Source organism: Pseudomonas sp. Root329 (assembly GCF_001424925.1).
In the GTDB taxonomy this organism is placed as follows: domain Bacteria; phylum Pseudomonadota; class Gammaproteobacteria; order Pseudomonadales; family Pseudomonadaceae; genus Aquipseudomonas; species Aquipseudomonas arabinosi.
The window spans coordinates 56,159-113,829 of the sequence record NZ_LMCV01000034.1; the positions used below are offsets into that span (position 1 = coordinate 56,159).

The following is a 57,671-nucleotide window of genomic DNA, read 5'->3' on the forward strand; positions in this document are numbered from 1 at the left end:
GCGGTCTTGGCCGGCAGTGCCGCTTGAGCACGAGCCAACGGCACACTGACGCTGAACACGCTGCCACGCCCCGGCCAGGAGCGTACGCGCAAGGTATGACCCAGCACGCGACACAACCCGTCGGCGATCGCCAGGCCCAGCCCCAGGCCCTTCTCTGCGCGTGTCTGGTGGCTGTCGAGGCGTTTGAATTCTTCGAAAATGACCTGCTGTTTATCCACAGGAATGCCCGGACCACGGTCCCAGACTTCCAGGCACAGCTCGCCCTTGCGTCGGCGAACCCCTAACAGCACCGGGCCTTTGGCGTAGCGGAAGGCATTGGTCAGGAAGTTCTGCAGGATTCGCCGCAGCAGTTTGATGTCGCTGTCGACGCGCAACGTACTGCCCCTGACACGGAATTTCAGCCCCTGGTCGCGGGCCAGCGCCTTGAACTCGGCACCGAGGACATCGAACATCTCATTGAGCACGAACGGTTTGGGCTCAGGGGTGATCTTGCCGTTTTCCAGGCGGGAAATGTCCAGCAGATCGCTGATCAAGTCCTCGGCCGAGCGCAGTGACGTGTCCAGATGATGGACCAGTTTCTGCGCCTCACCGGAGAGGCCGTCGTCTTGGTGGGAAAGGGCGGCCGAGAACAGTCGCGCAGCGTTCAACGGTTGCATCAAGTCGTGGCTGACCGCCGCCAGGAAACGGGTTTTCGACTGGTTGGCCGACTCCGCGGTGCCCTTGGCTTCGGTCAGGGCGACGTTGAGTTGCGACAGTTCGTGGGTCCGCTCGGTGACCCGTCGCTCCAGACCCTCGTTGGCTTCGGTCAGCGCTTGCTCAGCCTCGCGGAACGCGGTGATGTCGGTGAAACTCATGACAAATCCGCCGCCCGGCATCGGGTTGCCGATCAGCTCGATCACACGGCCATTGGGGAAAAGTCTTTCAGAGGTATGGGCGCGGCCCTGACGCATCCAGTGCAAGCGCCGTGCGACGTGCACTTCAGCTTCGCCGGGACCACAAAGGCCGCGCTCGGCGTTGTAGCGAATGATGTCGGCAATCGGGCGGCCAAGCCTGATCAGCCCATCCGGGTAGTTGAACAGCTCCAGATAGCGCCGGTTCCAGGCCACCAGTTTCAGCGACTGGTCGACCACACTGATGCCTTGGGTGATGTTCTCGATCGCGCCTTGCAGCAGCGCGCGGTTGAACTGCAGCACTTCCGAGGCTTCGTCGGCGATTCGGACGACGTCCTCGAGTTGCATTTCCCTGCCTTCGATGGCGGCTTTTACCACCGCCCGCGTCGAAGAAGCCCCCAGCACACCGGCCAGCAAACGTTCAGTGTGGGCGATCCATTCACCGTCGGCGTTCTGGTTCGGGTTGAAGCCTTTGCCTTGGCGGTAGGCGAAGCGGATAAAACTCTGACGGGCGCGTTCTTCGCCGACGAAGCGTGCGGCCAGTTGCAGCAAATCGTCGATCTGCACTGACAGCATCGAACGGGCGCTGGGGCGGGCGCTGATTTCCTGACCGATGAAGCGACCCGCCTGCCAATGTTCCGAAACCCTCGTGCGCGACAGCACCGAGACCCAGGCGAATAGCGTGAAGTTGGCTGCAAGCGACAACACCACGCCTTGGGTCAACGGGGTGAGCGGCAGTTTCAGCGGGTTGCTGTGCAACCAGGCCAGCCCCGGGAAACTGCTCAGGGACAGGCCCAGGCTATGGGCCGCTATTGGCAAAATCAGGGTGTAGAACCACAGGAACGTCCCGGCGGCGAGACCGGCGAATACTCCCCGGCGATTGGCTTGTTTCCAGTACAGCGCGCCGAGCATGGCCGGGGCCAGTTGGGTCACGGCGGCGAAGGCGATCTGGCCGATGGTCGCCAGGCTCGCCGTCGAGCCGAGCAGGCGATAACTGACGTAGGCCAACAGCAGAATCACCACAATGCTCACTCGGCGCACCGAGAGCATCCACTGGCGGAACACTTCGAACGGCCGCTCGGCGTTGTTGCGCCGCAGCAGCCATGGCAACAGCATGTCGTTGGAGACCATGGTCGACAACGCCACGCTGGCGACAATCACCATGCCGGTCGCCGCCGAGGCGCCACCGATAAACGCCAGCATCGCCAGGGCAGGATGGGATTGGGCCAGCGGCAGGCTGATGACAAAAGAGTCCGGCAGTACCGAGCTCGGCAGCAGCATCTGACCGGCGAGGGCGATGGGAACGACGAACAGCGCCGCCAGCGCCAGATAGGCTGGAAACACCCATTTGGCCAGGCGCAGATCCTGAGGGTCGATGTTTTCCACCACGGTCACGTGGAACTGCCGGGGCAGGCAGATGATTGCCATCATGGCCACGCCGGTCTGCACCACCATCGACGGCCAGTTGATGGTTTCCTTCCAGTATTCTTCCAGGCGCGGGGCGAGCATGGCCTGGTCGAACAGGTCGTCGAAACCGTCGTACAGGCCGTAGGTCACGAACGCGCCGACCGCGAGAAAAGCGAACAGTTTGACCAGCGATTCGAACGCAATCGCCAGCACCATGCCGCGGTGGTGTTCCGTGGCGTCGAGGTTGCGGGTACCGAAGACGATGGTGAACAGCGCCAGCACCAGCGACACGATCAGCGCCGTGTCCTGGGCGCGCGTGCCCATGGCGTCGGCACCGGCGCCGATCAGCAAGTTCACCCCGAGCACGATGCCCTTGAGTTGCAGTGCGATGTAGGGCAACACGCCGACCAGGCAGATCAGCGCCACCACCACCGCCAGCGACTGGGATTTGCCATAACGCGCGGCGATGAAGTCGGCAATGGAGGTGATGTTCTCCTGCTTGCTGATCATCACCATTTTTTGCAGGACCCACGGCGCGCACACCAGCAGCAGGATTGGCCCGAGGTAGATCGGCAGGAAAGACCAGAGCTGTTCGGCGGCCTGGCCCACGGCACCAAAGAAGGTCCAGCTGGTGCAATAGACGGCCAGCGACAGGCTGTACACCCAGGCGCGCACTCGCGGCGGCAACGGTGTGCTGCGACGGTCGCCGTAGAAGGCGATGGCGAACATGATGGCCATATAGGCCAGGGCGACGGCGGCGATCAGCCCGCTGGACAGCGACATGGGAACTCCAGACAAAAGACACCCGGGACTCCCGCCCGGACAGACAGTCTCGCACGATGGCAGGGGTTAGTCAGTGTCGACCAAGGTCGCGGCGCGGCGGGGTGTCGCAGGGTGCTTGTCAGTTGGATCTTGGGTGTTTTTTCCGGCCCCTTCGCGAGCAAGCCCGCTCCCACATTAGATCTTCAGGTGTTCACAAATAGTGTGTCCACTGAAGATCTAATGTGGGAGCGGGCTTGCTCGCGAAGGCGGCCTCACTGACTCAACGCAATCTCGATCAACCGATGCAATTCCTCAACCTCCAGCGGTACCGCTGAAAACAGGATACGAAACACCGTCGGCGCCGCCACCATGTTGATCAGCCGATCAACGTTCGGCTTCGGCTGATCGGGATAACGATCCAGAATCGCCTGCAGCTGCCCGCCAATGATCGTCGCGCAAAGGGCTGGCGTGGTGCTGCATTGCACGTCACGCAAGATGTTGCGACCGGGCTCGGAACTCATCTCGTCCAGATACTGCTCGGCCCAGGCGCGCACGTCACCGCGCAGGCTGCCGGTATTGGCCGGCTCGCTTTCGGGGCGCATGCGGGCGAGGGCGACATCCGCCAACAACACCGACAGATCGCCCCAACGCCGGTAGATAGTCGACGGTGTAACGCCGGCGCGCGCGGCGATTTGCGGGACGGTCACGGTGGTGCGGTCCTGCTCTTCGAGGAGATCGCGGACTGCCGAATGAACCGACTCTTGCACCCGGGCACTGCGTCCGCCGGGGCGTAAACCTTCTTTAATAGCCATGCATCGGACCTTAACACAAAGAATTTGCTTTAAGCGTCAGCCAGTCGCACACTCCGCAAAAGCAAAAAGTTAGCTTTTGCGGAGTGTATTTATGTCCAGTTCTACGTCTAATCGTTCAAGCCTGTGGTTCCTGGCGATCACCTTACTCAGTTTTCTCGCGGCGTCCACGGCGCCGACGCCGTTGTATCACTTGTACCAGGAACACCTGCAATTCTCGGCAGCGACCCTGACCCTGATTTTCGGCGTGTACGCCATCAGCTTGCTGGCGGCATTGCTCACGGTCGGTTCGCTCTCGGATTACCTGGGGCGCAAACCGGTGATCTTCACCGCTGTGATGTTGAACATGCTGGCGATGCTGTTGTTTATCAACGCAGACAGTGTCGCCTGGTTGATCAGCGCACGAGTGCTTCAGGGTTTTGCTACGGGAATGGCTACTGCCGTATTGAGTGCGGCGCTGTTGGACACCGATCGCCAGCAAGGGTCGCTGGTCAACAGTGTCGCGCCGTTGCTGGGCATGGCGTCGGGTGCCATGGGCTGCGGCTTATTGGCCGAGTTTGCGCCGTTGCCGTTGCAGTTGACCTATTGGGTGCTGTTCGCGCTGTTTGTGATGCAAGCGCTGTACGTTTGGCGTTTGCCGGAAAGCGTCAGTCCCCAACCGGGAGCCTGGGCTTCGCTGCGTCCGACACTGCATGTGCCGATCCAGGCGCGGCGTGCGTTGTGGCTGGTGCTGCCGATCAACATCGCGGTGTGGGCACTCGGTGGTTTTTACGCTTCTTTGGCACCGTCTCTGGTGCGCACGGCCACGGGATCGACCTCAAATCTGATTGGCGGTGCGACGGTGGCTGTGTTGACGGTGACTGGTGCGTTGATGATCTACACCCTGCGCGATCGGCCGGCCGACAAGGTGTTGCGATTAGGCGGCAGTCTGCTGCCCGTCGGCGTTGCGCTGATTTTGATGGCGGTGCACAGCGCCAGCCTGCCGCTGTTTTTCGTCGGGACGCTGTTGGCCGGTGGCGGTTTCGGTGCCGGTTTCCTCGGTGCATTGCGCAGCGTCGTGCCGCTGGCCTTGCCCCACGAGCGGGCAGGGTTGATGTCGGCTTACTACGTGCTCAGTTATCTGGCTTTCTGCTTGCCGTCGTTGCTCGCCGGGAACTTGACCCGGACCTTTGGGCTGGTGGCCACCACCGATGGTTACGGCGCGGTGCTGATTACGCTCTCGGTCGGCGCGCTGCTCGCGTTGATGCGTCAGCAGTCCATGAAAGTCTGTGGCGTCGATGTTCGATGACCGTTAGCCTTGGCGTCGCCATTCATTTCGACGGACCGACGCATGAAAATCATCCGCAGCAAATCCTTCACCGCTGACCGTGCCTGGGGCGCTTTGGATATCGCCAACATGAACGGCATCACCACACGTTTGCACTGGACCGATCAGCCCTATAAATGGCACATCAATGATGGGCAAGAAGTGTTCGTGGTGCTGGATGGCATCGTGCAGATGCGTTATCGCGAAGCAGGTCAGGAGAAAGAAGTGATGTTGGGTATAGGCGATATCTTCTATGCCGACGTCGGCACCGAACACGTTGCCCATCCGCAGGGTGCGGCGAGAATCCTGGTGATCGAAACTGAAGGCAGCGTCTGACGCTATATCTGTAAAACAGATAACAGTTAGAGATATTACCCGTTATATAGATATTCGATTCGGATCTACCATGAGCTCCACCTCAACAGAGGACAGGAGTTCACCATGACATGCCCCAACACCGCCCCAGCCGGTTTCAAACCTTTCAGTCATTTGCAGCATCCGCGTGAAGTCATCCGCCAGTTCACGCCGAACTGGTTCGCCGCCACCATGGGCACCGGTGTGCTGGCGTTGGCGCAACTGCCTGGCGCAAATGCCGGTTTGCACGCGATTGCCGAAGCCCTTTGGCTGTTCAATATCGTGCTGTTCGTCTTGTTCACTGCGCTATACGCGGCGCGTTGGGCGCTGTTTTTTGATGAGGCGCGGCGGATTTTCGGCCACTCCACGGTCTCGATGTTTTTTGGCACCATTCCCATGGGCCTGGCGACCATCATTAATGGTTTCCTGGTGTTCGGTCTGCCGCGTTGGGGCGAGGGCGTGATTGATGTCGCCGAGGTGTTGTGGTGGCTGGATGTGGCGATGTCTGTGGCGTGCGGCGTGCTGATTCCCTACATGATGTTCACCCGTCAGGAACACAGCATCGACCAGATGACCGCCGTCTGGCTGTTGCCGGTGGTGGCGGCGGAAGTGGCGGCCGCCAGCGGTGGTCTGCTGGCTCCGCACCTGGCCGATGCCCATTCGCAACTGGTGGCGCTGGTGACCAGCTACGTGCTCTGGGCCTTTTCCCTGCCGGTTGCGTTCAGCATTCTGACCATTCTGTTGCTGCGCATGGCGCTGCATAAACTGCCTCACGAAAACATGGCCGCCTCCAGCTGGCTGGCGCTCGGCCCGATCGGTACCGGGGCGCTGGGCATGTTGCTGCTGGGCGCCGACGCACCGGTGATCTTCGCTGCCAACGGTCTGCCGGGCATCGGTGAAATCGCCGCAGGGCTGGGGTTGGTGGCCGGGATCACCCTGTGGGGCTTTGGTCTGTGGTGGATGCTGATCGCGGTGCTCATCACCCTGCGTTACCTGCGCGTCGGTATTCCGTTCAATCTCGGCTGGTGGGGTTTCACCTTCCCGTTGGGCGTCTATTCCCTGGCGACGTTGAAACTGGCCAGCACCTTGAACCTGGCGTTTTTCAGTGCCTTCGGTTGTGTGCTGGTGGTGTTACTGGCGGTGATGTGGCTGATCGTCGCCAAACGGACAGTGCAGGGCGCCTGGCGGGGCGAGTTGTTTGTCTCGCCGTGCATTGCAGGATTAAACAAATAACCTGCAAAGTTTAGGTAATGTGTGGCCTGGATCGGCGTTGGATATTCCAATCACTGCATCCACGCCACTCTCTACCCAACATCAGGGACACATGGAAGATGAGTCACCCCTCACAATTCACCTTGCTTCGCACCCGGCGCTTCCTGCCGTTCTTCGTCACGCAGTCGCTCGGGGCGTTCAACGACAACATCTTCAAGCAGTCGCTGATACTCGCCATTCTCTACAAGTTGACCATCGACGGTGACCGCTCGATTTGGGTCAACCTGTGTGCGCTGCTGTTCATTCTGCCGTTCTTCCTGTTCTCGGCGCTGGCCGGGCAGTTCGGGGAAAAGTTCGCCAAGGACGCGTTGATTCGTCTGATCAAGCTCGGGGAAATCGCCATCATGGCGGTGGGAGCGGTCGGTTTCATGTTCGATCACCTGTCGCTGATGCTGGTGGCGCTGTTTGCCATGGGCACTCACTCGGCGCTGTTCGGGCCGGTGAAATATTCGATCCTGCCCCAGGCGTTGCGAGACGAAGAGCTGGTGGGTGGCAACGGTCTGGTGGAAATGGGCACCTTCCTGGCGATCCTCGCCGGGACCATCGGCGCCGGGATCATGATGTCCTCCAGTCATTACGCGCCGATTGTCTCTACGGCGATCATCGGTGTTGCGGTGCTTGGCTACCTGGCCAGTCGCAGCATTCCACGGGCCGCGGCCGCCTCCCCGGAAATGCGTTTGAACTGGAACATTTTCAGCCAGTCCTGGGCCACGTTGAAGCTGGGCTTGGGGCAGACGCCAGCGGTGTCACGCTCGATTGTCGGCAACTCGTGGTTCTGGTTTGTCGGGGCGATTTATCTGACGCAGATCCCGGCCTATGCCAAGGAGTGGATGCACGGCGACGAAACCGTGGTGACGCTGATTCTGACGGTGTTCTCGGTCGGTATCGCGTTGGGTTCGATGCTTTGCGAGAAATTGTCCGGCCGCAAAGTCGAAATCGGTCTGGTGCCGTTCGGCTCGTTCGGTCTGACGGTGTTTGGTTTGCTGCTGTGGTGGCATTCTGGTGGCATTCCGGACAGCGTTACAGGCCATGGCTGGATCGAAGTCCTGGGTTTTGGCCACGCCTGGCTGGTGTTGATCGACATTCTGGGGCTTGGGGTTTTCGGCGGTTTCTACATCGTGCCGCTGTACGCGCTGATTCAGTCTCGTACCCACGAGAACGAGCGGGCGCGGGTGATTGCCGCCAACAATATTCTCAACGCGCTGTTCATGGTGGTGTCGGCGATTGTCTCGATCGTTTTGCTGAGCCTGGTCAAGCTGTCGATCCCGCAGCTGTTCCTGGTGGTGTCGCTGCTGAACATCGGCGTCAACGCCTACATCTTCAGCATCGTCCCCGAGTTCAGCATGCGTTTCATGATCTGGCTGCTCAGCCATTCCATGTACCGCGTGGAGCATCGCAATCTGCAACTGATTCCCGATGAGGGCGCGGCGTTGCTGGTGTGCAATCACGTGTCCTTCGTCGACGCCTTGCTGATTGGCGGCGCGGTGCGTCGGCCGATTCGCTTTGTGATGTATTACAAGATCTACAACTTGCCGGTGCTGAACTTTATCTTTCGCACGGCCGGGACCATTCCGATCGCGGGGCGTCAGGAAGACATTCAGATCTACGAAAAAGCCTTCACGCGCATTGCTCAGTATCTGAAGGACGGCGAGTTGGTGTGCATCTTCCCTGAGGGAAAATTGACTGCCGATGGCGAGATCAACGAGTTCAAGGGCGGGCTGACGCGGATTCTCGAAGAGACGCCGGTGCCGGTGATTCCGTTGGCATTGCAGGGTTTGTGGGGGAGTTTCTTCAGCCGCGATCCGCAAAAGGGCGTGTTTCGCCGGTTGTGGTCACGGGTGACGCTGGTGGCAGGGCCTGCGGTGCCGGTTGAGGCGGCAGAGCCAGCCAGGTTGCAAGGGATGGTGGGGGAATTGCGCGGCGCTGTGCGCTAATTCCTTTCGGTGCGGGCCGCTAACCAAGCGTGCCCGCTCTGGGTATTCAACCCGCCATCGCCAACCGGTTACGTCCTTCGCGCTTGGCCACATACAACGCACTGTCGGCCCGTCGCAACAGGCTGTCGGCAGACTCGCCAGGCAATAGCGTCGAGCAGCCAAGGCTGACCGTCAGCTCGATCGAGTGGCCGTCGGCCGAATATTCCTCTGCCTGCACCGCAAATCGTAGCCGTTCGCCAACCATGGCTGCCGCCTCACGACTCGTGTTGGACAGCAGGATCAGGAACTCCTCGCCACCAAAGCGGAAGACCATGTCCACGTTGCGCAACTGGTTTTTGATCGAGGCTGCAACGGCCTTGAGCACGTCATCGCCGGCGCTGTGTCCGTGGGTGTCGTTGATGTGTTTGAAGTGATCGATGTCCAGCATCAGCAGTGACAAGGGTTGCAGATGCCGACGTGACATCTCGATTTCCCGTTGCAGGGTCTGATCCATGGCGATGCGGTTGCCGGTGTCCGTGAGCGGATCGCGCAAGGCGCTTTGGGTCGCGGCGCGGTAAAGCAAGGCATTGCGCATCGGATACAGCAATGCGGACAGCAGCGACTCGAGATTGCCTTGTTCCTGCTCACTGAAGCGTTGATTGCGGCGGAATACCAGTTCACCCAGTTGCTCGCCTTCATGGCTGAGGCTGTAGCTGATCGAATGATGGCCGCGCAGGCCGAACTCCAGGCGCAAGTCGCTGGACGTGTGCTCGTACGTCAAGGCGTCAAGCGGTACAAGTTGCTGAATCTCACGGAAGAAGAGCCCGAGAATGCGTTGCGGCTCAAGACTGGTTTGCAACAGCAGGCTCAACTTCTGGCGCAGTTGCGCAAGGTTGGCAGGCCTCTCCTGAAGAGGAGGCTGCTGACCAAAGCCCAGGCGTTGCAATTTGGCAGCATCGAAGTCAATTGCGTTGGTCTGGGAAGGTGATTTCATTATGTCGTGCGCCCCTAAGCAGTAAGGCTGTCTTACAGGCTGGGTGAGAGCGGCTTTGGGCTGCGCGTCATACTGGTCCATCAGTCCCGTAGGACATTTGGCGCAAGTTTAGTCCGCTTTGCCGACGATAAGTAACCTGTCGGCTCAGGCGTCCGCCCTGTCTGCTTTCACACTGCGTGTCTGAGCAAATTTAGAGCGAAAGTCGTGCCATTCGGTTCCGTCGGATAAAAAACGTTCTAAATCAAGGTGTTGAGGCTGTTGTTGAAGAATGCTGTCGCGTTCGGTGACAGTTGTTTGACTTGTGATGGGGTGGTTACGACGCACTTCAAGTGCCGCGACGGGAAGCTGTCGCGGCACAAAAGCGACGCGCGGGCGTTACTGAGCGTTGAACGCCTGGCCGTTGATGCCGGTGCTGTCCGGGCCCATCAGGTAGAGGTAGATCGGCATGATCTCCTCGGGCGTCGGGTTGTTCAGCGGGTTTTCACCCGGGTAAGCCTGGGCGCGCATGCTGGTGCGGGTGGCGCCCGGGTTGATGCTGTTGGAGCGCACCGGTGCCACGGTGTCGACTTCGTCGGCCAGGGTTTGCATCAAGCCTTCGGTGGCGAATTTGGACACGCCATAAGCGCCCCAATACGCGCGACCCTTGCGGCCGGCGCTGCTGGAGGTGAACACCACCGAAGCATCCTGCGACAGCTTGAGCAGCGGCAACAGGGTGCTGGTGAGCATGAACATGGCGTTGACGTTGACGTGCATGACGCGCATGAAGTTTTCGCCGGACAGTTGCTCGATCGGTGTACGCGGGCCAACGATCGACGCGTTGTGCAGCAAACCGTCGAGATGGCCGAATTCGGTTTCGATCATCGCTGCCAGCTCATCGTATTGATGGGGCAGGGCGGTTTCCAGGTTGAACGGGATCACGGCCGGTTGTGGATGGCCGGCGGCTTCGATTTCGTCGTAGATTTGAGTCAGGTTGGCTTCGGTCTTGCCCAGCAGCAGCACGGTGGCGCCGTGTGCGGCGAAGGTTTTTGCGGCGGCAGCGCCGATGCCACGGCCAGCGCCGGTGACCAGTATGACCCGGTCCTTGAGCAATTCAGGGCGGGCGGAATAATCAAACATAAGAAACCTCTACAAAAATTCTTCAGGCCAAGCGCCAACCCTGTGGGAGCGAGCCCCTTGGATGCGGTGCACCTGCAAAAGCGGCTCAGCAGCTACATAGCGCGCTATCGAGCACCTTGCGCAACTCCAGCGGATGATCGACCACCACATCCGCACCCCAATGCCGCGGGTTATCGTCTGGATGAATGTAGCCATAGGTCACGGCGGCCGTCTTGGTGCCGGCATCGCGACCGGATTCGATATCGCGCAGGTCATCACCCACAAACAGCACGCTGGCCGGGTCCAGGTCGAGCATCTTGCACGCCAGGATCAACGGCTCGGGGTCCGGTTTGCTGTTCTTCACATGGTCCGGGCAGATCAACAACGCCGAGCGCTCGGCCAGGCCAAGCTGTTGCATGATCGGCTCGGCGAACCGCAGCGGCTTGTTGGTGACCACGCCCCAGATCAGGTTGGCCTTCTCGATGTCGGCCAGCAGTTCGCCCATGCCGTCGAAGAGTTTGCTGTGAACCGCGCAACCGGCGAGGTAACGCTCCAGGAACTCCAGGCGTAATTCCTCAAAACCCGGTGATTCCGGGTCCATGGAGAAGGTCACGGCGACCATCGCCTTGGCGCCGCCGGAGATCTCGTCGCGAATGTGTTTGTCGTTCATCGGCGGCAAGCCGCGATCGGCGCGCATCGCCTGACAGATCGCAATGAAGTCCGGCGCGGTGTCGAGCAGGGTGCCGTCCATGTCGAAAAGAACTGCTCTGATACGCATCGGCTTACTCCTCGCGCAGGGTCTGGATCATGTAGTTGACGTCCACGTCGGAGGCCAGTTTGTAGTGCTTGGTCAGCGGGTTGTAGGTCAGGCCGATGATGTCCTTGACGGTCAAGCCGGCCATGCGACTCCAGGCACCCAGCTCGGACGGGCGGATGAATTTCTTGAAGTCGTGGGTGCCGCGCGGCAGCAGCTTCATGATGTATTCCGCGCCGACGATGGCGAACAGGTACGCCTTCGGGTTGCGATTGATGGTGGAGAAGAACACCTGGCCGCCGGGCTTGACCATGCGGAAGCAGGCGCGGATCACCGAGGATGGATCCGGCACGTGCTCGAGCATTTCCAGGCACGTGACCACGTCGAACTGCTCGGGCATTTCTTCAGCCAGCGCTTCAGCGGTGATCTGCCGGTATTCGACGCTCACGCCGGATTCCAGTTGATGCAGTTGCGCGACCGCCAGCGGCGCTTCTCCCATGTCGATGCCCATCACGGTGGCGCCGCGCTGGGCCATGGCTTCACTGAGGATGCCGCCGCCGCAACCGACGTCGAGGACTTTCTTGCCGGCCAGCTTGACCCGCTCGTCAATCCAGTTGACCCGCAGCGGGTTGATGTCGTGCAGCGGTTTGAACTCGCTTTCGCGGTCCCACCAGCGATGGGCCAGGGCTTCGAATTTGGCGATTTCGGCGTAGTCGACGTTGCTCATGGTTAAGTCCTCTAAAACTTGAAAAATCCTGTTGCCCCGGTGGTTGGTCCGGGGTGCTTACGATTCGGTATGTCCGCTGATGCGCTGGCCCCAGGCCTTGGCGGTGGCGCAGAGCTGTTCTTCATCCAGACGAGTCAGGCGACGGTCGTCGAGCAGTTGCTTGCCGGCGACCCAAAGGTGTTTCACGCAATCACGGCCGGTGGCATATATAAGCTGCGAAACCGGGTCGTAGACCGGTTGCTGCGCCAGGCCGGAGAGATCGAACGCGACGATGTCCGCGGCTTTGCCGACTTCCAGCGATCCCACTTCGGATTCAATGCCCAGCGCGCGGGCGCCGTTGAGCGTGGCCATGCGCAGGGCGCGATGAGCATCCAGCGCAGTGGCCGAGCCTGCGACGGCTTTGGCCAGTAAAGCGGCGGTGCGGGTTTCGCCGAGCAGGTCCAGGTCATTGTTGCTGGCCGCGCCATCGGTGCCGATCGCCACATTGACGCCAGCCTGCCACAAGCGCTCCACCGGGCAGAACCCGCTGGCCAGCTTCAGGTTGGATTCCGGGCAATGAATCACGGTGGTGTTGCTTTCTACCAGCAACACCAGGTCTTCGTCGCTGATCTGAGTCATGTGGACGGCCTGGAAGCGCGGCCCCAACAAACCCAGGCGCCCGAGGCGGGCCAATGGGCGTTCGCCGCACTGCTCGACGGACTGCTGCACTTCGAAGGCGGTTTCATGCACGTGCATGTGGATCGAGGCGTCCAGTTCTTCGGCGATCACCCGGATTTTCTCCAGGTTCTCGTCACCTACGGTGTAGGGTGCGTGGGGGCCGAAGGTGACTTTGATGCGCTCGTGGTGCTTGAGATCGTTGAACAGTTCGACGCCCTGACGAATGGCTTCGTCCGCCGTGCTGGCGCCCGGGATCGGGAAATCGAGGATCGGAATCGCGATTTGCGCGCGAATGCCGCTGTTATGCACGCGCTCGCTGGCAACCTTCGGGAAGAAATACATGTCAGAGAAACAGGTGATGCCACCTTTGATCTGCTCGGCGATCGCCAGGTCAGTGCCGTCACGGACGAAAGCTTCATCGACCCACTTGGCTTCGGCCGGCCAAATGTGGTTTTCCAGCCAGGTCATCAGGGGCAGATCATCGGCCAAGCCACGGAACAGCGTCATCGCCGCATGACCGTGGGCATTGATCAAGCCAGGGCAGAGCAACATGTTCGGCAGTTCGCGGACTTCGGTTGCGTTAAGCTTCAGCGCAGTCGAGCGTGGGCCGATGAAGACGATGCGTCCGTCGCGGATGCCCAGGGCGTGCTCTTTGAGGACAACGCCAGCGGGTTCGACGGGTACCAGCCAGGTCGGCAGCAATAGCAAGTCGAGCGCAGCGGCAGTGTTCGGCATCGAGAGTCGGTTCCAGAGCTTTTGTAAAGGATGGCGAAGTATACCCGAGCGTCTTCGCAGGGGGATCGCTATAATCGACGGCTTTTGTTCATGAGTACGGGGTGACGGATGCGCGATCGACTGTTGGCTGCGGAGAAGGTGAAGGCCATCGATTGGCGTGATGGCGCCCTTTACCTGCTGGATCAGCGTATTTTGCCGTTTGAGGAAACCTGGATCGCCTACACCAGCGCTGCTGGCGTGGCCGAGGCCATTCGTTCGATGGTGGTGCGCGGCGCGCCGGCGATTGGCATCAGTGCCGCCTATGGTGTTGTGCTGGCAGCCCGCGCGCGGTTTGCCGAGGGCGGTGACTGGCAGGCGGCGCTGGAAGAGGATTTCGCGCTGCTGGCCGATTCCCGTCCGACCGCAGTCAACCTGTTCTGGGCCCTGGGCCGCATGCGCGACCGGCTTGAGCGTCTGAAGCATCACGCCGATCCGCTGGCGGTGCTGGAGGCGGAGGCTATCGCCATTCACGAGAGTGATCGCGAAGCCAACCTGACCATGGCGCAACTGGGTGTGGACCTGATCCGCAAGCACCAGGGCAACGCCCAGGCGATTCTGACCCACTGCAACACCGGCGCTCTGGCCACCGGTGGTTTTGGCACGGCGCTCGGCGTCATTCGTGGCGCTTTCATTGAAGGCATGGTCGAGCGCGTCTATGCCGACGAAACCCGTCCGTGGCTGCAAGGTTCGCGGCTGACCGCATGGGAACTGGCCAACGAAGGCATTCCCGTCACGCTCAATGCCGACTCCGCCGCCGCCCACATCATGAAGACCAAGGGCATTACCTGGGTGATCGTCGGCGCTGACCGGATCACCGCGAATGGCGATGTGGCCAACAAGATCGGCACTTATCAGCTGGCGGTGAACGCCATGCACCACGGCGTGCGCTTCATGGTGGTGGCGCCGAGTTCAACCATCGACATGAACCTGGCCAGCGGTGATGAGATCCCGATTGAAGAGCGCGATGGTCGCGAGTTGCTGGAAGTCGGCGGCAAGCGGGTCGGGGCGGATGTCGATGCGTTCAACCCGGTGTTCGACGTGACCCCGGCGGATTTGATCGATGCGATCGTCACCGAAAAAGGCATCGTCGAGCGCCCGGATACCGCGAAAATGGCGCAGTTGATGTGTCGTAAGCGCCTGCATTGATGATCTCTGGCGTCTGTTAAGTCGCCTTCGCGAGCAAGCCCGCTCCCACATTTGACCGAGATATCCAGTTAGACACGGTCGAGTGTGGGAGCGGGCTTGCTCGCGAAGAGGCCCTCACAGCCACCAAACAACCCTATTCACTTCGAAATTCTTCAATCAAAAAGCCTCTAAGCCTCTCTCGTCCCCTTCAAGCCTGTCACCGGTCAACTAACTATGCTCCATGCGCATCAGGGGGATAGGTGCGTGGCGGCTCTTGTGATAACATCCGGCGGTTTCCAAGGTAGCCCGATGTGGCTGCCTTTACTGCGCAGATCCATGGCATAACTCGTTGATTTGTCGTAAGTCGGTGCATGGCACTCAGCCTGCAGCGGCGAGCTTCGTTCGTCCCATATGGATGTGACGAAGTTTCACCAGAAAAAGGAATCAGGCTTCTCATGGGCGAACTGGCCAAAGAAATCCTCCCGGTCAATATCGAAGACGAGCTGAAGCAGTCCTACCTCGACTACGCGATGAGCGTAATTGTCGGGCGGGCACTGCCGGATGCGCGCGATGGCTTGAAGCCCGTGCACCGGCGTGTGCTGTTCGCGATGAGCGAGCTGGGCAACGACTTCAACAAGCCGTACAAGAAATCTGCCCGTGTTGTCGGTGACGTGATCGGTAAGTATCACCCTCACGGTGATACCGCGGTGTACGACACCATCGTTCGGATGGCGCAGCCATTCTCGCTGCGTTACCTGCTGGTAGACGGTCAGGGCAACTTCGGTTCCGTGGACGGCGACAACGCCGCCGCCATGCGATACACCGAAGTGCGCATGACCAAGCTGGCGCACGAGCTGCTGGCTGACCTGCACAAAGAAACCGTGGACTGGGTGCCGAACTACGACGGCACCGAAATGATCCCGGCGGTCATGCCGACCCGTATTCCCAACCTGTTGGTCAACGGCTCCAGCGGTATCGCCGTGGGCATGGCGACCAACATCCCGCCGCACAACCTCGGTGAAGTCATCGACGGTTGCCTGGCACTCATCGACAACCCTGAGTTGACCATCGATGAGCTGATGCAATACATCCCCGGTCCGGACTTCCCGACCGCCGCGATCATCAACGGTCGCGCCGGTATCATCGAAGCCTACCGCACCGGTCGTGGCCGCATTTACATGCGCGCCCGCTCGATGATCGAAGACATCGACAAGGTCGGTGGCCGTCAGCAGATCGTCATCACCGAACTCCCTTACCAGCTGAACAAGGCCCGTCTGATCGAGAAGATCGCCGAGCTGGTAAAAGAGAAGAAGCTCGAAGGCATCACCGAACTGCGCGACGAGTCCGACAAGGACGGTATGCGCGTCGTGATCGAACTGCGTCGCGGCGAAGTGCCTGAGGTGATTCTCAACAACCTCTACGCCCAGACCCAGCTGCAAGCGGTGTTCGGTATCAACATCGTTGCGCTGATCGACGGCCGTCCGCGGATCCTGAACCTCAAGGACCTGCTGGAAGCCTTCGTTCGTCACCGTCGCGAAGTCGTCACCCGCCGTACCGTGTTCGAGCTGCGTAAAGCCCGCGAACGTGGCCATATTCTGGAAGGTCAAGCGGTTGCCCTGTCGAACATCGACCCGGTCATCGCCCTGATCAAAGCTTCGCCAACGCCGTCGGAAGCCAAGGAAGCGCTGATCAAGACGGCGTGGGAATCTTCCGCCGTGGTCGCGATGGTTGAGCGTGCCGGTGCCGATTCGTGCCGTCCAGAGACCCTGGACCCGCAATACGGTCTGCGCGAAGGCAAGTACTTCCTGTCGCCGGAACAGGCGCAAGCCATTCTGGAACTGCGTTTGCACCGCCTGACCGGCCTGGAACACGAAAAGCTGCTGGCCGAGTATCAAGAGATCCTCAACCAGATCGGTGAGCTGATCCGCATCCTCAGCAGCGCTACGCGCCTGATGGAAGTGATCCGCGAAGAACTGGAAGTGATCCGTGCCGAATACGGCGACGTGCGCCGCACCGAGATTCTCGATGCCCGTCTCGACCTGACCCTGGGTGACATGATCCCGGAAGAAGAGCGCGTCGTGACCATTTCCCACGGTGGCTACGCCAAGACCCAGCCATTGGCTGCGTACCAGGCTCAGCGTCGTGGCGGTAAAGGCAAATCGGCTACTGGCGTCAAGGATGAGGACTACATCGCTCACCTGCTGGTCGCCAACAGCCACACCACGCTGCTGCTGTTCTCCAGCAAAGGCAAAGTGTACTGGCTGAAAACCTACGAAATCCCGGAAGCGTCCCGCGCTGCCCGTGGTCGTCCGCTGGTCAACCTGCTGCCGCTGGACAGTGATGAATACATCACCACCATGCTGCCGGTCGACGAATACACCGAAGGTCACTTCATCTTCATGGCGACTGCCAAAGGCACCGTGAAGAAGACCCCGCTGGAATCCTTCAGCCGTCAGCGCAGCGTCGGTCTGATCGCGCTGGAGCTGGATGAAGGCGATGTGCTGATTTCTGCTTCCATTACTGATGGCAGTCGCGAAGTCATGCTGTTCTCCGACGGCGGCAAGGTGACTCGCTTCAAGGAAACCGACGTTCGCGCCATGGGCCGTACCGCTCGCGGTGTCCGCGGCATGCGTCTGCCGGAAGGCCAGAAGCTGATTTCCATGCTGATCCCGGAAGAAGGCAGCCAGATCCTGACCGCTTCGGCCCGTGGTTTCGGCAAGCGTACGGCGATCACCGAGTTCCCTGAGTACAAACGTGGTGGTCAGGGCGTTATCGCCATGGTCAGCAACGACCGTAACGGCCGTCTGGTTGGTGCAGTCCAGGTGCTCGACGGCGAGGAAATCATGCTGATTTCCGACCAGGGCACACTGGTTCGTACTCGTGTCGACGAAGTCTCCAGCCTGGGCCGTAACACCCAGGGCGTGACCCTCATCAAACTGGCCAGCGATGAAACGCTGGTAGGTCTGGAGCGGGTTCAGGAGCCGTCGGAAGTCGAAGGTGAAGAGCTGGAAGAAGGTGAAGAGGGTGCAGTGTTCGACGGCGAAGTCGTAATCGACGACGTTGTTGAAGATCAGCAACTCGACGCCGCCGCTGACGAAGAACCGCAAGAGTAAGCGGACAGACAGGGGGCGGATGAGAATTCGCCCCCTTGTTGTTTGTCCGTAATGAAATATCGACACCCATGAAAATTCCTTGTGGGAGCGGGCTTGCTCGCGAAGACGGACTGACATTCAGCACAGATGTCGCCTGTTACACCGCTTTCGCGAGCAAGCCCGCTCCCACATTGGATCTGTGTCGACTGATATGTTTGTACGATCCACCAAATCAGAGCGAGATTGGATGTGAGCAAGAGAGCCTATAACTTCTGTGCCGGTCCTGCGGCACTTCCCGAAGCTGTCCTGCAGCGCGCCCAGGGTGAACTCCTTGATTGGCACGGCAAGGGCCTGTCGGTCATGGAAATGAGCCATCGCAGTGATGAGTTCGTGTCCATCGCCACCAAGGCCGAGCAGGATCTGCGTGATCTGCTGAATATCCCCTCGAACTATAAAGTGCTGTTTCTGCAAGGTGGCGCCAGCCAGCAATTTGCTCAGATTCCTCTGAACCTGTTGCCGGAAAGCGGCACCGCCGACTATATCGACACCGGTATCTGGTCGCAGAAAGCCATCGAAGAAGCTTCGCGCTACGGAAACGTAAACGTTGCCGCTACCGCCAAGCCTTACGACTATTTCGCTATTCCCGGTCAGAACGAATGGAACCTGTCGAAAGACGCGGCCTACGTTCACTACGCGCCGAACGAAACCATCGGCGGCCTGGAATTCAACTGGGTTCCGGAAACCGGTGATGTTCCGCTGGTCGCCGACATGTCTTCCGACATTCTCTCGCGTCCGATCGATGTTTCGCGCTTCGGCATGATCTACGCCGGCGCCCAGAAGAACATCGGCCCGAGCGGCATCGTCGTCAACATCGTTCGCGAAGACCTGCTGGGTCACGCCCGTTCCCTGTGCCCGACCATGCTCAACTACAAGGTCGCGGCCGACAACGGCTCGATGTACAACACCCCGCCAACCCTGGCCTGGTACCTCTCGGGTCTGGTATTCGAGTGGCTGAAGGAGCAGGGTGGTGTTGAAGCCATCGGCAAGCTCAATGAAGTGAAGCAGCGCACGCTGTACGACTTCATCGACGCCAGCGGCTTGTACAGCAACCCGATCAACAAATCGGATCGCTCGTGGATGAACGTGCCGTTCCGTTTGGCTGACGACCGTCTCGACAAGCCATTCCTGGTCGGTGCCGAAGAGCGTGGCCTGTTGAACCTCAAGGGTCACCGTTCCGTGGGTGGCATGCGTGCCTCCATCTATAACGCCGTCGACATCGTTGCGGTCAACGCACTGATTTCGTACATGGCAGAGTTCGAGAAGGAACACGGCTAATGTCTGAGCAAGAACTCAAGGCACTGCGCCTGCGCATTGATGCCCTGGACGAGAAAGTCCTGGAGCTGATCAGTGAGCGCGCACGCTGCGCCCAGGAAGTTGCGCGAGTAAAGATGGCCTCGCTGGCCGAAGGCGAAGTGCCGGTGTTCTATCGTCCTGAGCGTGAAGCTCAGGTGCTCAAGCGCGTGATGGAGCGTAACCAGGGGCCGCTGGGCAACGAAGAGATGGCGCGGCTGTTCCGCGAAATCATGTCCTCGTGCCTGGCCCTCGAGCAGCCGCTGAAAGTGGCGTACCTCGGCCCTGAAGGCACCTTCACCCAAGCCGCGGCCATGAAACACTTCGGCCACGCGGTAATCAGCAAGCCGATGGCAGCGATCGACGAAGTGTTCCGTGAAGTGGCGGCCGGTGCGGTGAACTTTGGCGTGGTCCCGGTGGAAAACTCCACCGAAGGCGCGGTCAACCACACCCTCGACAGCTTCCTCGAACACGACATGGTGATCTGTGGCGAAGTCGAGTTGCGAATTCACCACCACCTGTTGGTCGGTGAAAACACCAAGACCGACAGCATCAGCCGTATCTATTCCCATGCCCAGTCCCTGGCCCAGTGCCGCAAGTGGCTGGACGCGCATTACCCGAATGTCGAGCGCGTGGCGGTGTCCAGCAACGCCGAAGCGGCCAAGCGGGTCAAGGGTGAGTGGAACTCGGCGGCAATTGCCGGCGACATGGCCGCAGGCTTGTACGGGCTGACCCGTCTGGCCGAGAAAATCGAGGATCGCCCGGACAACTCCACGCGATTCCTGATGATCGGCAGCCAGGAAGTACCGCCGACCGGCGACGACAAGACGTCGATCATCGTCTCCATGAGCAACAAGCCTGGCGCACTTCACGAGTTGCTGGTGCCGTTCCACGACAACGGCATCGACCTGACGCGAATCGAGACGCGTCCGTCGCGCAGCGGTAAATGGACCTACGTGTTCTTCATCGACTTCGTCGGCCACCACCGTGACCCGCTGGTCAAAGGTGTGTTGGAAAAGATCAGTCAGGAAGCAGTGGCACTCAAAGTGCTGGGTTCCTACCCGAAAGCAGTTCTCTAAGGGCGGTAGCAAATGAGTGGTGACTTCCTCGCTCTGGCACAGCCGGGCGTGCAACAACTTTCGCCTTACGTTCCGGGCAAGCCTGTGGACGAACTGGCGCGCGAGCTGAACATCGATCCGGCCAGCATCGTCAAACTGGCGAGCAACGAAAACCCGTTGGGCGCCAGTCCCAAGGCTCTGGCGGCGATTCACGAAGCGCTGGCCGAACTGACCCGCTATCCGGACGGCAACGGTTTTGCGCTCAAGACCCTGCTGGCCGATCAGTGCCGCGTCGAGCTCAATCAGGTGACGTTGGGCAACGGTTCCAACGATATTCTGGAACTGGTCGCCCGTGCCTATCTGGCGCCGGGTCTGAACGCGGTGTTCAGCGAGCACGCGTTTGCGGTCTATCCGATCGTCACCCAAGCCGTCGGCGCTACGGCCAAAGTGATCCCGGCCAAAGACTGGGGCCATGATCTGTCGGGCATGCTGGCCGCGATTGATGCCGATACCCGCGTGGTGTTCATCGCCAACCCGAACAACCCGACCGGGACCTGGTTCGGCGCCGAAGCGCTGGACGAATTCCTGCAGGACGTACCGGAACACGTGCTGGTCGTGCTGGACGAGGCCTACATCGAATACGCCGAAGGCAGCGACTTGCCGGATGGCCTGGATTACCTGGCGGCTTACCCGAACCTGCTGGTTTCGCGCACGTTCTCCAAGGCTTATGGCCTGGCAGCGTTGCGGGTCGGTTATGGCTTGTCCACTGCCGTGGTTGCGGATGTGCTGAACCGCGTGCGTCAGCCGTTCAACGTCAACAGCCTGGCCTTGGCCGCTGCGTGCGCTGCGCTGCAAGACGCCGAGTACCTGGCTGAAAGCCGTCGCCTGAACGAATCCGGCATGCAGCAGCTGGAAGCGGGTTTCCGTGAGCTGGGGTTGAGCTGGATTCCGTCCAAGGGCAACTTCATCTGCGTCGATCTGGGTCGTGTTGCGGCGCCGGTCTTCCAGGGCTTGCTGCGCGAAGGCGTGATCGTGCGTCCGGTGGCCAATTACGGCATGCCGAACCACTTGCGCATCACCATCGGTTTGCCGGCTGAAAACAGCCGCTTCCTTGAGGCGCTGACCAAGGTTCTGGCTCGTGGTTGATGTCACTGCACTGCAATCTGCTGAACCTATGATCGGTCGCCTGGTGGTGGTCGGTCTGGGGCTGATCGGCGGTTCGTTTGCCAAGGGTTTGCGTGAAAGCGGCCTGTGCCGCGAAGTGGTCGGGGTCGATCTCGACCCGCAGTCGCGCAAACTGGCGGTTGAGTTGGGTGTGGTGGATCGCTGCGAAGAAGACCTGGCCGCTGCTTGCCAGGGCGCCGACGTGATTCAGTTGGCCGTACCGATCCTTGCCATGGAAAAAATGCTCGGCCAATTGGCCGGCATGGATCTGGGGCAAGCGATTCTGACCGACGTCGGCAGCGCCAAAGGCAATGTGGTGCGGGCGGCAACCGAGGCGTTTGGCGGCATGCCGGCGCGTTTCGTGCCGGGGCATCCGATTGCCGGTTCCGAGCAGAGCGGGGTGGAAGCCTCTAACTCAGAGCTGTTCCGTCGCCATAAAGTGATTCTGACACCGCTGGATCAGACTGATCCGGCAGCCCTGGCAGTGGTCGACCGGTTGTGGCGCGAATTAGGCGCCGATGTCGAGCACATGCAGGTCGAGCGTCATGACGAAGTGTTGGCGGCGACCAGCCACTTGCCGCACTTGTTGGCGTTCGGTTTGGTCGATTCGTTGGCCAAGCGCAATGAAAACCTTGAGATCTTCCGTTACGCTGCCGGCGGTTTCCGCGATTTCACAAGAATTGCGGGTAGCGACCCGGTCATGTGGCACGACATCTTCCTCGCCAACCGCGAAGCTGTCCTGCGCACACTCGATACATTTCGCAGCGACCTCGACGCCTTGCGCGACGCGGTCGATGCAGGGGATGGGCACCAATTGTTGGGCGTGTTCACTCGCGCCCGGGTTGCCCGCGAACATTTCAGTAAAATCCTTGCCCGCCGGGCTTATGTGGACGCTATGAATTCCAACGACCTGATTTTCCTGGCACAACCTGGTGGCCGCCTGACTGGGCGGATTCGAGTACCGGGCGACAAATCGATTTCCCACCGTTCGATCATGCTCGGCTCCCTGGCTGAAGGCGTTACCGAAGTGGAAGGTTTCCTCGAGGGCGAAGACGCCCTGGCAACCTTGCAGGCCTTCCGCGACATGGGCGTCGTGATCGAAGGTCCGCACCACGGCCGCGTGACCATTCACGGCGTCGGCCTGCATGGCTTGAAGCCTGCGCCGGGCCCGATCTATCTGGGCAACTCCGGCACGTCGATGCGTCTGCTGTCTGGCCTGTTGGCTGCGCAGAACTTCGATAGCACGCTGACGGGCGATGCGTCGCTGTCCAAGCGTCCGATGAATCGTGTGGCCAATCCGCTGCGTGAAATGGGCGCTGTGATCGAGACCGCTGCCGAAGGTCGTCCGCCGATGACCATTCGCGGTGGCAACAAGCTCAAAGGCCTTACCTACACCATGCCGATGGCCAGTGCCCAGGTTAAATCCTGCCTGCTGCTGGCGGGTTTGTACGCCGAAGGCAAGACCACCGTCACCGAGCCGGCTCCCACCCGCGACCACACCGAGCGCATGCTGCGTGGCTTCGGCTACCCGGTCACCGTCAACGGTGCGACCGCTTCGGTCGAGTCCGGCCACAAGCTGACCGCGACCCACATTGAAGTGCCGGGCGACATCTCGTCGTCGGCGTTCTTCCTGGTGGCCGCGTCGATCGCCGAAGGTTCGGAGCTGGTGCTTGAGCACGTCGGCATCAACCCGACCCGTACCGGCGTGATCGACATCCTGCGTCTGATGGGCGCTGATATCACCCTGGAAAACCAGCGTGAAGTCGGCGGTGAGCCGGTTGCGGACTTGCGCGTACGTGCAGCTAAACTCAAAGGTATCGAGATTCCCGAGGCGCTGGTTCCACTGGCCATCGACGAATTCCCGGTGCTGTTCGTGGCCGCCGCCTGTGCCGAAGGGCGCACCATCCTGCGTGGCGCCGAAGAGCTGCGGGTTAAAGAGTCGGACCGGATTCAGGTCATGGCTGATGGCTTGCTGGCGCTGGGCGTCAAATGCGAACCGACCCCGGACGGCATCATCATCGACGGTGGCCAGATCGGCGGCGGCGAAGTGCACGGTCACGGCGATCACCGGATTGCCATGGCCTTCAGCGTGGCTTCGCTGCGCGCCACTGCACCGATCCGCATCCATGATTGCGCCAACGTCGCGACGTCGTTCCCGAACTTCCTCGCGCTGTGCGCGCAGGTCGGTATCCGTGTTGCACAAGAGGCTCAGTCGTGATTATCAAGCCACCGGTCATCACCATCGACGGGCCTAGCGGTTCGGGCAAGGGCACTATTGCCGGGATTCTGGCAAAGCGTCTGGGCTGGTGCCTGCTGGATTCCGGTGCGCTGTATCGTCTGCTGGCATTCGCCGCGCGCAACCATGGCGTCGATCTGACCAATGAAGAGTCGCTGAAGCTGCTGGCCGCTCATCTGGACGTGCAATTCGTCGGCGCGACCGAAGGTCATCCGCAGCGGATCATTCTCGAAGGTGACGATGTCACTGATGATCTGCGCAACGAACAAGTTGGCGCCTGGGCTTCCCAGGTCGCTGCGCTGCCGGCGGTGCGTGATGCGCTGCTCCAGCGCCAGCGGGCGTTTCAGGAAGCTCCGGGTCTGGTGGCCGATGGTCGCGACATGGGCACGGTGGTTTTCCCCGATGCACCGCTGAAGATATTCCTCACTGCCAGTGCCGAGGAGCGTGCGCGCCGTCGATACTTGCAGTTGAAGGGCAAAGTCGATGGTGTTAGTCTGTCGAGTCTGCTAGATGAGATACGTGTCCGCGATGAGCGTGACACCCAGCGAGCGGTAGCCCCGCTCAAGCCGGCGGCTGACGCCATACAGCTGGATTCCACGGAATTATCCATCGATCAGGTGCTGGAACGCATCATGAGCGAGATCGCCATTCGCGATATCGCCGGGTGACCAAGAAACTCCGTAGGGGACCAGTCATAGTCTTGCGGTGTTTCTTCTAATGAACATAACCCACGTCGTCTGGGACGTGGAGATGGGCGTATCCTTCGCCCTTATTCAACAGGAATTAAAATGAGCGAAAGCTTTGCGGAACTCTTTGAAGAAAGCCTAAAAACCCTGAACCTTCAGGCAGGCTCCATCATCACCGGTGTTATCGTTGATATCGATTACCAAGCTCGCTGGGTAACCGTTCACGCTGGCCTGAAGTCTGAAGCACTCATCCCGCTTGAGCAGTTCTACAACGATGCTGGCGAACTGACTATCAACGTCGGTGACGAAGTTCACGTTGCTCTGGACTCGGTTGAAGACGGCTTTGGTGAAACCAAGCTGTCCCGTGAAAAAGCCAAGCGCGCTGAATGCTGGATTGTTCTGGAAGCAGCCTTCGCAGCCGAAGAAGTGGTCAAGGGCGTTATCAACGGTAAGGTTAAAGGCGGCTTCACTGTCGACGTTAACGGCATCCGTGCGTTCCTGCCAGGTTCTCTGGTTGACGTCCGTCCTGTGCGCGACACCACGCACCTGGAAGGCAAAGAGCTGGAATTCAAGGTCATCAAGCTTGACCAGAAACGCAACAACGTTGTCGTTTCCCGTCGTAGCGTCCTCGAAGCCGAGAACTCCGCTGAGCGTGAAGCTCTGCTGGAATCCCTGCAGGAAGGTCAACAAGTCAAAGGTATCGTCAAAAACCTCACCGATTACGGCGCATTCGTCGATCTGGGTGGCGTCGATGGCCTGCTGCACATTACCGACATGGCTTGGAAGCGTATCAAGCATCCTTCCGAAATCGTCAACGTTGGCGACGAGATCGATGTCAAGGTTCTGAAGTACGATCGCGAACGCAATCGTGTTTCCCTGGGCCTCAAGCAACTGGGCGAAGATCCATGGGTTGCTATCAAAGCCCGTTACCCAGAAAGCACTCGCGTTACCGCTCGTGTAACCAACCTGACCGACTACGGCTGCTTCGCTGAGCTGGAAGAAGGCGTTGAAGGCCTGGTACACGTTTCCGAAATGGACTGGACCAACAAGAACATCCACCCTTCGAAAGTCGTACAAGTCGGCGACGAAGTGGAAGTTATGGTTCTGGACATCGACGAAGAGCGTCGTCGTATCTCCCTCGGCATCAAGCAGTGCAAATCTAACCCATGGGAAGATTTCTCTGGCCAGTTCAACAAGGGCGATAAAATCTCCGGCACCATCAAGTCGATCACCGATTTCGGTATCTTCATTGGTCTGGACGGCGGCATCGACGGTCTGGTTCACCTGTCCGACATCTCCTGGAACGAAGTGGGCGAAGAAGCCGTTCGCCGCTTCAAGAAGGGCGACGAGCTGGACACCGTTATCCTGTCGGTTGACCCAGAGCGCGAGCGTATCTCCCTGGGTATCAAGCAACTGGAAAGCGATCCGTTCTCCGAGTACGTTCAAGAGAACGACAAAGGCGCAATCGTTAAAGGCATCGTGAAAGAAGTTGACGCTAAAGGCGCCATCATCACTCTGGCCGACGATATCGAAGCGACTCTGAAAGCCTCCGAAATCAGCCGTGACCGCGTTGAAGACGCGCGCAACGTTCTGAAAGAAGGCCAGGAAGTAGAAGCCAAGATCATCAGCGTTGACCGCAAGAGCCGCGTAATCCAGCTCTCCATCAAGTCGAAAGACGATGCAGAAGAGAAAGAAGCAATCCAGAGCTTGAAAGACAAGCCTGCTGCTGACATCGCTGCTGGTCCTACCACTCTGGGCGACCTGTTGCGTGCACAAATGGAAAAACAGAACTAAGTTCTGTCAGACCATAGAAAAAGGGCGACTTCGGTCGCCCTTTTTTGTGCCTGGAATTTGGTGATTCTGATAGTTTCGCGGCGCTGCGATTGTTTGCCGTGAAACCAATCGTCCCGGCATGTTGTCTCTTTCTTTAATCGGATCAATCGTTTATTTGCAGCTAGTCTTTAGTTTGTAGCGAGCGACCGTCGGGCGGCGCATCCGGCCTAAGGAAGTGAATGAACAAACTCATTGTCGTAATAGCATTGCTGACACTGGCAGGCTGTACCACTAATGCCAAAACTCACGCGGTGCGTGGGGTCAGTGGCATCGAGATCGATTGTTCGGGGCTGGGGTCGGGATGGGAGAAATGTCGCAAGCGAGCGAACAAGGAGTGCAAAGCGGGCTACAAAGTTGTAGCCAGGTCCGATGATGCCAAGGACGAGGATGAGTACCCCTTTGGCTTTAATCCAGCGGGCTACCTGACGCGCACCATGCTCGTGATCTGTAGATGAGTGTGTGATCAGTGATTCGATTCGTTACTCTGGAATAGGTCATCTCATTGCTGGTGAGGTATGTCAAAACTCGGGCTGTTCAAATTCATCCGGGCGTGCTAAAACCTTTGAAGCGCTGATCTAGCTGCTTGAAAAAGAAGGGAAAAATATGACGAAGTCGGAGTTGATCGAACGAATTGTCACCCATCAAGGGCTGCTCTCATCCAAGGATGTGGAGCTGGCCATCAAGACCATGCTCGAACAAATGTCTCAATGTCTGGCCACCGGTGATCGCATCGAGATCCGTGGATTTGGCAGCTTCTCCTTGCACTACCGCGCGCCGCGCGTAGGCCGCAATCCAAAAACCGGTCAGTCCGTCAGCCTCGACGGCAAGTTCGTGCCGCATTTCAAGCCCGGCAAAGAATTGCGCGATCGTGTGAACGAGGACGAGGAGGAGATGCTTTGACGGCCTCCGTTATTAAAGGAACCGCTCATGCGTAACCTCAAGCGCGTACTGCTCGCCGTATTCGTCCTGTTGCTGATTTTGGCGATCCTGGCGTTCGTTCTCGAGAATCAGCAATCGGTTTCCCTGCTGTTCCTGGGTTGGGCGGGGCCGCAACTACCGGTATCGCTGGTCATGGTTGTAGCGCTGCTGATCGGGATGGTGATCGGGCCGATTCTTGGCTGGTTTCTGGGGCGTACCTCCAGAGTTTCACGCAAGCGCCTTGTCTGATTACGATATAGGCAGTGAGGCGATTGAGCTTAAGCCTCAGCTTGTCTATATCCATTAGTAAAACCGTCATTAAGCTGTAAAATGCTCCGCTTGTCCGATAGTGGCATATTCCCACATCGGTACAGAATGACTCTGTCAGAAGCCTCAGCTGACTTGATGGCTTTGGAATTCATGGATTAGGCAGTGCTCGTTTGGCGGCCCTGTCAGTAACTCAAGGGTATGGCTTCGCGTGAAAATTCTAGTAACCGGCGGCGCGGGATTTATCGGTTCGGCAGTCATTCGACATATCATCTCCAGCACTACCGACTCTGTCGTTAACGTCGATAAGCTTACTTACGCCGGTAACCTTGAGTCGTTGGCCGAAGTTAGCCAGAACTCGCGTTACGTGTTCGAGCGCGTCGACATCTGCGATCGTGATCAAGTCGACCGTGTTCTGCGTGAACACCAGCCGGATGCGATAATGCACCTGGCCGCAGAGTCCCACGTTGACCGCTCGATCTCTGGTCCGTCTGAGTTCATCCAGACCAACATCATCGGCACTTACACCCTGTTGGAAGCTGCGCGCCACTATTGGGCTGCGCTGGATGATGCGCGTAAAGCCAAGTTCCGCTTTCACCATATTTCGACTGACGAAGTTTACGGAGACCTCGAAGGTCCGGAAGACCTCTTCACCGAAACCACGCCGTATCAGCCAAGCTCGCCTTACTCCGCCAGCAAGGCCAGTTCCGATCACCTGGTTCGCGCCTGGAGCCGAACTTACGGTTTGCCGACCCTGGTCACCAACTGCTCGAATAACTACGGCCCATGCCATTTCCCTGAGAAGTTGATCCCGCTGATCATCCTCAATGCACTGGAAGGCAAGCCGCTGCCGGTCTACGGCAAAGGCAACCAGGTCCGTGATTGGCTCTACGTCGAAGACCACGCCCGCGCACTGTACAAAGTCGTGACCGAAGGCGTTATCGGCGAGACGTACAACATCGGTGGCCATAACGAAAAGCAAAACATCGAAGTGGTGCATACCCTGTGCGCACTGCTCGATGAACTGCGTCCCGATTCTGCTCACCGCCCACATGCCAGCCTGATCACCTACGTTCAGGATCGCCCGGGCCATGACCAGCGTTACGCAATCGACGCCAGCAAAATCCAGCGTGAACTGGGTTGGACGCCGGAAGAAACCTTTGAAACCGGCATCCGCAAAACGGTCGAGTGGTACCTCAACAACACTGAATGGGTCGCTCACGTAAAGAGCGGTAGCTACCAGCAGTGGATCGACCAGAACTACGCAGATCGTTCGAGCAACGCATGAAAATCCTCCTGCTCGGAAAAAACGGCCAGGTAGGCTGGGAGCTGCAGCGCTCCCTCGCGCCGCTGGGTGAGTTAATCGCCCTGGACCGTCATGCTGTTGATGGCTTGTGCGGAGATCTGTCCGATCTCGATGCCTTGCGCGCAACGATCCGTCAGGTCAAGCCCGACGTCATCGTCAACGCTGCGGCCTACACTGCCGTCGATAAAGCCGAGTCCGAGACCGAGTTGGCCGACCGTGTGAACGGTCAGGCAAGCCAAGTCATGGCCGAAGAGGCCGCGACTCTGGGGGCCTGGCTGATTCACTACTCGACTGACTACGTCTTCAGCGGCCAGGGTTCTGCGCCGTGGCAAGAGTCAGATGCAGTCGCCCCGGTGAATCACTACGGCGCCAGTAAACTGGCCGGCGAACAGGCGATTACCGCGTCGGGCTGCAAGCATCTGATTTTCCGCACCTGCTGGGTGTATGGCGCTCGCGGCAACAACTTCGCCAAGACCATGCTGCGTTTGGCCAAGGATCGCGAAACCTTGAGCGTCATCGCCGACCAGATCGGAGCTCCGACGGGGGCAGACCTGATTGCCGACGTGACCGCGTTGGCCATTCAACAAGTTCTGCACCGTCCCGAGTTGTCGGGCTTGTATCACTTGGCGGCCAGTGGCGAAGTGTCGTGGCACGGCTATGCTAGCCATGTGATCGGCTTCGCCCAAGACAATGGCGAGCAGCTTGCCGTAACGGCGATCAATCCGATTGAAACGACGGCTTATCCAACACCTGCGCGCCGCCCTCTGAATTCGCGTTTGAATACTCAGAAGCTGCGTGACAATTTTTCTCTGCACTTGCCGGATTGGCAAAGTGGCGTAACCCGAATGCTTAGGGAGATTCTGAATAAATGACCACGGCAAATCGTAAAGGCATCATCCTCGCTGGTGGTTCGGGTACACGCCTGCATCCGTTGACCCTCGGCGTGTCCAAACAGATGCTGCCGATCTACGACAAGCCGATGATCTTTTATCCGCTGTCGGTGCTGATGCTCGCGGGCATGCGCGAAATCCTGATCATCTCCACCCCGGAGGATTTGCCTAGTTTCCGGAAATTGCTGGGTGATGGAAGCCTGTATGGCATCAAGCTTACCTACGCCGAACAACCTAGCCCGGATGGTTTGGCGCAAGCCTTCATCATTGGCGAAGAGTTCATCGGCGAGGATCCTTGCTGTCTGATCCTCGGTGACAATATCTTCTATGGTCAGCACTTCTCGGACAACCTGCGTTCTGCCAACGATCAAGAGCACGGTGCGACCGTATTCGGTTACCACGTCTCCGATCCGGAACGCTTCGGTGTTGTTGAGTTCGACAAAGCCGGTCATGCACTGAGCATTGAAGAGAAACCGCTGAAGCCAAAATCTAACTACGTGGTAACGGGCCTTTACTTCTACGACAACAAGGTCGTTGAGATTGCCAAGAGCATCGAGCCGTCCGAACGCGGCGAGCTGGAAATTACCGACGTCAACCGCGCCTATCTTGAGCAGAATGCTCTGAGCGTCGAAATTCTTGGTCGCGGTTTCGCTTGGCTCGACACCGGTACTCATGAATCTTTACTTGAAGCCAGTCACTTCGTGCGCACTATCGAACAGCGTCAGGGACTGAAAGTGGCTTGCCTGGAAGAGATCGCTTACAACAATGGCTGGATCACCCCAGAGCAATTGGGTGCTCAGGCAGAGCGTCTCAAGAAGACTGGCTATGGTCAGTACCTGCAGAGGCTGTTGGCGAGTGTTTCCACTGACCTGTGAGTGTCCTCCTTTCGATTTAAAGTGTTAAACCAATGCAAGCAGGATTGGCATGCCAGTAAAATACCCACAGGTAGCAGTTTTGCTGGCTGCGTACAACGGAATGCGGTGGATCGAAGAGCAGATTGCCTCGATCCTAAGTCAGTCAGCGGTAGATGTTACCGTCTATATAAGTGTTGATCCTTCGACAGACGGCACCGAAGCCTGGTGCGCTAGCTTCTTCGCTGAACGCAGCGATGTGGTTTTGCTTCCGGCTGTTGGCAATTTCGGTGGCGCAGCACGCAATTTCTTCCGTCTCATCCGTGATGTCGATTTCGAGGGTTATGACTTCATCGCGTTCTCTGATCAGGATGACATTTGGCACTCAGACAAGCTCGAGCGGGCCACCCATACTTTGCTGACACGTGAGTTTGATGCGTATTCAAGTAATGTAACGGCCTTCTGGCCGGACGGTAAAACACATTTGTTGGACAAGGCGCAACCGCAAGTTGCCTGGGATTTTTTGTTTGAGGCTGCTGGGCCGGGTTGTACTTACGTGCTGAGCAAGAGATTGGCGGATTCGCTGAAGGACTCCATGCTTGCCAATTGGCAGCGAATACAGGAAGTCAGTTTGCATGACTGGTACTGTTACGCCTTCGCCCGAAGTCACCAATTCAAATGGTTCATCGACCCGGTTCCATCCATGCTGTATCGCCAGCATGATAGTAATCAAGTAGGGGCTAATACTGGATTGGCTCCTTTGATTGCCCGATATAAAACGATTCATGACGGCTGGTGGTTTACTCAGGTTCGATTGATTGCTTCATTGGTGGGCCAGAGCAGAGAACCTTTTGTTGACGCCTGGCTGGAATTAGGACGCAGGCAGTTATTGAAGCTTTCCTTTAGCGCCTGGATATGCCGGCGACGGTTTCGCGATAAAGTGTTCTTCTTTTTTATCTGTTGTACCACTGCAGTTGTTGGAAAGAGGACTAAATGAAAGGCCCACAAGTTTTGGTGACGGGGGCGAGCGGATTCGTTGGTGAGGCTTTGGTCTTCAGGCTTTTACTCGATAAAAAATTCACCCCGGTTGCCGCCGTGCGCGGTGTTACACGATTGCTTGGTTTGTGTCGGGTAGTCCCATTCGACCTTACTGACACAGCTGCATTGCCGGCCCTGAATGACGTTCAAGTAGTGATCCATGCAGCGGCTCGAGTGCATGTGATGAACGAAACCTCAACAGACTCTCTTTCGGAGTTTCGCAAAGTAAATGTGGACGGAACCGTTAGGCTCGCCAAGAAAGCTGCCGAGTCAGGGGTGAAACGATTCATTTTTATCAGCTCAATCAAGGTTAATGGCGAAAGCACCGCACCACGGAGTTCTTTTAAGGCTGACGATCCTCCAGCACCTGTAGATCCGTACGGAGTCTCGAAACAAGAAGCTGAAGATGCTTTGAAGCAGATTGGCCTGGGCACAGGAATGGAAGTTGTTATTATCAGACCACCACTTGTGTATGGTCCGGGGGTGAAGGCCAATTTTTTAAGCATGATGAGTTGGCTGCATAAAAACATACCTTTACCGTTGGGGGCTATTAATAATCAACGCAGTCTGGTGGCGCTTGATAACCTTGTGGATCTCATCGTGACCTGTATCGATCATCCTGCGGCAGCGAATAATATCTTTCTGGTTAGTGATGGTGAGGATCTATCTACAACTTTGTTACTTCGGCGCATGGCTCACGCCTTAGGCACGAAAGCATGGTTGCTCCCGATACCTGATTTTGTATTGAGTTTAAGTGCTTCACTCCTGGGTAAAAAAGCAGTTGTTCAACGTTTGTGCAGCTCGTTGCAGGTTGATATTAGTAAAACATGTGATGTTTTGAATTGGCGTCCCTTGGTAAGTGTGGATAAAGCTTTACGCAAAACCGCCGACCATTATCTGGATAAATTGACGAAATGACTTTTTGGTTGTTGCTATCTGCTGTGCTCGCAAGTTCCTGGTTGCTGACCTATGTCTTGCGTCGTTATGCCTTGGCCAAGAGTTTGATGGACATACCAAACGAGCGCAGTTCCCATACTGTGCCTACGCCTCGCGGAGGCGGGGTGGCTATTGTGGTGGCATTTGCAGGGGCGCTGCCGGTGTTGGCTGCTTTGGGTCTGCTTGGTATGCCGTTGCTTATAGGGTTACTGGGCGCGGGAATTTTGGTCGCGCTTATAGGCTTCGCCGATGATCATGGTCATATTGCTGCTAGATGGCGGCTGCTGGGGCATTTCATTGCAGCTGGCTGGGCGCTGTACTGGCTTAATGGCCTCGCATCCATTTCATTTTTTGGTACCGCGATTGACTTGGGCTGGTTCGGCAATGTACTCGCGCTGATTTACCTTGTCTGGATGCTGAACCTCTACAATTTTATGGACGGGATTGATGGCTTGGCCAGCGCTGAGGCCATATGCGTATGTCTGGGGGCATGTGGGTTGTATTGGCTGGGTGGTTACGCCAATCTGATATGGGTTCCGTTCGTTTTGGCTGGAGCGGTGGCCGGGTTTCTATGCTGGAATTTTCCTCCCGCGCGTATCTTTATGGGAGATGCGGGTAGTGGATTTCTAGGCTTCATTCTCGGTGGTTTAGCGCTCCATGCGGCTTGGACAGCGCCGGAGTTGCTTTGGAGTTGGTTGATTCTGCTCGGAGTTTTCATTGTTGATGCTACCTGGACGTTGCTGCGACGTTTGATGCGTGGAGACAAAGTTTCTCAGGCGCATCGCAGCCACGCCTATCAGTATGCATCCCGTCGTTTCAAGAGTCATCGAACCGTAACACTTGGAGTTGTCGTCATTAATCTTGTCTGGTTGGTGCCAATTTCGATTTTTGTTGGGCTGGGATTGCTGAATGAAATGCTCGGAATATTACTTGCGTACACTCCGCTCATCTTTATAGTCTGTTTGTTTAATGCAGGAGCGTTGGAGGAAAAGGCTGATTCTTGAGCAGTAGCAAGGCTCTCCATTTGCCAAGTCACTCAATCACCTGGTCCAGTGCTCGCATCACATGCTTGGCCGGTAACGGCAGATAAATCTTCATGCTCTTGGCTTCGCGGTTGAAGTCATCAGTCAAATTGACAATCCAAAAGCTGCGTTGCTCGGCAAATTGGTCATACGTGGAGGCCATCAACCAGCATTAGTTGATCACCTCGGGAGCGGCCAGTGGCTCGGGAGTTTTCCGCGCGATGCGATTGCGCGGTTTGATCCGCAGGTTTAGCTCAGTTTCGCGGTAAATCCGGTACACCTCAGGTACCGGGTTTCCAGTCTCGGTTGCGCAAGGGGGGCTATGATTTAGCTGTCCGATAAACGTAATGTCGTCACACAAAACTCCCTTGAGCTGATCAGGAGAAAATTCTACTCCTGACGAGTACTTTTTCAGGGAGGGATTTCCGTTAGGCCGCAGGGCAGGCGTAGTGCAATGACATCACCGTTTTTGTGGATGCTGTCATTATTTTCGATTCTTTCAGCAGTGCTGTTTTGACAGCATCAATCTGTCCTGATAGTTTCCCTGTTTTCTGCTGCCTATTTTACTCTTTATCGGAAATTCGTCCGCTTTGACACATCAAACTGGTTGGTCAGGTAGCCGCGAGGAAGGCATCGCGGCGTCCGCACAAAGAATAAGAGCTCTGAAAGCTGATTTGATTGGTCTGACTCAATGAGCCCGCAAAAGGAATGAACAAATTGTTCGTGTTGTCTGCAGTAAAAGCTGGAATTATGTCAGCTCTTTTTTCGCTTCTTTTCGTCATTATGTTACCGATCTCTTTTTCTGAGGAGGAGGCGGCAATGGATCTGACGATCGTGGCCACTGGTGAACACAATCCGGACGCAAAGTCGACAGAGGTCTGGATACGCGCGACGGACTCTGAAAGACTAGAGGCAAAGATTGTTCACAAGGATCCCGGTTGGGAGACTAAGTACAATTCGTTGGTTTCGTTTCGAAATCAACCCGCTGTCATGCAATCAGCATTAACGCTTAAATCGGATAAATTCCTGAGATTTGCAACGAGTGAATACTCTGGAATAGTCGAAGTCAAGTATGGGCAGGTAGGGCGTCGCATCGATCTGTATTCCCCAACTCAAGGCATGATCGAGGTCGATCTCAGCAAAATCGCGCCAATGCAGATAAATCTGTGGGCAAATGCTATTTCTGCCGCTAAGCCATTTGGGATTGCATTCGTCGCATTTTTCATACTGCTGCTGGTACTCGGGCGTCGAGCAGTATCACGAACCAGAATCGCTACATCGGGCAGTGCCTGGATGCATGCGTGGATTGTATTATCTAGCTTGACCGTATATGGCTTGGTTTTAGCTGCATATTGGCCAGGTCAAATGTCGCCGGACTCGATAAATCAATGGGGTCAGATTGTTTCGGGTCAGTACAACGATTCACATCCCATACTTTCAACTCTACTGTACAAGTTGGCGTTCTATGTATATCCGTATCCGCAATCCGCGGTCATCCTGCAAATATTGATATTTACCAGTGCTACATGGTTTTTCTTGAAAGAGTGCTTGGCATGGGGCGCATCTCCACGAGTCATTGCTCTCGCGGCGTTATTATTTCCTCTTTTTCCGGCAACCTTTCTTATTGTCACAACCTTATGGAAAGATGTTCCGTTTACTGCAGGTGTGATCCTTCTTAGTGCCTTGGCGGCGCGTGAAGTACGCAGCGGGTTGACGCTGAAGCTTGATTCACTATTTCTGATGGGTATGGCGGGAGTGCTTGTTATTGCCATGCGCCATAACGGCATATTAATAAGTGTTATATTTTTTGCAACTTTGTTTTTATTCGCGAAGACAGGTCAGGCACGCCTGCGGGTAGGTATTGCGTTGATTTCGCAAATCGTGATTTTTTTGATGATAAAGACCCTGCTACTGACAGTTTTAAATGTATCGCCTATTTTGCCACAATATCGCGCCATCGTTGCGATGCATATATTGGGTTCAATGGAAACTGCAGGTGTGGAATGGGACTCAGGCGACAGGCAACTTCTCGAGAGATTGCTTCCAGCGCAAGAGTGGCGTGAGAATTATAAATGCGAGTCGGTTGTGCCTCTATTTTGGCACCCACGGCTTCGCAAGGAATGGAGTTTCTTAGGTGAACACACTTCCGAGCTGAATTCGTTAGCTTTAAAAGCAATATGGAATTACCCGCTGGTCTTTTTAAAGCATCAGACTTGCGTGACAGGTCTAATCTGGCGAATTGGTGGTCGCGACGACGAATGGCTCAGTATTTCGCCGGCTGAGATAACCAGCATGCCGGAGCAGCGAGAACTAGGATTGCAATCGCATTCGCTTCTGCCTGCCCTGAAAGGCCGGATAGATGAGCTGAATCAGAATTTTGTTCAGCGAAGTACAGTGTATACCCGGCCTGCTTTGTACACGCTTATCGGTTTGATTTCGATGTGTATCATTGCCATTAGAACGCAACCTGCGGTGTGGTTACTATTTGCTCCTTTATTATGTAATCTGATGAGTTTGACTCTATTAATGGGAGCGCAGGACTATCGGTATCTTTGGCCTTCGGTGGTGATGTCGCTTCTCGTATTTTTTATGGCCTTGGGGCTTTCCTTCGGTCGAAACGGTACTGCTGAAAAGAATGAGTTATTAAATGCGCATGTATCATAATGTTGCGGTCGTGATTCCAAGCTATAAGGTGCGGGGGCAGGTGCTTGATGTGATCGGCGGTATTGGCGATGAGGTGTGCCGTATATATGTTGTTGATGACTGTTGCCCTGAACAAACTGGCTCTTTTGTTGAAGAGTTTTGTTCCGACTCTCGTGTGAGGGTTTTGCGGCATGAAATCAATCAAGGTGTAGGCGGTGCTGTCATGACCGGCTATGAGGCTGCGGTCGCCGATGGTATGGACATCATTGTCAAACTCGACGGTGATGGGCAAATGGACCCCGGATTGATCACGGATTTTGTCGAGCCTATATTAAATGGCGAGGCTGACTACACTAAAGGGAACCGTTTTTTTGATCTAGAGAAAGTTCAGGCGATGCCGAAAATGCGGTTATTCGGGAATGCCGTATTGTCGTTCATGGCAAAGCTGTCGTCTGGATATTGGAACCTCTTTGATCCGACGAATGGCTATACCGCCATCCATCGAGACGTAGTCCGCTACCTTCCAATGAAAAAAATAAGTCGAAGGTACTTCTTCGAGACGGACATGTTGTTCAGATTAAACACCCTGCGTGCTGTGGTTGTAGATGTGCCGATGGAAGCAAAATATGGTGATGAGGTCAGTAATTTAAAAATTTCTGCGGTTGTGGGGGAGTTTCTGATTAAGCATGTCAGAAACTTCCTCAAGCGGATTTTTTATAATTACTACCTACGGGACATGTCCTTGGCATCTATAGAGCTGCCCGTTGGCTGCGCGATGCTGCTATTTGGGGTTGTATTCGGAACTCATAGTTGGGTGCGGTCCATCGATACCGGTTTGCAGTCTTCGCCTGGAACTGTAATGTTGTCAGCATTGCCGTTTATTGTGGGTTTGCAATTGGTTCTTGCATTTCTAGGGCAGGATATCCGATCGGTTCCAGATAGGCCATTTCATCGTAACAAGAAGGTTGCGATGACTAAAAGTTTGGAGAAAAAAATTGCAGAATGAAGATAAAGAATGGCTCGATTACCGAGCACGGTTTGCTGATGTCTATGACGATAGCAACTATGGCAGTCCATTGCAGTCGTTTGTAATGCGAGCGAGTCATAAGTTGACTGAAAGTCCATTTGGCGAGAGCGTGAAATTCAATAGGGTATTGGAAATTGGTGCGGGGACGGGAGAGCATCTTGCTTTCGTGCAGCATGATTTCGATGAGTATGTACTAACGGATATGGACGCCAAAACTCTGGAGGTTGCGTCTGGAAAGACCTCGGCCCGCCATAAGGGACGTCTGACTTTCTCTGTGCAGCAGGGAAGTAGAATAGATGCTGAAGATAATAGCTACGACCGTCTTATTGCGACCCATGTACTCGAGCATATCTATTATCCCCATCTTGCGCTCAAGGAATGGCGTAGAGTCTTGAAGCCGGGTGGGACATTGTCGATATTGATTCCGACAGATCCGGGCATAGCGTGGCGACTTGGCAGGACACTGGGTCCGCGCAAGAGTGCGATTGCACAGAATATTGCCTACGATTATGTGATGGCTAGAGAACATGTTAATCCGTGCAATAACTTGGTTGCGTTAATGCGGCACTATTTCCCCTACGCACGCGAGTCATGGTGGCCGTGCAAATTGGCCTCAATGGATTTGAATCTTTTCGTCGCGTTTCATGCCATTGTTGAGAAACCAGAAGTGCCACAGGGCTGACATGCTATATATTTGGGCGGTACTTTGCGTTGTGGGCCTGGCGATTGGCCAGATTCTTTTCAAGGTCAGTGCAGCTGCGTTGGCGGCTAGCGGGACTTTGTTCACATTTCGTGCGTTGGCGGCGTTGTTCAGCGCAATGTTGCTTTATGCGATCACATCCGTAGCGTGGGTCTGGATCTTACAAAAGATTGAATTAGGCCGCGTCTATCCAGTGATGGCGTTGGCGTTTGTTTTGGTGCCTATTGGCAGTCATATTGTGTTCGGCGAGCGATTTAGTACGCAGTATTTTGTCGGCATTTCTCTAATCATGTTAGGAATTGCCGTCGCGAGTCGTTCGTAGGTAAGCACTCCATGAACCCCATATTTAAGGGTGAGGATCTACGGCTGTCTTGAGATCTTCGGCGTGCAGCCGCCACCCGCGGCAAGGCCTCGAAGTCCTCTACGCTTGAGGCTTGTGGCAGACGCTCAAGTGCTTGGCGCTGCTACGTATGGGGTTCTTGGCAGTTGGCTTTAGCCGTATCGACCAAGCTGTAAAGTTGAGCGCTGGTTATCAAGCTTTTGGGCGTATCGCTGAACAGCCAGTTTTTGCACTCGATCACAAAGGGCTTGATCGTGCGTTCTGCCACAATGTTGTCGATCGGCAAATAACCGGCTTAGGTTAGCGCACCAACTTGATCCAGTTGCTGGCCAGGTACCTGATGGCTTTGCCCTGTGCATTTTGTGCCGTCACTTGTGGCTGGGTTTTCTCCAGCCATGATTGCGACTGCATCAATACCGATAGGCAATCTTGTCTTATTGCTGACTTCTTTTTAATCTCGCTCGATACCGTACAGCTTGTTGATCAGATTCAGGGCGATATCGGCACGCCCGGTTTTGCCTTTAAGTTGTAATTTTTGCGCCTCTACGCCGTGCACATGTCCACGTTCGACACTAGGCTACGCACCCAAAGCGTTATAGCCAGCGTAATCATCGGTCATCAGGTAGCCGCGATAACCTTGCCGGTTTTCACCCACATCTAAGATTGGCTGGTTGGCTCTCGATCTGGCTCTTTCGTCGCTCGTACACGCGTTTCGTCGCAGTGGATTACGAGACTTTCCAGCTGCCTCCCCCTCGAGGGAGGTTTTCTAAATCTCGCTACGATACGCTTTCAGGATGGCGAACCTTTTCCACCTTGAGTCCTGTCGCGTACTTACTCCTGAGCGAGAAGAATGGCTTCTCAATAACCCCATAGGTCAGCATAGAAAAGATGATAATAGCTGGAACAGTTAAAAAGGCTGTTTGCATTAGAATATCGGCAACCCCACCACGAGCCGCTCCGAGATCTACGAAGTGAGAATTTGTGAATGGGATAACAACGTAATGCATACAGTACATGGAGAAGCTGAGTTGGCCTAGGCGTGCAAGGCTAACATCGAGTGCCTCGGGTATACGGATGCGCGCGTGTGAGTAACTGACAATTAATATTGCCCACATCACAGCCTCTATAGACGGCCAAAATGCCATGCCCCAGGATTGATTCATGCCAATCAAACCCTTATGGCCACAGAAAATACTGATAATACTTGCCGATACGGCTATCGCCGCTACAAGCCAGCTTGTAGAAATCTGATTTTTTGAGATGTATTTTTTAGCAAGATAAGCAGCAGCCATTCCAATAAGAAACTGATCTATTCGCCCCAGAAGTGTCATGTATGCGACGTTTGTTACAGAACCTATTTTGAACCACATCAGATACTTGAAAAATATGGTTAAGACGAGCATTCCAATAATGAAGCGAGAGCCTGATCTATCTAGAAACAATACCAAGAATGGGAAAATCAGATAGAATTGAAACTCGACGGCTATGGTCCATAGGTGTGCAAACATTGGAAGCTGCACACCTTGCAATGCGTTCACAAATGGGAAAAACATACTCAGTGCTTGAGTAAAAGAGTATTCGGAACTCCACCCGCAAAGCATTATCAATACGCAAAAAATATAGAGAGGGTAGATTCTTATGACTCTATTTTTTATAAAGTCAAAATAATTCAACTCTTTTCCTGATGCGATCTTTGTCAGTAGATAGCCACTAAGTACCATGAAGAGCCCGACACCCATATGACCCTGCTCAACCAGACCGAGTAAAGGGTTGTATGTGCTATGGCCGAGTCCAAAGTTGTCAGTAAAGCAGTGGTAGAAAATTACCATGGAGGCGGCTATGAATCTGAGATGGTCAAGTCTAGGTTCATACCTTGTATTTTTTGATTCTGCAGGCCTATCAATAATAATGGCTAGCGCTGAATCCCTTCGTAACACCGTAAGTATGGGGATGAATGCGGCTATTAATATAACAATAAAAATTGATGGTGTTAGGGCTTTGTAAGCAAGGCTTGATCCAGTGAGGAATTCGTAGCCTGTCAGTTTTGTTGGTACTTCTGTAGGGCTATAAAGATCAATCGTTGTTTTTGATGGTCCGTAAGTTATTTTTACTGATCCAGATCTGTTCTGCTTTATAAAAGTTATCCCTTGGCTGTTCGAGGGGATGGAAAGCTTAAGTGGTCCGTATGGTGGGATATATGATACAAGTCTATCGCCTCTGGACTCCCAGCCGCTTGGTATTTTTCCAATGGAAACTGGTTTTTCCATCCATACTTCTGCGCCAAGTGATGAGTCGTTTTTTTTGCCCGTGGCATTTATTTCTACATCAACCAAGATTCCGTTAAAGAATAGCGTTACGAAGTAAGGCGCAAGAATTGAAGTAAACAAATATGCAATCGGCAGCGAAAGGAGGAGGGCCCATAAGCTTCTTTCTCCAAATGGAACATGTTTAGTCACGGTATTTGACCATTCCCTTGCGGTTTCTATAAGCATACATGGTATCACCTGATCGTAAAGCAGTGCCTCTTTCTAGGAGGTTTCCCTAGGGACAACCATGCCCATCACTGCGCAGCAGTTGCTGCGGATCCTCCCAGGCGCCTGCCCAGTGACCGGCACTTTTTTACCTGAAGAAAAAGCAGTGCGCACATCGCAAAAGGGCGTGAGTCTGACAAGTCCGTCGAGGTTTTTCGGCTGAAGTCTTACCAGGACTCAGTCGGGGTCTGGACGGTTGGATGCGGTACCGCGCGCGAGCTACCCGAACAGTCAGACTGGCCACTCAATATCGATTGGCCCCTGCATCCCCTTCCAAATGTGCAGGCATCGGTCACGCCAAGACTTCCTCCTTAAGGAAGAACCTTCTGAGCACGATAACTATTGCATACGTTGCCGCGATTGCCGCTACCGCCCTTAGCCAAAGCGGCAGATCCAACCTGTTCAGCGGTGCCAACAAAAATGGATGAATGCAGTACAGACCGAGCGAGTTTCTGGACATGAACTGAACGATCGGGCCTGCTGGCCGAGACACCTTCAAACAGAGAGCCAACGCAAAGATGACAAAGAGCATCGATGAGAGCCGCGTATAAGCCGGCAGATTGTATCCTTGGCCAGGAAAGAACGACGGATTAACCAGGAATCTCCATTCCAGAGCGGTGGATATTGTAAAAAGTATGAATGAGGCCCATCCGAGGAGTTTTAGTGCAGAGGGCGATTTAGTAAGCCTATAGACCAACGCAGCGGCGGCCGGATACGCTACGTAATTTAGAGGATTCCAGAAAGATCCAGTCCAGATAGTTCCTTGCACGATGGTCTGCCATTGAAAGTAGCAGACAGCCGCTGAACCGAGCACAACCCAGAGTATTAATATCGCTAAGTTGCAGTAAACCGCGAGAGCAGAAAGCGCGACGGAGATTAGAAGGCCAACAAAGAATGAGTATGTCTCAAGCGCGGTCACGGTTTGGTAGACCGGACGCTCATTCAACTTCCCAATAGCCTGGATCAACCCATCTGCTCCTCCATAGAAAAGATGATAGGCCACTGCCCAGAACACGATCAGTGTGCCGATTCTCACGACGCGACGGCCAAGATAGCGAATCGATGTGGCGGTTTCCGCGTACAGGTAGCACGAGGCAAGAATAAAGAAAGGAACTGCCTGTAGAAAGACGTTGAAATTGATTATGTCTGAGGCGCTTGGACTATATGGAGAATTTGTCGCCGAATTGAAAATGGTCGAAGTTCCGGCAGCGTGGAAGTGCCATAGCACGACGAAGATCGAGAAAATGGCACGTGCATAGTCCAGACCGTGAATTTTTTGTTTATCTGACATTAACTGTTCTCTATTCAACCGAGTCGTTTCGCTAAGAGTTGGAGCTTGGCAACTTCCTTTCGGAGGAGGGCAGTGCTCACAGCAGAACGGGGGCACAAGTTTATCAGCCCGTAGCATTCATCCGATACTCAGCCCGTCATCGAGCGTATCCGATCCGCGACGCCCACCTACCCTAAGATGAGTCAGCTTTTTACTGTGGCATTTCTGGCGAGCAGTTCGAAGATAGTATTGCTTCGTAGTCGGCCACTGTCTGCGTATGCGGCAAGCGTTCCAGTGCGTGACGCAGTCACGTAGGCGTCCGGTACGCCTTGTTGCACGCAACCCAACAATCTCACCCTTAGGGGCGAGATTGCCGGTTACTCCCTGTAGGCAAGTTTAAGCAGCTATCTTTTACGAGACTTCATCCGATAACGTTTGACCGCGTTGGCCACTGTGAAGAGAGCAATAAGCACGGTCTTGTGCACGGGACCAATTCCATTGAGGTGCTTGATTCCGGAGGTCCATTGAACTCGACGGATGTAGTCCATCACCTGCCGACGCGCAGTGCTACTGAATGGGGAAAGAAAGATCGTAGATAGTGCCGGAGCCTGATTCTTCTGGAAGATATCACCGAAGCCAAAAACGTCGTGTTGAGGTGTATGAATGAAGATCTTTGCCAAGTCAGCATCCGGATTGACACTGAGTTTTTTCCAGACATGCACAGCCGATGCACGCAGTTCCGCGGAGCTCACCACATAACGCTCCAGGTACGGTCCCCATATTTGGGCAGCCAGTGCGACACCCTCCTGGAAGTGAACGGAAAATTCACTGTGGGAACTATTTTCCTCAGCTGAGACGTTGCGATACGCAGTAACCTTGCCTTGCGACCTTACGTACTTCTCCGTGCTGCCCATGTTTGATGTGCACAGCATTTCAAGGACAGCAAACGCTTCAAACAGCTTGCCTGTATCAGCATCAATCCGTTCATCAGCACCGTAGGCACGCTTTGAAACATTCGACGCTTGGGGATTTAGCATCTTTCGCAGACCAAGATACATCCCGTGAAAGTGTGTAGCAGGCTTTATTCGCGCAAGATTATCCTGGATTGTCCCGCGCCAGCCAATATCAACTAGGCCGACTTTGTCGTTCTGTGAAATACCTTTTTCTGTAAGGTACTCATTCAATAGCTCACGTTGTTCCAGTATCTTTTCGTTGACGGCAGTCGTGAATGCCGGCGCCTGGATCAGCTTGCTTAATGACTCGTTTTCATCAGGGCGCTCAATAACATCCGAGGCCTCTAACCCAAGTTCAGATAAAAGATCAGCAAAGTCAGCGTGTTCCAGCCCAAGCGTGGAAAACAGCCCGGAAACTTTTTGCGAGCGATTCAGGCGCCAAATACGATTGAACTCATCATTCGAGACTTCTTCCATTGAAGCGACGAACGTAGAAAGTCGACTGACCTCAAGCTCCGCATGTGCTGGCAATTGATGCCCAAAAAGCGTCTGATCTGGAAAGACAATTTCGTATATACGGCGAAAAAACTCGCCTTCTCGGGTAAGAAAGCAGACTCGATCCAGACACTCAGCGACTGCCTGCTCGGCAATCCACAAGGCAAAGCCCAAGAACAGTGGAGCGGCCTCTACTCCGAAACGAAACGCTGCCGCTTCGGTCTTTTGCCGCGTAAGTATTGACGACTCCGCTGTCTGGATACTGAGCTGTCGTAGATGCTGGAACAACGCCTCACGCGAAACAAAAAGGCTCTCTCGCTCTTTCCTGGCCGCGTGAGATTTGTCCGGCACGAATGAAATGCCGGTAACACCCAGTTGTGCCGGGGACTCTACATCCGACCATGGGTGATCGCCTACATGCACATGTTCGGGAGGAGTGATCCCGTAGACCTCGTGCACATGCTTGAACAGTGTTCCTGAACGTTTATTCAAGCCGACGTCACACGAACTCACGCCATCCTCAAAGAGATGACTGAGCCCCTTCTGCTCGAGCAAGTGTTTGAGCATGTCAGAGGTCATGTAGAAATCAGACAGGAATATCGTTCTTTCGGCAGAGTGCTGCTTGAGAAACTCTTCGATATCCGGATCCTGAAAAGTACGGCGCACTTCTACTGAAAGCTCATAGTCGGCAAAGCGCTGGGGCAGACTCTCATCGAAGGAAGAGAGCAGAATTGTCTCCAGCCATTCCTTGAGCACATGAACGATTTCGTACTCTTCGTCCTTGTTTGCTTCTCGAGCCGTCCGCGCAAGACGGGCTTCTGTATCCACCCGTGCCTGATAGATATCCCAGTAGCCCGTGTACAGCGGTTTGAAGTGTCCAAACAGCTCAAAGAATACATGAGCGGCAGTCGCCAGCTTGATGCATTCAGGGTGGCAATCTCTTCTAAGCAAGGTGTCCCAGACATCAACCGTCTTGATTTTGTAGATCATCGTACTTCTCGCCCACCAAAAATCACTTCACCCACTGCTTCCATCTGTTTTATCCGAAGCTTGAGCCAGGCGGGGAGTTTGGCGGCAAGTTCACTGAGTTTATGACGGCGAACGACCCAACGATTTGAATTGAGACGCTGCTTTTCCTGAACGGAATACTCGTTGAACGCCTTTACAGTCAACTCTGTAAAAACAGATTTTTCCATGAGCGGACCTTCCAAACTCTTCTCTACCCATTCGCAGAAAAGAGCCGAAGAGTCATGCCAGGAAGGCCAAATCTCGGCCGTCTGGCGCGCCCCTTCCTGAAGCCGTGAAAGCTCCGTACGGTCGCATATGAGTTTTTTTAGGACACTGACAACGCCGTCAGTGTCACCAGTGGAGACTACGACCGCATTTTTTCCATTAACGATATATTCGTCATGTCCGGAAACATCAAAGACTACGGCGGTGCCGCCACAGTGAAACAGCTCAAGCGGCGGACCAAACATTCCTTCAACCGTACTGAGCTTGATCAAAATATCGCAAGAGCGATAAATTTCGGCAGTCTTGACCATGGGCACCCGGGAAAAAACCCGCGATACTCCGGGAAGCCACTTGATGGGGGAGCCCGTCAGTACCCAGATGTCTTTCGCGCCGGCTTCTCTGGCTAATCGAACACCCAAGGCCGTATTTTTGAATGAGACACCAAAATGTCCCTCTACCAGAATTCTGGGTTGCGCATCAATAGGGCGAGGAGCGCTTGTGACACCCGTTTGTGAGTACACATCCTTGCGAACACCGTTGCGTACCAGAGTGGTATCCCGATTGAAATCGTCTTTCAGATAATGCTGGATCCACGTAGCTTCAGTCACGTATTCGATTGGGAAGTGGTAGGTAGCGTCAACCAAAGCACGCAATGGCCCTTCCGATTCAGGATAAAACCTGGATTCGATCGACTGTACGAAATACGCATACCTTCTGGCGTCGAAATTGCCAAGCTCAAAAGCGGTTTTCCACCATGTGGCGATAACCAGGTCGAAAGATTCTTGCTTGGCCTCTTCTATGGGCAGACAACGAAGCTTCGGCGCTTCGTCATGCCAGGAAAGCGTCGCCGCCGAAAAAGGTTCCTGAACCGCCAGCGTTACGTCATATCCATGATTCCGCAGGTAGCTGGCATGTTGAATGATGACGTAAGTGCCACCGCTAATAGCCATCGAGCCTACGAGAAAGCAAATTCTTCTATCGTTCAATTTATGATTACTTCTGAAAATAGCGGATTAATCCATATAAGTTGGCTATTGGGCGGCCAACCCGCTCATCGAGCTTCTTCCATGGCCAGAACCCAAGCAATCCTCGTCCGTTGCGCCTCAGGACGGTGAGCATGAACTTCAACCTATCAGAAAAGCTCGGGACCTTGTGCGCGCCGGTAAAGAAAGAGCGCTCAAACACACCGTAGTTTTCAACATGAAATACTGAAGAAAACCAGTCGATCTCGGACTGTGAAGGTTGGAAAACCAAGCGCGCGTGGCTGCGAGCGATCTGCTCAAGACGTAGCGACTGCGTACCGGCTTGCAGTGTCATGTCTTCCAGCAACTGGTTGTAACGAGCGAAGATGTGACGCTGAACAGGAAACACCAGAGCCTCCAGCATCTCTTGCTCATGGAACGTGTCATGGACGGCACTAGCCCTGCCATTCGTGTCTATTTGGTAGCTGGCCGCTGAGCCATGATCTGCTGCAAGGAGAATTTCGAACAGGGCGCGATTTTCATTAAATACATGAAACCGCGACGTGCGGCCTGCAATGGAGGAAAACAGAAGGCCGTGCTTGGGATTCGCAGAACCTGCCGCCCCTGGCGCAATAAGCCCGATGTAGTAGCCCGTAACTGATTTGACTGGCGATGCCGGTCCCTTGCACAACAGCGCGTAAAGGTTGTCCTGAATCGTGCCCTTCCAGCCGACGTCCACGACCACAAGGTTTTCGGGAACATCACCTTCCGAGAGGGTAGAAAGATACTGCCCAAATGCCTTTCGACGACTCAGCCGTTGCTCGTCATATACCGCAATGAATCGCGGCAACGCCTTAAGTCGGGAGAGGAGGTCACTTTCGGGAAAGTCCTCCTGCCTTTGATTCGACTGTTCAGTCGTCAGACCCAGCAAGGCCGACAGCTCCGTGCAGAACTCATCCAGCCCAAGGCTCGAGAGAAACTCCAGCAGCGACATTCGCCGATATTGCCTGAAAAGCGTTTCGAACCGCTCTTCGCTCAGCGCATTCAGAGAAGGCAGCAGCGTTGATCTGCGAGAAACCTCCAGGTAACGGCTCTGAATCGGGACGCCCATGCGAACGCAATAGCAGTCGAACATTTGCTTGAGCGGTTGTCCCTCTCTGGAGAGAAAGAATACCTGCTTGACGCCGTTCTCGATGAGTTTGCGATGCAGTTCGCTCACCCAAAACAGGAGCGTGTCTGCCATTTCTCCGAAAAGTTCGAACGAATCAGATCTTCCTTCAAAGCTAGCTCCTCTGATGTCACTCGTCGCCGATGGAGGTTTTTTCACTGCATATATTCCGTGTAGTGGGATCGATGTCGATTAGCGTTTTGAGGAGTGTGATAGCGGATAGGGCAGGTATATCCGGTAGACTGCGATACCGGAATGACTGCGCCAACCTACGCTCAAACCGTCTTGCATGCCGCAGGCTGATCCGAACCTGCGGCATCCCCTGCTTTCAAGTACGGCTGTCGATCGCTGTAAGGCTTTCAAAGTACTGACCAAACTTTGCAGCCTTTATAGACCAGTCCCACTCTTTGATTCTTTCAACGTTTTCTGTTGAAAGCCGAGACAGCAACGCTGGCTCTTCGACGAGCTTGCGGATACTGTCCTTGAGCGCTTCAACCGTTCTCTCAGGCAAGATAAAGGCTTTCTGCAACTCACCGAAAGCCTGCGGCACGATGCCGACATCAGTACTGATAACCGGTACCCCGCAGGCCATCGATTCCAGAACAGGGTTAGGCGTACCTTCTATCTTCGACGTACACACATAGACGTCGATCTTTGAGTAGTAGTTAGGCATCTGGTCATGGGGAATGAATTGATCCTGTCGGTCAGCGAACAGGCTTTTTACAGCAAAACCTTCTTGCTGAAGTTGCTCAATTGCTGGCTTGAGGATCGAATTCACGCCTTTGAAGTCTTCGAGCTCTGCCGCCCACTTACTGTTTCCAACCCAGCCAATGACTAGCTCACGCTGACCGACTTCTCGAAGGCGTTCAATATTCATGGGCATGAATTTTGTCAGGTCGACACCATCCTCGATTACTCGGGTGGGTTCGGGATAGCCGCTTACTTCGGAATAAATGCTGTTTAACTTTTCAGAGCCCACAGTGTAGCCAGCAACTATTTCGGTAAAAAGATGGGCGCGGCCACTGAGTTCGTCTTCTTCCAGAAGCAGGTGGTCGTAAACACTTGTGCTGAGCTTTTTAGTGGCAATAAAGCGCTCATGGAACAGCTCATATGGCATGCCAAGGCTTTCAACATAACTTCTGTAGTACGGCGTACCGATGAGTGTTAAATGTTCTCTCCAGAAGAAGTGCACGATGTCACAGTCTTCGGTCATCATGAATATTTTGTCGATGTTATCGATGATATCCATCGGTATCACAACGAAATCAAACTGCTCACTCAAATAGCGTTCCAGTTGCCGGGCGATATTTCCAAACGCCCAGTTATCCGTATCGATGATCAGTGCGATTTTCGTCTTTTCATGCTCTACCGATACCACCTTTACGGGAGCGGAAATGTGATCGGCTTCATTGTTGAGCCCCAGTTCATCGTGCCGTGACTGGACCCAATGGTCTACCGCATCACCCCAGATCTTGAAACCGTGTTTTGCCTCAAGGTGCATCGCAGACTTGTGAAGAACACCGCGAGAAAAACGTTCTTTTTCATAGTTGCGATCAGCGTCTGAATCAGGCATTGGGTGGTCATGCACCAAAGCGCATACCGATGCGCAACCGACTTTGTAGCCCTGCTGGAACAGGCGTACCGAAAAATCGATATCCTCAAAGCCAACAAACATACCCTCGTCATAACTACCGACACGAGCGAACGTGTCCTTGTTAACGACGCAAGCACCACCAAACAGGAAAGTCCCGAGGAACGGCTGACTGATAACGTCCTGTATTTTTGTCTGCAGGGAAGCGCTTCCAGCACCGATATGAAGTTCGCCCTCTTCATAGGACACATAAACGTGACCGCCCCTGGCGAAGATTGTTTGACCATCTGGGTCCAGCAAGGGAAGGCTCATGAAATGACAGCCAAGAACCGCTAGATCATGCTGAATCTGCTTTAGCGGATTCATCGTGAAGTAGATATCGTTGTCCAGACACATCAGCCATTCTGTCGTGACGTGTGGAATGGTTCTATTACGGCCGCCTGAAACACCGAAATTTTGCCCTAGCTCAACAATACGGGTGCGGAAAGTTAGCGTTTTGCACGCCTCGCGCATCCGCTCGATTTCTTCTGTCGAAGAGCCGTTATCGATAATCAGCACTTCACCGGCGAAATGCGGCAAGAACTCTTCAATGGACTTGAGCAGCTTGATCGATAGCGACGAACGGTTCATCGAAAGGAAAGAGATCGTTAGGTTCTCGCCACTACTGCCGATGTTCGGCCCCGTCTCCCGCCAGGCATCAGACGCCAGAAGAGCGTGCGCATTGTCATAAACGTAGAGCCCGCGCGAAAGCCCCGGGATGATATCCAGCCCTAGAACTTTCATTAGTTGGGGTTCCCGCGAACAATTCTGAAGACCTTTTTTATCAGCGCTCGAGCATGGCGAGGAACCAGCCCTCCCAAACGGAGATAACGGTAATAACCGACTCGCATTTGATCACGTTCTGCGGTCACTCTTGCCACTTCGGCCTGAAGCGCATGCACTACTGCATTCAACTCATGCTGAGTGGAGTTGAACACATGCAATCTTTCTTTTACCAGTTCGTTTTCCGTCAGCGTTGCCTGATAGTTAAGTCGTGTTTTTCTCAAGTCCGCCTTAAGCGTATCAGCTTCCATTTGAAGGGCCGTCAAACCCTGATGGAGAGTGTCCACCTTCAACCGTTCATCCACAAGCAATGTGCCGTCCATTGCATGAACCATGCGCGCATACGCGTCCATACTGATCGGGAAAACAGCAGCACCATTAATGATTTCAGGTGCATTCCAGATGCCGAAATAATAGCTGCAGTTCTCAGCATTAAATTCCGGTTTTTCACCACCATTTACAAGGTATGCACCTTGGACTGAGTTGAATTTCATCCAGCTATCAGGAACGGTTTCATAGTCTCGCTCGATATCTAGCGACGTTGATCCGAATCCAAAGACCGCGGTTCCTATGCTCCAATTGACGTTGTCTCCCAGTACGCTGCTGGCGAGCTGCTGAAACTCTTCGAATCGGTATTTGCGCAAGTGGTACGGGTTGCGCTGATGTTCTTCCGGGAAATACCAATAGTCATTTGGACAACTAATGATAATGATCGCGTCTTTCTTTGCGACGCGTTTCAGTGATTGCAAATAAGCTGCCGGATCTTCAATGTGCTCAATGGTTTCACACGAAACGATAACGTCAAAGTACTCGGGCGGAAACTTGTCTTCGATGGTTGTTGCGTCAGCCGCAGTAAACTCGATCCCAGGACCACCAAACGAACGGGTAGCGCGATTCACTGCGTCGACGAACACATCTACGCCGACGACCTCTTCGGCTCCAGCCTGCTTTAAGAGGTAACTGCCATAACCCTCGCCGCAGGCGATATCCAGGACTCGCTTGTTTTTAACAAAGGGCGTGGCAACCGAGTATCTTGCGAAATGGATTGACGCTTCTATGTTCGCTCTCTCTGGAGCAGAGTTGATATCTAACCGTTCCATTTGTGGCCTATTCAAATACTGTTGAGATCGTTTGGTTGAAAATTCCACTGTCGCGGAAGGCTTAACATGCCAACCGCTTTGAAGTTATCTTCAACACGGAACGAGCACGCATTTTTTGCTTCTGCGTAAGTTATGAATCCAACATTGTCGTTAATTGCTACCCGCCACTTGTACTGACCGCTCAGCAGGGGGAGATCTGCAAAGTCAATCGATACAGTTCCTGCACTTGAGGAACGGTAGGCCGGGATTTTGTCCATCAATGTGGTAGCGCCACATAGATACAGCTCATCATGTCTATATAGATTGAAGACGAAACTGATCTCTTCCGGCGGTGTATCAACCAGTGCGACAAAATCGAAACACACACTCACGGATTGCCCGGTTGTCACGGTTTCCAGTGCCGTGCCTTCGGTGTCAGTCAGGCGGACATCCGTGATTTTAAACAGCTGATCCGCAGATTCGCTGTTACTCAGAGTCGCTTTGGGGGCGACACTTTTTGGCTTGCCGGCATCTGACTCGCCAGATTCTGAAGTGTCGTGACTTTCAGCAGCAGCGGCTGCTGCCAGCGTGGCTGCGAATGCTGCGGTGGTACTTTGAGCAACCTGAGCCTCCATTTCGATCATGTATTGATCGATGACTCTAGGCGCAGGACCGAACATGACTTGTCGGCCTTCTTTAAGGTACAGCGCTCGTTCACACACCGATTTAACTTGATATTGGTCGTGTGATACAAAAAGGATGGTGCAACCACGATCACGTATTTCGTAAAACTTCGAAAGGCAACGTCGCTGGAATGCCGCATCACCGACAGCAAGAATTTCATCTACGATCAATATTTCGGGTTCAACGTGAACAGACACCGAGAATGCCAGCCTGGCAAACATACCGCTCGAGTAGTGTTTTACAGGGCTGTCGATAAACTGCCCGATGTCAGCAAAACCGGCAATTTTATCAAATCGATTATCAATTTCTTCTTTTGACAATCCAAGTATCGATGCACTTAGGTAAACGTTTTCACGCCCTGTAAACTCTGGATTGAAACCAGAGCCGAGTTCAAGCAAGGCTGATAAACGACCTTGACGCTCTACGTGGCCATGCGAAGGGGTAAGGGTCCCGCAGATGATCTGCAAAAGCGTGGATTTGCCTGAGCCGTTACGCCCCACAATACCGACGGTTTCGCCTTTCTTTACATCAAAGTTGATATCCCGTAGCGCCCAGAACTCATCGCTGGGATTAGTAGCGCCTTTCCAGAGAATTTGCTTCAGTCGGTCTTGTGGTTTTTCATAAAGATGATAAATCTTTGAGACACCTGCAACCGAAATTGCTAAGTCATTAGAGGACATCAGCAAACCCCTTTCTTGTCTTCTGGAACCAGATATAGCCTAGCCATGCAATGATGACTGCGCAGAGTGTGTAAACCGCCAAGCCCTGAAAGTTCGGGAGTCTCCCCCATATCATCACTTCCCGTGCTTGTTCAATAATGAAGGTAAGCGGGTTGATCATTAGCCATGGACGTACGGCCTCAGGCAATGATGTGGCAGGGTAGAAAACCGGGGAAAGAAACATTAGCACAGTGGTGAAAAGACCAATAGTTTGAGCCACGTCGCGTAAGTACACACCCAGCGAAGCGAGAAACCAGGCAGCCCCCAGCGAGAGTATGATCAGTGGCAATATAACCAGCGGTATAAATACAGCGGTCCATTGAATAAAACCGTTGAAAATCAAGAAGGCGATCAATAGAACAGCAAGACTTACCGTTGCATGAAAAAGTGCCACGCCAATACTGATGGCTGGAAGTATTTCAATAGGAAATACAACTTTTTTGACGTAATTGGCATTATCCAGAATCAGTCTTGGCGAGCGATTCAGGATTTCTGAAAACAAGCCGTGAACGATCATGCCTACGAACAATATAACGGCAAAATCAGTCTTGCTATCGGTCCCGCCCGTGCCCCAGCGCGATTTGAACACTACTGCGAAAAAGAAGGTGTATACCAACAACATCAGTACCGGGTTAAAAAAAGACCATGCCAAACCCAGCATCGACCCGCGATACCGTCCGATTACTTCTCTCTTTGTCATTTGCAGAGTGAGTCGACGGTTGCGCCACAAACACGAAATCAAGGTGACTGGAGAAACTGAATGCTTGCTATGTGGATTGATCGGTGTCGCCTTTTGCATCGATACACTCACTTTTTGAATCCTTTGGGGGGTTGCTCTGCCTGCGTCAATAATCTGCGTGCATAGTTTCAGTGCAGAGTTCAGCACACCAATCTGATTGTTTGCTTGCAAATGCCGGATCGGCATCGCGAGCCACCTCACCATCCCAGCGCGGCCTAGTATAAGCGAATCACAGAGCCAATTTTTTTTTCAAGGATTGGTCGCCGAGAGGGCATGACGCTTTGTTGCGGAAAATGCTGCAGGTCTCCATAAACACTCGCTGAGGAGCTGAATCCCCCCTGTTTTACGCAACAAGAGCTAAAATCTCGCGGTTGAAGGGGCGTAGGTAGCAAATGATTTGAGTGGGTCCACCAGAAAGCTCTTGCCAGTGTCGGTACAGAGAGTGATTGGAGCCTTGGATAGGGTTTGCTTTCTCCGAATAGATACTGCCGGAGGTTGTTTCGGGGGGCGGTAACGCACGATCGATACTTTCTAGCGAGCCTGATTTTTTCTTTATACGATAAAGCGCACTGACATTAATCCGTGCTGTGTTGAATTGGCTCACCTGCTGATCTCCAGATCTACTCCCCAAAGCACCTTCGGTGGCTATTTTTCTTGGTTGAACCATGATAGGCATTCGCCCCTTGGAGGCGACAGAATCCAAACGTATGGAAGCAAGTGTAACACCCTCGAATTAAGTCGTATAACCCCTAAATTATTCGTAACCGTTCATGATCCGCCACATTCAAACCGAGGCCTGATCTCCGATGCGGGCACCCGATTTTCTGTCGGGAAGCAGCACCTCATCATGCGCCCGGGGTCGGCCTTAGGTGCGGGCGCGCCGCCGACTTGGTAACACCACAACTCGCGCTCTTCAGTGAAGTCGAAAGCATCGCCGCCTGTTGCTATTCAGGCCGATGAGGAAGTCGTCACGTCGGCCGGGTACGGCATGCGCAGGCCGTTTCGGCAGGCCTGCTGCTTATGCAAGGCCATCCGCGAATTGCCCGAGCATGAGCTGGTCTACTATTGCGAGTGTCGCAAACATGCCGTCGGCGAAGCTCCTCATATAGACGTGTAAGCGGTTTTGTGATCCTCTGCCTGAGTCAGCTTGGCGCAGGATCAATTTTGCTAGCGGCCTTAGTCGTTGAGCGTCCTGCAGCCATGCATACATATGGTGTGCGATCATTGATCCTTTGGCAGTCTCTATCGTCAGGTTTCAGGTGATGAGGTGGGATGTTTATGTACAATGACGTATCAGATCTAGTGATGAGGGACAGGCCTGGCAGGTCAAGTACTTATGGACAAATTTAGAGTTTTTTTGCTGGGTCTGCCTCGTAGGCAAAAAAGATTGTTACAGGTGGCCACGGACACGGTGCTGGTTTGGTTTGCTCTATGGCTTGCCTTCATCGTTCGTCTCGGCATTGACGGCATGTACAATCCCCTAAAGGTCCATTTTTGGCTCTTCGTGTGCGCGCCAGTGGTGGCCGTCCCTCTCTTCGTCCGCTTCGGTATGTACCGTGCGGTCATGCGCTACTTTGGCAACGACGCATTGATTGCCATCATCAAGGCCGTCAGCCTGTCATCGCTGCTACTTGCGGTCGTTGTCTATTGGTACAGCAACCACGAAGCTGTGGTACCACGTTCCATTATCTTCAACTACTGGTGGTTGAGCCTCGTCATCATTGGCGGGCTGCGTCTCTGTATGCGCCAATATTTTATGGGTGACTGGTTCAACGCCGCCCAGCACGTTCCGTTCACCAATCGTGACAATGGCCTGACCAAGGTGGCCATTTATGGAGCCGGTGTTGCGGGCAATCAACTCGTTGCTGCTTTGCGTATGGGCCGGGTTATGCGGCCTGTCGCTTTTATCGACGATGATACAAGCATTGCGGATCGTTCGATTGCTGGCTTAAAGGTTTACAAGCCCAAGCATATTCAGCAGATGATCGATGTGACGGGGGCGGAGGAGATTCTTCTGGCTCTGCCATCGTCTACTCGAGCGCGACGTCGGGAGATTCTCAATCTTCTGGAAGGCTTTCCGCTTCACGTTCGCAGTGTGCCGAATTTTACTGATCTGGCCAGTGGCCGGGTGACGGTCGATGACATCCAGGAGGTTGATATCGCCGATTTGCTGGGGCGCGATTCGGTTCCGGCGCAACCCGATCTGCTGGCGCGCTGTATCAAGGGTAAAACGGTGATGGTGACGGGAGCCGGTGGTTCGATTGGCTCGGAGTTGTGCCGGCAGATTTTTTCCATTGGTCCGACCACGCTTTTGTTGTTCGAACATAGTGAGTTCAATCTTTACAGTATCTTGTTCGAGCTTGAGCAGCGTATTGCCCGTGAGTCGCTGCCTGTCCGGCTATTGCCTATCCTGGGCTCCATTCGTCATCCCCATAAGCTCCTTGATGTAATGAAGACCTGGAATGTAGACACGGTCTATCACGCAGCCGCGTACAAACACGTTCCTATGGTTGAACACAATATCGCTGAAGGCGTGCTGAATAATGTGATTGGAACACTCAATACGGCTCAGGCTGCATTGCAGGCAAGTGTTGCGAACTTTGTACTGATTTCCACAGACAAGGCGGTGCGCCCGACCAATGTGATGGGTAGCACCAAGCGGCTGGCCGAATTGATCCTTCAGGCGCTGAGTCGGGAGATTGCGCCGGTGTTTTTTGGCGATAAGGCTAACGTATCGCGGGTAAATAAAACCCGATTCACGATGGTCCGGTTTGGCAATGTGCTGGGTTCTTCCGGCTCAGTTATTCCTCTGTTTCATAAGCAGATCAAGTCGGGTGGACCGTTGACGGTCACCCATCCGAAAATCACCCGTTATTTCATGACCATTCCCGAAGCAGCGCAGCTGGTAATTCAGGCTGGATCGATGGGGCAGGGCGGTGACGTGTTTGTGCTCGATATGGGCGAACCGGTGAAGATTGTCGAGCTGGCGGAGAGGATGATTCACCTTTCGGGTCTGAGCGTTCGTTCGGAGAAAAATCTTCACGGCGATATCTCAATCGAATTCACTGGCCTGCGTCCGGGCGAAAAGCTTTACGAAGAGTTGCTGATTGGTGACAACGTGGCTGCAACCCCGCATCCAATGATCATGAGTGCCAATGAAGATCACCTGTCTTGGGAGGTGCTCAAGGCCCGGCTGACTGAATTGCTTGCTGCCGTTGAGCGGGATGACTATTCCCGGGTTCGTCAGTTGCTGCGCGAGACAGTCAGTGGCTACACACCGGATGGCGATATCGTCGACTGGATTTACCAGCAGCGTCGCCTCGAACCTTGATCCCCACATATGCAACTTACTTTGAGAGCGGCGTGTTTTTTACGTCGTTGGATGGGTCGCTAAAGATCAAGGGTGGGGGAGGTGATGCTTGGCAAGAGGGTTACAAAGTTGAGGCCGCTCGAGTAGTTGAAGTTGTTATTTGAACTCGGTGAGCTCGGGTTTTATGGGAGCCCTGCAACAGTCATGATTAAAGAAAATACCCAGTGTCGAATCATGTAGGGTATTTTCGTCATTGTCTGAGTGCAAGGCGTTGCGTTTGACCAAACCAGTCTTGTTTATATCTTCCACTTCTGAATATCAGCTTATTTGCATACGCTTCGCAAGGTGTCCCCGCTCCTTATCGTCATCGTGAAAAAATGAAGAGGTGGAGCAGTTGATTTGAAAAGCGTCAGAAGCTAAGTTTTTACGTAATCTGGTGTCGGTATTATTCAATAATTCAACAAGCCTCTGTACCCAGCAGCCGGGCTAATCCAACCTTCATCGGTGTCTGCTCGGGGAGTTGAAATCTTTCAAGAAGTCGTTGGTTATTTGCCCGCGAGTGGCGAATATCTCCGGAGCGCGCCGAACCATAGCTGACTGGTGGCAGTTCTCCTACTACCTCGGCCAATGTTTCCAGCATCTGGTTGAGTGTGGTGGCTTGATTCATTCCGACGTTGATTGCGCCCACTTCGACCTGCGGGGCTTCGATGGCTTGCACCAACACCTTTACCAAATCTTCCACATAAACAAAGTCTCGGGTTTGTTCACCGTCGCCGAAGACTGTAATGGGGAGACCTTTATGCGCCCGCTCGCTGAAAATGCTAATCACCCCCGAGTAGGGTGAGGAGGGGTCTTGGCGTGGGCCAAAGATATTGAAAAAACGGAACACAACTGGCTCAAGAGCGTGCTGGCGTCGGTAGAAGTCGAAGTAATACTCGCTCGCTAGTTTGTCCGAGGCATAGGGTGTCAACGGCGCCTTAGGCGTCTCCTCGTCAATAGCTTGCCCTTCTCCATTGTTGCCGTACACCGCGGCACTCGAGGCAAATACCACGCGTTTGACTTCAGCTTGGCGCATAGCTTCGCAGACGTTCAAGCTACCTATGAAGTTGCTCTGGTGGGTGCGTACAGGATCGTCTACTGAGGCTTGGACCGAAGCCACTGCGGCTAAATGCACAACTGCCCGACAACCGATCATGACCCGCGCAACCAAAGCGGCATTGGCGACATCGCCTTCGACAAATTCGACGTGTGGATTTTCTTGCGGCAGGTTGCTGCGCTTTCCGGTGGACAAGTCATCGAGAATTCGCACTGCGTAGCCCTTGGCGAGCAAAGCATCGGTCAGATGGGAGCCAATAAAACCGGCGCCGCCGGTGATTAAAATAGGGGCGTTAGCCATGATGGTAAACCTATCAAATGATGTCGGGGTTTTGTGCCGTGAGCACAGCTTGTGCCCTGGAGTACGCAGTTTTTTGCGAGCGGAGCCAGAAACAGTGGCTCTTGGGTGGTGTAGGGCTGTATGGTTTTCTGATGCTCAGCGAGAGTAAGTGTCCCATAACGACGCTGCGCAATCGAGTCGTGTTTGTGCTCAAACGGTCTTTCCGCGTTCGTTTTTCCAGGTTTAGGAGGATTGACGCCAGTGCGTTATTGACGCGCTGATAGTGCTGAGTCTTGCCCGCTCTGTACCTTTAAAAATGTTTGCAGTAGTGAGATACGTTTTGGTATCTCGACGTGCACGACAGTGCTAAGTTCTCTGCCAACGTCGAGATCAGGATGATAATGTTTTGATCTGCTGTATCTGCGCTGTCCGAGGCTTTTCGCCAAGGAAATAACTCTACGAAGAGTTGCTGATCGGCGACAGCGTGGCAGCGACGCAACATCCGATGATCATGACGGCTAACATATGGATGATTACGCTCATG

45 protein-coding genes and 2 pseudogenes (2 of these 47 running past the window's edge) are annotated in these 57,671 nt (G+C 54.7%); 28 read left to right on the top strand and 19 right to left on the bottom strand.

The window, feature by feature from the left end; genetic code table 11:
* Together ASC74_RS22030 and ASC74_RS22035 are read right to left on the bottom strand one after the other, a co-directional pair.
* Positions 1–3,080 carry the 5' portion of a hybrid sensor histidine kinase/response regulator gene (locus ASC74_RS22030; RefSeq protein WP_056744053.1) on the bottom strand. 391 nt of this gene lie to the left of the window's left edge, so the window shows 3,080 of its 3,471 coding nt (coding positions 1–3,080); the start codon lies at positions 3,078–3,080; its stop codon lies off the left edge, out of view.
* Positions 3,081–3,331: 251 nt separating this feature from the next.
* The gene (locus ASC74_RS22035) at positions 3,332–3,871 is read right to left on the bottom strand and encodes a TetR/AcrR family transcriptional regulator (RefSeq protein ID WP_056744055.1); all 540 of its coding nucleotides are present in this window, start codon (positions 3,869–3,871) and stop codon (positions 3,332–3,334) included.
* A 91-nt stretch (positions 3,872–3,962) separates the two neighbouring features.
* On the opposite strand from ASC74_RS22035, the gene ASC74_RS22040 reads away from it, so the two are divergent.
* From ASC74_RS22040 to ASC74_RS22055, 4 genes are all read left to right on the top strand, one after another.
* The gene (locus ASC74_RS22040; protein WP_056744056.1) at positions 3,963–5,156 is read left to right on the top strand and encodes an MFS transporter; all 1,194 of its coding nucleotides are present in this window, start codon (positions 3,963–3,965) and stop codon (positions 5,154–5,156) included.
* A 42-nt stretch (positions 5,157–5,198) separates the two neighbouring features.
* Positions 5,199–5,510, top strand: coding sequence for a cupin (locus ASC74_RS22045; RefSeq protein WP_056744058.1), 312 nt, complete (start codon positions 5,199–5,201; stop codon positions 5,508–5,510).
* A gap of 105 nt (positions 5,511–5,615) precedes the next feature.
* Positions 5,616–6,761 (top strand): TDT family transporter, encoded by a 1,146-nt coding sequence (locus ASC74_RS22050; protein ID WP_056744061.1) that lies wholly within the window; start codon positions 5,616–5,618, stop codon positions 6,759–6,761.
* Positions 6,762–6,859: 98 nt separating this feature from the next.
* Positions 6,860–8,734, top strand: a complete 1,875-nt coding sequence (locus tag ASC74_RS22055; RefSeq protein ID WP_056744063.1) for an MFS transporter — start codon at positions 6,860–6,862, stop codon at positions 8,732–8,734.
* Between the two features lie 46 nt (positions 8,735–8,780).
* On the opposite strand, the gene ASC74_RS22060 is transcribed toward ASC74_RS22055, so the two are convergent.
* The 5 genes from ASC74_RS22060 to ASC74_RS22080 form a co-directional block, all read right to left on the bottom strand.
* Entirely contained in the window at positions 8,781–9,707 is a 927-nt protein-coding gene (locus ASC74_RS22060; protein ID WP_056744065.1) for a GGDEF domain-containing protein, read from the bottom strand.
* Between the two features lie 375 nt (positions 9,708–10,082).
* The gene (locus tag ASC74_RS22065; RefSeq protein WP_056744067.1) at positions 10,083–10,823 is read right to left on the bottom strand and encodes a YciK family oxidoreductase; all 741 of its coding nucleotides are present in this window, start codon (positions 10,821–10,823) and stop codon (positions 10,083–10,085) included.
* A gap of 85 nt (positions 10,824–10,908) precedes the next feature.
* Entirely contained in the window at positions 10,909–11,580 is a 672-nt protein-coding gene (gene mupP / locus ASC74_RS22070; protein WP_056744070.1) for an N-acetylmuramic acid 6-phosphate phosphatase MupP, read from the bottom strand.
* A gap of 4 nt (positions 11,581–11,584) precedes the next feature.
* The gene (gene ubiG, locus ASC74_RS22075) at positions 11,585–12,283 is read right to left on the bottom strand and encodes a bifunctional 2-polyprenyl-6-hydroxyphenol methylase/3-demethylubiquinol 3-O-methyltransferase UbiG (RefSeq protein ID WP_056744072.1); all 699 of its coding nucleotides are present in this window, start codon (positions 12,281–12,283) and stop codon (positions 11,585–11,587) included.
* 57 nt (positions 12,284–12,340) lie between these two features.
* A complete protein-coding gene (locus ASC74_RS22080; RefSeq protein WP_056744074.1) occupies positions 12,341–13,675 on the bottom strand; it encodes a TRZ/ATZ family hydrolase in 1,335 nt (444 codons plus the stop codon).
* A 108-nt stretch (positions 13,676–13,783) separates the two neighbouring features.
* Between ASC74_RS22080 and mtnA the strand changes: the two genes are divergently transcribed.
* The 21 genes from mtnA (at position 13,784) to ASC74_RS22185 (ending at position 38,178) form a co-directional block, all read left to right on the top strand.
* Positions 13,784–14,860 carry an S-methyl-5-thioribose-1-phosphate isomerase gene (gene mtnA / locus ASC74_RS22085; RefSeq protein ID WP_046047992.1) on the top strand — a complete coding sequence of 359 codons (1,077 nt, stop codon included), beginning with the start codon at positions 13,784–13,786 and terminating at the stop codon, positions 14,858–14,860.
* Positions 14,861–15,294: 434 nt separating this feature from the next.
* Positions 15,295–17,952 (top strand): DNA gyrase subunit A, encoded by a 2,658-nt coding sequence (gyrA, locus tag ASC74_RS22090; protein WP_056744076.1) that lies wholly within the window; start codon positions 15,295–15,297, stop codon positions 17,950–17,952.
* A 228-nt stretch (positions 17,953–18,180) separates the two neighbouring features.
* Complete coding sequence (gene serC, locus ASC74_RS22095) at positions 18,181–19,266, top strand: 3-phosphoserine/phosphohydroxythreonine transaminase (protein WP_056744078.1); 1,086 nt, start codon at positions 18,181–18,183, stop codon at positions 19,264–19,266.
* The gene (gene pheA, locus ASC74_RS22100; RefSeq protein ID WP_007899727.1) at positions 19,266–20,360 is read left to right on the top strand and encodes a prephenate dehydratase; all 1,095 of its coding nucleotides are present in this window, start codon (positions 19,266–19,268) and stop codon (positions 20,358–20,360) included. The genes serC and pheA overlap by 1 nt, the downstream gene beginning before the upstream one ends.
* A 12-nt stretch (positions 20,361–20,372) precedes the next feature.
* Positions 20,373–21,485 carry a histidinol-phosphate transaminase gene (gene hisC, locus ASC74_RS22105; protein ID WP_056744080.1) on the top strand — a complete coding sequence of 371 codons (1,113 nt, stop codon included), beginning with the start codon at positions 20,373–20,375 and terminating at the stop codon, positions 21,483–21,485.
* Between the two features lie 28 nt (positions 21,486–21,513).
* Positions 21,514–23,721, top strand: a complete 2,208-nt coding sequence (locus tag ASC74_RS22110) for a bifunctional prephenate dehydrogenase/3-phosphoshikimate 1-carboxyvinyltransferase (RefSeq protein ID WP_056744675.1) — start codon at positions 21,514–21,516, stop codon at positions 23,719–23,721.
* The gene (gene cmk, locus ASC74_RS22115; protein WP_008148720.1) at positions 23,718–24,407 is read left to right on the top strand and encodes a (d)CMP kinase; all 690 of its coding nucleotides are present in this window, start codon (positions 23,718–23,720) and stop codon (positions 24,405–24,407) included. The genes ASC74_RS22110 and cmk overlap by 4 nt, the downstream gene beginning before the upstream one ends.
* A gap of 120 nt (positions 24,408–24,527) precedes the next feature.
* The gene (gene rpsA, locus ASC74_RS22120) at positions 24,528–26,219 is read left to right on the top strand and encodes a 30S ribosomal protein S1 (protein ID WP_033055812.1); all 1,692 of its coding nucleotides are present in this window, start codon (positions 24,528–24,530) and stop codon (positions 26,217–26,219) included.
* Positions 26,220–26,437: 218 nt separating this feature from the next.
* Positions 26,438–26,713, top strand: a complete 276-nt coding sequence (locus ASC74_RS22125) for a hypothetical protein (RefSeq protein WP_056744081.1) — start codon at positions 26,438–26,440, stop codon at positions 26,711–26,713.
* A gap of 148 nt (positions 26,714–26,861) precedes the next feature.
* Positions 26,862–27,158: an integration host factor subunit beta gene (ihfB, locus tag ASC74_RS22130; protein WP_008148724.1), complete on the top strand. Its 297-nt coding sequence runs from the start codon at positions 26,862–26,864 to the stop codon at positions 27,156–27,158.
* Positions 27,159–27,185: 27 nt separating this feature from the next.
* Positions 27,186–27,425: a LapA family protein gene (locus ASC74_RS22135; RefSeq protein WP_056744083.1), complete on the top strand. Its 240-nt coding sequence runs from the start codon at positions 27,186–27,188 to the stop codon at positions 27,423–27,425.
* Between the two features lie 229 nt (positions 27,426–27,654).
* The gene (gene rfbB / locus ASC74_RS22140) at positions 27,655–28,731 is read left to right on the top strand and encodes a dTDP-glucose 4,6-dehydratase (protein WP_056744085.1); all 1,077 of its coding nucleotides are present in this window, start codon (positions 27,655–27,657) and stop codon (positions 28,729–28,731) included.
* Positions 28,728–29,621, top strand: a complete 894-nt coding sequence (gene rfbD / locus ASC74_RS22145; RefSeq protein ID WP_056744086.1) for a dTDP-4-dehydrorhamnose reductase — start codon at positions 28,728–28,730, stop codon at positions 29,619–29,621. The genes rfbB and rfbD overlap by 4 nt, the downstream gene beginning before the upstream one ends.
* Positions 29,618–30,514: a glucose-1-phosphate thymidylyltransferase RfbA gene (gene rfbA, locus ASC74_RS22150; protein ID WP_056744089.1), complete on the top strand. Its 897-nt coding sequence runs from the start codon at positions 29,618–29,620 to the stop codon at positions 30,512–30,514. Before rfbD ends, rfbA begins: the two co-directional genes overlap by 4 nt.
* A 49-nt stretch (positions 30,515–30,563) precedes the next feature.
* Positions 30,564–31,487 (top strand): glycosyltransferase, encoded by a 924-nt coding sequence (locus tag ASC74_RS22155; protein WP_056744091.1) that lies wholly within the window; start codon positions 30,564–30,566, stop codon positions 31,485–31,487.
* Complete coding sequence (locus tag ASC74_RS22160; RefSeq protein ID WP_056744093.1) at positions 31,484–32,446, top strand: UDP-glucose 4-epimerase family protein; 963 nt, start codon at positions 31,484–31,486, stop codon at positions 32,444–32,446. Before ASC74_RS22155 ends, ASC74_RS22160 begins: the two co-directional genes overlap by 4 nt.
* Positions 32,443–33,468 carry an MraY family glycosyltransferase gene (locus ASC74_RS22165; RefSeq protein WP_056744095.1) on the top strand — a complete coding sequence of 342 codons (1,026 nt, stop codon included), beginning with the start codon at positions 32,443–32,445 and terminating at the stop codon, positions 33,466–33,468. Before ASC74_RS22160 ends, ASC74_RS22165 begins: the two co-directional genes overlap by 4 nt.
* A gap of 726 nt (positions 33,469–34,194) precedes the next feature.
* A complete protein-coding gene (locus ASC74_RS22170) occupies positions 34,195–36,150 on the top strand; it encodes a hypothetical protein (RefSeq protein ID WP_056744097.1) in 1,956 nt (651 codons plus the stop codon).
* A complete protein-coding gene (locus ASC74_RS22175; RefSeq protein WP_056744099.1) occupies positions 36,134–37,135 on the top strand; it encodes a glycosyltransferase family 2 protein in 1,002 nt (333 codons plus the stop codon). The genes ASC74_RS22170 and ASC74_RS22175 overlap by 17 nt, the downstream gene beginning before the upstream one ends.
* Complete coding sequence (locus tag ASC74_RS22180; protein WP_056744102.1) at positions 37,125–37,838, top strand: class I SAM-dependent methyltransferase; 714 nt, start codon at positions 37,125–37,127, stop codon at positions 37,836–37,838. The genes ASC74_RS22175 and ASC74_RS22180 overlap by 11 nt, the downstream gene beginning before the upstream one ends.
* Before the next feature lies 1 nt (position 37,839).
* A complete protein-coding gene (locus ASC74_RS22185; protein ID WP_056744104.1) occupies positions 37,840–38,178 on the top strand; it encodes an EamA family transporter in 339 nt (112 codons plus the stop codon).
* On the opposite strand, the pseudogene ASC74_RS31300 reads toward ASC74_RS22185, so the two are convergent.
* Both ASC74_RS31300 and ASC74_RS31305 read right to left on the bottom strand, forming a co-directional pair.
* A pseudogene (locus ASC74_RS31300) lies at positions 38,144–38,949 on the bottom strand (IS66 family transposase); the annotation flags it as partial. The gene ASC74_RS22185 and the pseudogene ASC74_RS31300 sit on opposite strands and share 35 nt — an antisense overlap.
* 23 nt (positions 38,950–38,972) lie before the next feature.
* Entirely contained in the window at positions 38,973–40,688 is a 1,716-nt protein-coding gene (locus ASC74_RS31305; RefSeq protein ID WP_082555871.1) for an acyltransferase family protein, read from the bottom strand.
* A gap of 198 nt (positions 40,689–40,886) precedes the next feature.
* On the opposite strand from ASC74_RS31305, the gene ASC74_RS32740 reads away from it, so the two are divergent.
* Entirely contained in the window at positions 40,887–41,042 is a 156-nt protein-coding gene (locus tag ASC74_RS32740) for a hypothetical protein (RefSeq protein WP_442965800.1), read from the top strand.
* On the opposite strand, the gene ASC74_RS22195 is transcribed toward ASC74_RS32740, so the two are convergent.
* The 9 genes from ASC74_RS22195 to ASC74_RS31670 all read right to left on the bottom strand — a co-directional run bounded on the left by ASC74_RS22195 (position 41,020) and on the right by ASC74_RS31670 (position 53,118).
* Positions 41,020–42,018: an acyltransferase family protein gene (locus tag ASC74_RS22195; protein WP_056744107.1), complete on the bottom strand. Its 999-nt coding sequence runs from the start codon at positions 42,016–42,018 to the stop codon at positions 41,020–41,022. The genes ASC74_RS32740 and ASC74_RS22195 overlap by 23 nt on opposite strands.
* Before the next feature lie 383 nt (positions 42,019–42,401).
* A complete protein-coding gene (locus tag ASC74_RS22200) occupies positions 42,402–44,435 on the bottom strand; it encodes an HAD family hydrolase (RefSeq protein ID WP_056744108.1) in 2,034 nt (677 codons plus the stop codon).
* Entirely contained in the window at positions 44,432–45,664 is a 1,233-nt protein-coding gene (locus tag ASC74_RS22205) for a glycosyltransferase (RefSeq protein WP_236713326.1), read from the bottom strand. The genes ASC74_RS22200 and ASC74_RS22205 overlap by 4 nt, the downstream gene beginning before the upstream one ends.
* 7 nt (positions 45,665–45,671) lie before the next feature.
* Complete coding sequence (locus tag ASC74_RS22210; protein WP_236713327.1) at positions 45,672–46,967, bottom strand: hypothetical protein; 1,296 nt, start codon at positions 46,965–46,967, stop codon at positions 45,672–45,674.
* Between the two features lie 169 nt (positions 46,968–47,136).
* A complete protein-coding gene (locus ASC74_RS22215; RefSeq protein ID WP_056744113.1) occupies positions 47,137–49,182 on the bottom strand; it encodes a glycosyltransferase in 2,046 nt (681 codons plus the stop codon).
* Positions 49,182–50,321 (bottom strand): class I SAM-dependent methyltransferase, encoded by a 1,140-nt coding sequence (locus tag ASC74_RS22220; RefSeq protein WP_056744115.1) that lies wholly within the window; start codon positions 50,319–50,321, stop codon positions 49,182–49,184. The genes ASC74_RS22215 and ASC74_RS22220 overlap by 1 nt, the downstream gene beginning before the upstream one ends.
* Before the next feature lie 11 nt (positions 50,322–50,332).
* A complete protein-coding gene (locus tag ASC74_RS22225) occupies positions 50,333–51,664 on the bottom strand; it encodes an ABC transporter ATP-binding protein (protein ID WP_056744117.1) in 1,332 nt (443 codons plus the stop codon).
* Positions 51,654–52,484, bottom strand: a complete 831-nt coding sequence (locus ASC74_RS22230; RefSeq protein ID WP_236713336.1) for an ABC transporter permease — start codon at positions 52,482–52,484, stop codon at positions 51,654–51,656. The genes ASC74_RS22225 and ASC74_RS22230 overlap by 11 nt, the downstream gene beginning before the upstream one ends.
* A 301-nt stretch (positions 52,485–52,785) precedes the next feature.
* Positions 52,786–53,118 (bottom strand): hypothetical protein, encoded by a 333-nt coding sequence (locus ASC74_RS31670; protein WP_156400839.1) that lies wholly within the window; start codon positions 53,116–53,118, stop codon positions 52,786–52,788.
* Positions 53,119–53,778: 660 nt separating this feature from the next.
* On the opposite strand from ASC74_RS31670, the gene ASC74_RS22240 reads away from it, so the two are divergent.
* On the top strand, positions 53,779–55,773 hold the full coding sequence (locus ASC74_RS22240; RefSeq protein ID WP_056744120.1) for a polysaccharide biosynthesis protein: 1,995 nt from the start codon (positions 53,779–53,781) through the stop codon (positions 55,771–55,773).
* A gap of 436 nt (positions 55,774–56,209) precedes the next feature.
* On the opposite strand, the gene ASC74_RS22245 is transcribed toward ASC74_RS22240, so the two are convergent.
* The gene (locus ASC74_RS22245; protein WP_056744122.1) at positions 56,210–57,148 is read right to left on the bottom strand and encodes an NAD-dependent epimerase/dehydratase family protein; all 939 of its coding nucleotides are present in this window, start codon (positions 57,146–57,148) and stop codon (positions 56,210–56,212) included.
* A gap of 433 nt (positions 57,149–57,581) precedes the next feature.
* Here ASC74_RS22245 and ASC74_RS32480 point away from each other — a divergent pair.
* Positions 57,582–57,671, top strand: a pseudogene (locus ASC74_RS32480) (hypothetical protein) (its annotated part continues 92 nt past the right edge of the window); the annotation flags it as partial.

What these genes read in the sequence shown, in the direction of transcription:
- ASC74_RS22035 (WP_056744055.1), bottom strand. Translation starts at nt 3,871, where the DNA reads ATGGCTATTAAAGAAGGTTTACGCCCCGGCGGACGCAGTGCCCGGGTG.
- ASC74_RS22040 (WP_056744056.1), top strand. Translation starts at nt 3,963, where the DNA reads ATGTCCAGTTCTACGTCTAATCGTTCAAGCCTGTGGTTCCTGGCGATC.
- ASC74_RS22045 (WP_056744058.1), top strand. Translation starts at nt 5,199, where the DNA reads ATGAAAATCATCCGCAGCAAATCCTTCACCGCTGACCGTGCCTGGGGC.
- ASC74_RS22050 (WP_056744061.1), top strand. Translation starts at nt 5,616, where the DNA reads ATGACATGCCCCAACACCGCCCCAGCCGGTTTCAAACCTTTCAGTCAT.
- ASC74_RS22055 (WP_056744063.1), top strand. Translation starts at nt 6,860, where the DNA reads ATGAGTCACCCCTCACAATTCACCTTGCTTCGCACCCGGCGCTTCCTG.
- ASC74_RS22060 (WP_056744065.1), bottom strand. Translation starts at nt 9,707, where the DNA reads ATGAAATCACCTTCCCAGACCAACGCAATTGACTTCGATGCTGCCAAA.
- ASC74_RS22065 (WP_056744067.1), bottom strand. Translation starts at nt 10,823, where the DNA reads ATGTTTGATTATTCCGCCCGCCCTGAATTGCTCAAGGACCGGGTCATA.
- mupP (WP_056744070.1), bottom strand. Translation starts at nt 11,580, where the DNA reads ATGCGTATCAGAGCAGTTCTTTTCGACATGGACGGCACCCTGCTCGAC.
- ubiG (WP_056744072.1), bottom strand. Translation starts at nt 12,283, where the DNA reads ATGAGCAACGTCGACTACGCCGAAATCGCCAAATTCGAAGCCCTGGCC.
- ASC74_RS22080 (WP_056744074.1), bottom strand. Translation starts at nt 13,675, where the DNA reads ATGCCGAACACTGCCGCTGCGCTCGACTTGCTATTGCTGCCGACCTGG.
- mtnA (WP_046047992.1), top strand. Translation starts at nt 13,784, where the DNA reads ATGCGCGATCGACTGTTGGCTGCGGAGAAGGTGAAGGCCATCGATTGG.
- gyrA (WP_056744076.1), top strand. Translation starts at nt 15,295, where the DNA reads ATGGGCGAACTGGCCAAAGAAATCCTCCCGGTCAATATCGAAGACGAG.
- pheA (WP_007899727.1), top strand. Translation starts at nt 19,266, where the DNA reads ATGTCTGAGCAAGAACTCAAGGCACTGCGCCTGCGCATTGATGCCCTG.
- hisC (WP_056744080.1), top strand. Translation starts at nt 20,373, where the DNA reads ATGAGTGGTGACTTCCTCGCTCTGGCACAGCCGGGCGTGCAACAACTT.
- ASC74_RS22110 (WP_056744675.1), top strand. Translation starts at nt 21,514, where the DNA reads ATGATCGGTCGCCTGGTGGTGGTCGGTCTGGGGCTGATCGGCGGTTCG.
- rpsA (WP_033055812.1), top strand. Translation starts at nt 24,528, where the DNA reads ATGAGCGAAAGCTTTGCGGAACTCTTTGAAGAAAGCCTAAAAACCCTG.
- ASC74_RS22125 (WP_056744081.1), top strand. Translation starts at nt 26,438, where the DNA reads ATGAACAAACTCATTGTCGTAATAGCATTGCTGACACTGGCAGGCTGT.
- ihfB (WP_008148724.1), top strand. Translation starts at nt 26,862, where the DNA reads ATGACGAAGTCGGAGTTGATCGAACGAATTGTCACCCATCAAGGGCTG.
- ASC74_RS22135 (WP_056744083.1), top strand. Translation starts at nt 27,186, where the DNA reads ATGCGTAACCTCAAGCGCGTACTGCTCGCCGTATTCGTCCTGTTGCTG.
- rfbD (WP_056744086.1), top strand. Translation starts at nt 28,728, where the DNA reads ATGAAAATCCTCCTGCTCGGAAAAAACGGCCAGGTAGGCTGGGAGCTG.
- rfbA (WP_056744089.1), top strand. Translation starts at nt 29,618, where the DNA reads ATGACCACGGCAAATCGTAAAGGCATCATCCTCGCTGGTGGTTCGGGT.
- ASC74_RS22155 (WP_056744091.1), top strand. Translation starts at nt 30,564, where the DNA reads ATGCCAGTAAAATACCCACAGGTAGCAGTTTTGCTGGCTGCGTACAAC.
- ASC74_RS22160 (WP_056744093.1), top strand. Translation starts at nt 31,484, where the DNA reads ATGAAAGGCCCACAAGTTTTGGTGACGGGGGCGAGCGGATTCGTTGGT.
- ASC74_RS22165 (WP_056744095.1), top strand. Translation starts at nt 32,443, where the DNA reads ATGACTTTTTGGTTGTTGCTATCTGCTGTGCTCGCAAGTTCCTGGTTG.
- ASC74_RS22170 (WP_056744097.1), top strand. Translation starts at nt 34,195, where the DNA reads ATGAACAAATTGTTCGTGTTGTCTGCAGTAAAAGCTGGAATTATGTCA.
- ASC74_RS22175 (WP_056744099.1), top strand. Translation starts at nt 36,134, where the DNA reads ATGCGCATGTATCATAATGTTGCGGTCGTGATTCCAAGCTATAAGGTG.
- ASC74_RS22185 (WP_056744104.1), top strand. Translation starts at nt 37,840, where the DNA reads ATGCTATATATTTGGGCGGTACTTTGCGTTGTGGGCCTGGCGATTGGC.
- ASC74_RS31305 (WP_082555871.1), bottom strand. Translation starts at nt 40,688, where the DNA reads ATGCTTATAGAAACCGCAAGGGAATGGTCAAATACCGTGACTAAACAT.
- ASC74_RS22195 (WP_056744107.1), bottom strand. Translation starts at nt 42,018, where the DNA reads ATGTCAGATAAACAAAAAATTCACGGTCTGGACTATGCACGTGCCATT.
- ASC74_RS22200 (WP_056744108.1), bottom strand. Translation starts at nt 44,435, where the DNA reads ATGATCTACAAAATCAAGACGGTTGATGTCTGGGACACCTTGCTTAGA.
- ASC74_RS22215 (WP_056744113.1), bottom strand. Translation starts at nt 49,182, where the DNA reads ATGAAAGTTCTAGGGCTGGATATCATCCCGGGGCTTTCGCGCGGGCTC.
- ASC74_RS22220 (WP_056744115.1), bottom strand. Translation starts at nt 50,321, where the DNA reads ATGGAACGGTTAGATATCAACTCTGCTCCAGAGAGAGCGAACATAGAA.
- ASC74_RS22225 (WP_056744117.1), bottom strand. Translation starts at nt 51,664, where the DNA reads ATGTCCTCTAATGACTTAGCAATTTCGGTTGCAGGTGTCTCAAAGATT.
- ASC74_RS31670 (WP_156400839.1), bottom strand. Translation starts at nt 53,118, where the DNA reads ATGCCTATCATGGTTCAACCAAGAAAAATAGCCACCGAAGGTGCTTTG.
- ASC74_RS22240 (WP_056744120.1), top strand. Translation starts at nt 53,779, where the DNA reads ATGGACAAATTTAGAGTTTTTTTGCTGGGTCTGCCTCGTAGGCAAAAA.
- ASC74_RS22245 (WP_056744122.1), bottom strand. Translation starts at nt 57,148, where the DNA reads ATGGCTAACGCCCCTATTTTAATCACCGGCGGCGCCGGTTTTATTGGC.